Here is a 46,262-nt window from a genome sequence, read left to right as displayed (position 1 = left end):
GTCGGGTTCCTGACGTTGGCCGCCGGTGGCACGCTGGCGATTCAGGGCTACAGCTCGCTGGGCAACATCGGCATCGAGGCGCTGACGGGCTTTTTGGCGGCGTTCATCAACGTGCGGATCGCCGCACCGGTGGTCGCCGGGATCGGCCTGGCCGCCACGTTCGGCGCCGGTGTCACCGCGCAGCTGGGGGCCATGCGGATCAACGAGGAGATCGACGCACTCGAATCCATGGGCATCCGTCCGGTGGAGTATCTGGTCTCCACCCGCATCGTGGCAGGCATGGTCGCGATCACCCCGCTGTACTCGATCGCGGTGATCCTGTCGTTCCTGGCGTCGCAATTCACCACCGTGGTGTTGTTCGGGCAGTCCGGCGGACTCTACGACCACTACTTCGACACCTTCTTGAACCCGATCGACCTGCTGTGGTCGTTCCTGCAGGCCGTCTTGATGGCGATCGCGATCCTGTTGGTACACACCTATTTCGGCTACTTCGCCTCGGGTGGCCCCTCGGGTGTCGGCGCCGCGGTGGGCAACGCCGTGCGCACGTCCCTTGTCGTGGTGGTGTCGGTGACGCTGTTGGTGTCACTGTCGATCTACGGTTCCAACGGCAACTTCAACCTGTCGGGCTAGGGGAGCGAGTTGAGCAAAAACCTGGGACCCGGACCTATGCACCGGTCCGAGACCTCCAGCGGCGCGGCGCCCCTGGCGGCATCGTCGGGGCGTCACTTCGGCGTCTCGAACCTCGCCCGGCCGCTGGCCGGGCTCGGACTCGTCGTCGTGCTGGTGCTGATCCTCGCGGTGTCGATCGGCCTGTTCGCCGGCAAATTCACCGAAACCGTTCCCGTCACCGTGATCTCCGACCGCGCCGGGCTCGTGATGAACCCCGACGCGAAGGTCAAACTGCGTGGCGTGCAGGTCGGTACCGTCAAGTCGATCGCCTATCTGCCCGACGGCAAGGCCCAGCTGCAACTGGACATGGACCCGTCGCAGCTGCACCTCATTCCCGGAAATGTCGGCGTCGACATCGCGTCGTCAACCGTGTTCGGCGCCAAGTTCGTTCAGCTTCAAGCACCCGACAATCCGAGCGGTGAGTTGAAGAGCGGCCAGGTGCTCGAAGGTGACCACGTCACCGTCGAGATCAACACCGTGTTCCAGAGCCTGGTGCAGGTGCTCGACGCCGTGGAACCCACCAAGCTCAACGAGACCCTGGGCGCGATCTCGCAGGCCTTCAGTGGACGCGGCGAGAAGTTCGGTCAAACCCTGTCGGACTTCAACGCGCTGCTGGCCAAGCTTGAACCGAGCCTGCCGAACCTGTCCCACGACATCGAGGCGTCGGTCCCCATGCTGCAGGCCTACGCCGATGCTTCACCCGATCTCGTGGGTACGGTCGAGAACACCACCACGCTGAGCAACTCCATCGTCGACGAGCAGGACAACCTCGACCAGTTCCTCATCAGCTCAATCGGTCTGGCCGACCTCGGCAACGAAGTCGTCGGCGGAAACCGGGTGGCGCTGACCGATGTGCTGCACAAGCTCGAACCCACCACCGGCCTGCTGAACCTGTACAAGAAGTCGCTGTGGTGCGGCATCGGCGGTCTGGTTCCGTTCGCCAAGTCACCGCCGCAGTTCTCCGGCATCTTCGTGTCCGCCGGTCTGACACTGGGCGTCGAACGCTACCGCTACCCGCGTGACCTCCCCAAGGTGGCCGCCAAGAGCGGTGGGCGCGACTACTGCACCGAGCTCGGCCTGCCCGAGATGCCAGCCGAATTCATCCCGCCATTCATTGCCGCAGACGTCGGATCCAACCCCGCGCAATACGGCAACCAAGGCATCCTGCTCAACTCGGAAGGCCTCAAGAACTGGCTGTTCGGACCGCTTGACGGGCCGCCTCGCAACACCGCACAGATCGGAATGCCCGGATGACGCGCTCCGTCGGCACCCTCATCAAGTTCGCGATCTTCGGCCTGATCATGATCGTCCTGACCGCGTTCCTGTTCCTGGTGTTCAGCGACACCAGAACCGGTGCGGCCAACGAATACACGGCCGTATTCAAGGACGCGTCCCGGTTGAAAGCGGGAGATACCGTGCGCATAGCGGGAATTCGCGTGGGCTCGGTCAAAGACATTGAGCTGCAGGACGACAGAAACGTCCTTGTCACCTTCGATGCCGACAAGAACACGGTCCTGACCACCGGCACGAACGCGGCGATCCGCTATCTGAACCTCGTCGGCGACCGCTACCTCGAACTCGTCGACACCCCTGATTCCAACCAGATCGTGCCCGCGGGCGGACAGATCCCGGTGGACCGGACCGCGCCGGCACTCGATCTCGACGTGCTGCTCGGTGGGCTCAAGCCCGTCATCCAGGGCCTCAATCCCGAGGATGTCAACGGGCTCACGTCCTCACTGATCCAGATCCTGCAGGGGCAGGGTGGCACCCTCGACTCGTTGTTCTCGAAGACCTCGTCGTTCAGCAACTCGTTGGCCGACAACAACCAGGTCATCGAGGAGTTGATCACCGATCTCCGTACCGTGCTGGACACCCTGGCCAAGGACGGCGACGAATTCTCCGGAGCCATCGACAAACTCGAGCAACTGGTCAGCGGGTTGTCGGCCGACCGCGATCCCATCGGCAACGCCATCACCGCGCTGGACAACGGCACCGCGTCGATAGCGGATCTGCTCGGTCGGGGCCGGGCACCGCTGGCCAACACCGTCGACGAGATGAACCGGCTTGCGCCGCTGGTGGACAACGACCTCGACCGGCTCGATGCCACGCTTCAGCGTCTTCCCGAGATCTACCGCAAGCTTGCCCGTGTCGGATCTTACGGCGCGTGGTTCCCGTACTACATCTGCGGTATCTCCTTCCGCGCCAGTGATCTGGAGGGACGCACGGTGGTGTTCCCCTGGATCAAGCAAGAAGAGGGAAGGTGCGTGGACGAATAATGCTGAAATACCGCGGATCTCAACTCGCCAGGGCCGGCTTCATCGGCGTCGTCCTGATCATCTTGGTCATCGCCGTCGGCCTGCAGCCCGAACGTCTGCTGTCCTGGGCCACCGCCATCCGGTACCAGGCGCTGTTCACCGAAGCCGGTGGCCTCAACGTCGGCAACGACGTCACCGTGTCCGGTATCAAGGTCGGCTCCGTGTCGTCGATCCAACTCGACAACGGCGACGCGCTCGTCGGATTCACCATCGACGGCGCGTACGCGCTCGGTTCGGACACCACCGCGCACATCCGCACGGGAACACTGCTCGGTGAGCGCGTCCTGGCACTCGACTCCGAGGGCAGCGGAACGCTCGATCCGCAGCAGGTGATCCCGGCCAGCCGGACGTCATCGCCGTACTCGCTGACCGACGCCGTGAGCGAACTGACCGACAACACCGCCAACACCGACACCGCCGCACTGAATCAGTCACTGGACACCCTGTCGCAGACGCTGGATCAGATTGCGCCGCAACTGGGTCCGACCTTCGATGGGCTGTCCCGGCTGTCCCAGTCGCTGAACAGCCGCAACGAGAGCCTTGCCGAGCTGCTCCGCACCGCCGGAGATGTCACCGGGATCTTCTCCGAGCGCAGCCGCCAGGTGAACGCTCTGATCCTGAACTCCAACGACCTCCTCGCGGTGCTCAACGAGCGGCGCTACGCCATCACGAGCCTGCTTGCCAACGTCTCGGCAGTATCGCAACAACTCTCGGGCGTGGTCGCCGACAACGAGGCCGAACTGGCCCCCGCGCTGGAGCGGCTGAACAACGTCACCCGGATGCTGGAGCGCAACCGCGACAACCTCGCGAAGATGCTTCCCGGCGCGGCCAAGTACTACCTGACCCAGGGCGAAATCGTCTCCAACGGTGCGTATTACAACGCCCTGATCCCGAACATCCAGCCCGCACAGCTGTTGCAGCCGTTCCTCGACTACGCCTTCGGATTCCGAAACGGCGTCGACATCGGCCAGCCGCCGGACAACGCCGGACCGCGTGCGCAACTGCCGTTCCCCGTCAACAGCCTTCCGCAGCCTGGAGATCTCCCCAATGATGGCAACCCGTAAGCGCGTGGTGGCCGGCACGGCGATCCTGCTGGCCATCCTCCTCGTCGCCGGCGCGGCATTCCTCGTCCGGCAGGTCTTCTTCGGTCCCAAGACCATCACGGCGTACTTCCCGACCGCGACGGCGATCTACCCGGGCGACGAGGTCCGGGTGTCGGGGGTCAAGGTCGGCACGATCGACAAGATCGAGCCCGAGGGCACGCTGACGAAGATGACGCTCAACGTCGACAGGGGAGTTCCCGTGCCTGCCGATGCGAAGGCGGTCATCGTCGCGCAGAACCTTGTCGCCGCGCGCTACGTACAGCTCACGCCCGCCTACCGCGATGGTGGCGGACCGACCTTGGACGACGGTGCTGTCATCTCGGAGGACAGGACTGCGGTTCCCGTCGAGTGGGACGAGGTCAAGACCCAATTGATGCGTCTCTCTGAGGAATTGGGCCCGCAGACCGGGGTCGATGGCACATCGATCTCCCGCTTCGTCGACAGCGCCGCCAACGCGATGGAAGGCAACGGCGAGAAGCTGCGTGAGACATTGCGTCAGCTCTCCGGGGTCGCCCGCATCTTCGCCGAGGGCAGCGGCAACATCGTCGACATCATCAAGAACCTCCAGGTGTTCGTGTCGGCGCTGCGCGACAGCAAGGAACAGATCGTGATGTTCCAGAACCGGCTCGCCACCTTGACCAGCGTGGTCAACGACAACAGGTCCGACCTGGACGCCGCGCTGACCGACCTGTCGTTCGCCATCGGCGAGGTTCAGCGATTCGTGGTCGGCAGTAGGGACCAAACCTCGGAGCAGATCCGCAGCCTCGGCCAGGTCATGCAGACGCTGGCCGACAACAAGACTGCGTTGGAGAACGTTCTGCACATCACGCCCAACGCGATCGCCAACTTCGAGAACATCTACTACCCGAACGGTGGCTCGGTCACCGGTGCCTTCTCGGTGTCGAACTTCTCGAACCCGGTGTGGTTCGTCTGCGGGCTCATCGGTGGCGTCGCGAATACGACGGCCCCGGAGACCGCCAAACTGTGCGCCCAATACCTCGGTCCGGCACTGCGTTCGATCCCGATCCACAACCTGCCGTTCCCGATCAACCCGTACCTGCGCCCCGCGATCAACCCGAGTAGGACGATCTACACCGATCCCAAGCTCGCACCCGGTGGTACAGGTCCGGGTGATGCGCCCGAGATCCCGCCGACGGTATCGGCGTACACCGGGTCCGGGGACATCCCGCCGCCGCCGGGCTGGCACGCTCCCCCCGGGCCTCGCGGGATCTACCAGCCGGATCCGGATGCGCCTGCGACGCCGTCACCGGCTCTGTTCCCGGGTGCGCCGCTGCCCGCGCCGCCCAACATCTTGTCGAACATCCCGGCGCAACCGCAGCCGCCGGCAACAGTCGACGGGCTGCTGCTGCCCCCGACGCCGGCCCCGGCGCCAGCCGGGCCGCTGCTGCCTGCAGAAGGGATGCCGCCATCATGATCCGCGGTGTGAAGCAGTTGACGGTCATCGGTTGTGCTGTCGCGCTGTCACTTTCAGGTTGTGCGTTCCAGGGCGTGAACTCGCTGCCCCTGCCGGGAGCGGTAGGGCGGGGTGGCGACGCGATCACCTACCACGTCCAGGTGCCCAACGTCGCGACGCTGGAGCCGAATTCGCCGGTCATGATCGACGATGTGGTCGTCGGCAGCGTCGGCAAGATGACCGTGCAGAACTGGCACGCCGACGTCGAGATCACCGTGAAGCCCGACGTGGTCGTCCCGGCGAATGCGGTGGCGACGGTCGGGCAGACCAGCTTGCTGGGATCGATGCACCTGGCGTTGAACCCACCGCTGGGGGACGCGCCGCAAGGACGGCTCCAAGCGGGCTCCACGCTCCCGCTGAACGCATCGTCCACCTACCCGACGACCGAGCAGACGCTCTCGTCGCTGTCCACCGTCGCCAACGGCGGAGGTCTGGGGCAGATCGGCGACATCATCCACAACATGAACACCGCGCTGTCCGGGCGTGAGCCCGAGGCACGCGAATTGCTCACCAGGCTGGACAATTTCGTGGGCGTCCTCGCCGATCAGCGCGAGAACATCATCGCGTCGATTCAACAACTCCGCCGGGTCGCCGGGACTTTCGCCAACCAGCGCGAGGTGATCGACCGGGCCCTCAAGGAGATTCCGCCCGCCATCGATGTACTCGTCCGCGAACGGCCCAACTTCACGACCGCGCTGGACCGGCTCGGCACGTTCAGCGACACCGCCACCCAGTTGGTCAACGACGCCGGTGACGACTTGGTCAAGAACCTGGAGAACCTGGGTCCGGTCCTCGGCGCTCTCGCCGACATCGGCCCGGATCTCAACGAGGCGGTGCTGTGGGCCAGCGCGTTCCCGTACGGCCCGACCTTCGCCGACCGCATCACCAAGGGCGATTACATCAACCTGTACGCGATCTTCGACATCACCTACCCACGGTTGAAGAAGACGCTGCTGGCCGGTACCCGATGGGGTGACGAGAACGCGAAACTGATTCCTGCACCTGGGGATCCGTACTATCTGAACTACACGTACAACCCGCTGTCGATGGGTGTCACGCCGCCTCCGCCGCCAGCAGAGCCGCCACCGGGGGAGGAGGGTGCTGCTCCGGTTGCTGCGGCGCCGCTGCCTCCTGTCGAGCCGCAGCCGCTGCTGCCGGTGGTGCCGCCGCCTCCGGCCGCGCCGTGGTTACCCCAGTCCCAGCCGATCACCGGTGACCAGATCTTCGCCGGTCCCTACGCGGCACAGACCGCGCCGCCGGCACCCGCCGCGCCGACACCTGGAGGAGGTGGCTGATGCTCACCCGCTTCGTCCGAAATCAGTTGATCATCTTCAGCATTGCGTCGATCGTCGGCGTCGCGGTGATGCTGTTCGCCTACATGCAGGTGCCCACTCTGCTGGGTGTCGGCCGGAACACGGTCACGCTGGAACTGCCCGAATCGGGTGGCCTCTACCGTTTCAGCAACGTCACGTACCGCGGCGTCCAGGTCGGCAAGGTGACCGACGTCAAGTTGACCGAGCAGGGCGCGGAAGCCACGCTGTCCCTTGATACTTCGCCGAAGATTCCGTCGAACCTGCGGGCCGAGGTCAAGAGTGTGTCCGCGGTCGGCGAGCAGTACGTCGACCTTCTGCCGGAGACAGACGACGGGCCTTTCCTCGAGAACGGTGCACGGATCCCGTTCACCGCGACGGCGGTTCCCCAGCAGGTCGGCCCGATGCTTGATCAGCTGAGCGCGATGGTCGACAGCCTCCCGAAGGACCGAATCCCCGATCTGCTCGACGAGACCTTCAAGGCCTTCGACGGCGCAGGTCCCGAATTCGGATCGCTGCTCGATTCGGCCGCCCAGGTGACCGGGGACGTCAACGGTGTATCCGATCAGATGCGCTCGTTGATCGACGACAGCAGACCACTGATCGATTCGCAGGCCGAGACGACCGACGCGATCCGGACGTGGGCAGCCAGCCTGAACGGCGTCTCTGCCCAAGTGGTGCAGAACGACCCGCAGATCCGTGCCCTGCTGCAGAATGGCCCCGGTTTCGCCAACGAGGTCAGCACCCTGCTCAATCAGGTGAAGCCGACCCTGCCGATCCTGCTGGCCAACCTCAGCACGGTGGGGCAGACGTTGCTGACCTACAACCCAGCAATCGAACAGCTGCTCGTGTTGTTCCCCGGCATCATCGCCGCCCAGCAGTCGTTCGGTCTGCCGCAGAACAGCCCCACCGGTCTGCCGATGGGTGACTTCGCGCTGACCATCAGCGATCCGAACCCGTGCACCGTCGGGTTCCTGCCGTCGACGCAGTGGCGTTCGCCCGAGGACGAGACCACGATCGACACCCCGGATGGCCTGTATTGCAAACTGCCGCAGGACTCTCCGATGAATGTCCGTGGCGCGCGCAACTATCCGTGCATCGAGCACCCGGGCAAGCGGGCTCCGACCGTTGAACTCTGCAACGATCCCCGAGGATTCATTCCGACCGCGATCCGCAACCACATCACCGGGCCGTACCCGTTCGACCCGAACCTGGTGTCCCAGGGCGTGCCCATCGACTCATTCGTCGAAGGTCCTGACCGCATCTACACGCCGGTTGAGGGGACCCCGCTGCCGCCAGGCGCCGTGCGGGCAGGCACGCCGCCGGTGTCGGAACCCGGCACGCCGCCGTTCCCGGTCGGTGCCCCGGCGCCGATGGTTCCCGGAGCGCCGCCCCCGGCGCAGCCGCCGATCCTTCCGCCCGCACCTCTGCCGCCCAGCCAGGGCCCGTTGCTGCCGGGGCAGGCAGTGCCGATTGCACCGGCTCCCGCGCCGGGTGCGACACCTGTGGCGCCAAGTGCCTTCGGCGGCAATGATTCCGGTGTGCCCACCGTGGGCACCGCCCAGTACAACCCGCAGACGGGGGAGTACCTGGCGCCGGACGGATCGATGCATCAGGTAGCCAATGTGGCGACCGGGAGCGCGCCGAAGTCGTGGCAGGATCTCCTGCCGATGTGAGCTACGAGCGAGAGCCGTTGCGGATCAGGAGATTGGATCCATCCGCACGGGCAGCTCGATCACCTTCGACAGGTTGACCCCGCAGGCGCCGCTGTCGCTCTTGGTGATGTTGCGGCCCACGATCATGTCCATGTTCCGCTTAGTGCGTCGCTTCATGGCGTCGTCGAAGCCCCACAGCATGAACTTCTGATGGCCGGTCGCGAAAGTGCCGTTGGGGCAAGGCATCCAGTTCGGTACGTCGTGCTCGACGTAATAGAAGTCGTCGAGCCTGACCGAGCCCGTCCACCCCAGCGAGCTCTTCACCTCGCCGGTGCACTCGATCGGGCTGAGGCAGGTCATGTTGACCGTCCACGTTTCCAGCACGGACTGCTGCTTGATCTTCACCTCGTTGGTGCGGGCCCACTCGCCATCGGAGTAGACGCGCCACGTCCCGCTGATGTTGACGCCCCAATCCTGCTCGTCCGCCTGTGCGATCGGTGTGAAACTCACGCTTCCCAGCACGGCCATCGCCGTCGCTGCCAACCCACTGACCAGACGTGTTACGCGCATGGGCTCCAGCCTAACGGTGCTCAGAGTAGAGCTCTTCAAAAGCGAGAATTTCGTTCCGCCGCATGGGAAAATGTCCAGATGCGATCTCTCGTCGCAGCGCTCGCTGCCGTGGCAGCCCCCGCAGTGCTGATGACCGCTCCGTCCGTCGCGGCGCAGCCGCCGCCGCCCCCGCCCGGTGGTGAATGCAATTACCCCAATTGCACTCCCGGGATTCTGCCCAACGTGGTGCTGGGCTCCTACTGCGCCAACACGACGTATTACGTTTTCGGCGTGACGGATTGGGGCCGTCTGGTGTTCTGCGGCTCGCCGCGGCGCTACGAGCCGCGGTGGTTCCGTTCACCGGAGATGCACGGGGTCAAGAACGAGGGCGACCTGTGTCCGGCGCTTGACGGTCAGGTCGCGCAGGCGCCTGACGGTCTGTTCCTGACGTGTATCGCGAAGGACAACCGGTCGTACTGGGCGCGCGGCGACGCCTCGGTCGGTGGCGGTAATCCGCCACCCCCGTAGACGGGCCTGACGTCAGTGTGTTACCAGGGGCGCTGTGAGCAGAGCGCGCCCTTGGTGCCCGAATCCGTCGCGACGACAACACCGTCCACCTGCAGTTCGCATACGAATCCGGGATCGGCCAACGCAGGCGTCATCGACGAGGGCAGACCGACGACGACCATCGACCACTCGTTCGGATCCGCGAGCCACGTCTCGAACACCCACGGCTGGTTCGGTCCGAGGTTCGCTTCGACGTTCGGGGTGTACAGATACGGATTGTGGCTGTACTCGCCCCAGTTCGGCGGATCGTTCTGCCGGTAGTAGATTTCGGCGTTGGCGATGTCCTGGCTGGCGCCCACGGTGTATTTCACGTGATGCATGGGCGGTTGAGCCGCCGCGGTACCCGCCGTGACGACGGCGCCCACTGTGCAGGCTCCCGCGATGGAGGCAGCGAGCAGCGGAACCGTCTTGTAGAACACCATTTCCGGATTTTAGAACGACGCTATTGCTGCCGTGTGGGATTCGCTCGAGTCACCGCACCGGGTTGAATTTGATATTGATGTCCGTGAGCCCGCGAAGGATGAACGTCGGCTCGTAGTTGTAGCGGCGATCCCCGGGCGGGCCGTGCAGTTCCTCATCAATCGTGATGTCGCCCATGCGATCCAGAATCCGCTCGATCGACACCCGACCCTCTACGCGCGCCAGTGGGCCGCCGGGGCACGAGTGCACGCCACGGCCGAACGCGATGTGCTCGCGGACGTTCTTGCGATCCAGATCGAACTCGTGCGGATGCTCGAACTTGTTGGGGTCGCGGTTGACCGCGCCCGGGCACACCATCATCGTCGTGCCCGCGGGCACATCGAGGTCGCCGACCTTGGCGGGCTTCTTCGCCAGCCGGAACTGGCTCTTCACCGGCGCGTCCATCCGGAGCGCCTCCTCGACGAAGATCGGAATCTTGGTGCGGTCGCGGCGCAGCCGCTCCTGAACCTCCGGGTGGTCGCCCAGCACCCGCATCGAGGCCGACAGCAGCTTGGTGGTCGTCTCCTGCCCGGCGGCGAACAGGAACGTCGCGGAGCGCACGACCTCGATCACCGGGGGTGTGGAGCCGTCGGGGTACTTCGCGGTCGCCAGCGCCGTCAGGACGTCGTCACGGGGGTCCTTGCGGCGATCTTCGAGATACCCGATGAACTTCTCGTCGAGCCACTCCAGCGGGTTGGCGCCGACCAGGTCGCTGTGGTCGAGCGAACCGACGTTGGCGCCGGGCCTCGGCGCACCGAGGACGGCCCGGAACTCGTCGTGATCGGATTCGGGTACACCGAGCATGTCGGCGATCACCAACAGCGAGAAGGGTTTTGCGTAGGAGGTCAGGAACTCGCACTTGCCGTTGTCGATGAAGTCGTCGAGGACCTCGTCGGCCAGGCGCCACATGAAGTCCTCGTTCTCCTTGAGCCGGCTCGGCGTCAGGAGGCGATTCAGCAGCGATCGGGCGTTGGTGTGGTCGGGCGGATCCATCGTGACCATGTGCTCGAACATCGGCATCTGGGGCCGGTGCGCGGTGATCTGGTCGGTGATGTCGTCGCCCTCCGGCGTGAACGGCAGCGGCGGGAACGGGCCCGCGACGGCGATGCACGACGAGAACGTGTCGTTGTCCTTGAGGACCGTGGCCGCCTCTTCGTATCCGGTGACCGCCAGCACGCCGTAATGCGGTTCCTTGACGACCGGACACTTACTGCGCAGGTGATCGAAGTACGGGTGAGGGTCGGGCACGAGAGACGGATCGGTGAAGTAGTCGATCGTGTCGAAGTCGCTCATGTCCATGGCCTCCCGGGGCTGACGGGTTGTGCAGGTCGAGTGGGTCCTCGACTGTTCAAAATGCTGAGCACCTGCTTAGCATGGTGGAAGAGTTAGGGTCAAGGATCTCGGGCGACACCGCGGGTCGCGATTCGCGTGTCGACACGATCGTCGGTGTCGACCTGGGGTACAACACCAGCAAAGGAGTGGAGTCAGCATGTCATCGCCGCGACGGATCGGGGCACCAGATGCGAAAAATCGCGTCGTGCTGCTCGACGCCGCGGAGAAGCTGCTCATCGAGGAGGGCTACGCCGCCGTCACATCGCGCCGCGTCGCCGATCAGGCAGGGCTGAAGCCTCAGCTGGTGCATTACTACTTCCGGACCATGGAGGACCTGTTTCTCGCGGTGTTCAACCGCAGGGCCGAAGAAGGCTTCGCGGTGCTGACCACGGCGCTGCAGTCGCCGCAGCCGCTGTGGGCGTTGTGGCGGTTCAGCACGGCCCCTGAGGCCACGCGGCTCACGATGGAGTTCATGGGGCTGGCTAACCACCGCAAGGCCTTGCGTGCCGAGATCGTCTTCTACGCCGAGCGGTTCCGTCAGGCGCAGAACCGCGCGATCGAGGAGGCTCTCAGTCGGTATGGCATGGTCTCCGACGACGTGCCGCCCGTGGTGTGGACGGTGTTCGCGACAAGCGTGTCCCAGGCGCTCGTCATGGAGCGGGCCTTGGGAATCGACACCGGCCACGCCGAGACCTTCGCATTCTGCGAGCGCTGGATCAGGCGCCTTGAGGGAGATCCGCTCCCCGCGTTGGCCGAGGACCACGACGCGTCTCAGGTGAGGGCCTGACGAACCGTCCGCAGAGCGGGCGGGCATTCGGCGAAATCCGTTACAGCGAAAGGATTGTCGCCGACGCGGTGCCCGGGGCCCCGTAAACCTGCGCCAGTCCGACACGGGGCTGTCCCGGCACCTGACGATCGCCGGCCTCGCCCCGCAACTGGCGGACCAGCTCATGCATCTGACGCAGACCTGATGCGCCGATAGGCTCGCCGTTGGCGATCAACCCGCCGTCGGTGTTGACCGGGATCGAGCCGTGAATCTCGGTGGCCCCGTCAGCAAGCAGCTTCTCCTGCTCGCCGTCGGCACACAGGCCCGTCTCGGCCATGTGGATGACCTCGGCGCCCGCATCGGTGTCCTGCAGCTGGGCAACGTCGACGTCCTCAGGGCCGATTCCCGCAGCCTCATATGCGGCCTTGGCGGCGTACACCGTCGGCGAGGGATCCTCGTCGAGGGGGGCCGACGTCGCGTGTACCTCATACGCGCCGAAGGTTCGCGTGCGAATCTCACTGGCGCGCACATACACCGGCTTGTCGGTGAACTTGTGGGCGATGTCGGCGCGGCACATGATCACCGCGGCCGCGCCTTCGTCTGGTGCGCAGAACATGTACTGCGTCAGCGGATAGTTCAGCGCGGGGGAGTTGAGAATCTCCTCGACCGAGATCTCCTTGCGGCGGAACGCATTCGGATTCTTGGCTCCGTTGCGGAAGTTCTTGTTGGCCACCCGCGCCAGCGTCTCCTGGGAGATGTTGTGCTTGTGGATGTAGTGGTTGGCTTTCATGCCGAAGAACTTGGTGGTCACGAACTGGCCGTTCTCCGCATACCACTGCGGCAGTGCGAGTTTGGCCGGGTCGTCGGTGAACGCTCCACGCGGGTGCTTGTCGAGACCCACGGCGACGCCGATGTCGTACTTGCCCAACCGGATCGTGTCGGCCGTCTGCTGGATGGCGCTGGCCGACGTGGCGCAGGCGTTGAACACGTTCGTGAACGTGATGCCCGTCAGGCCGACCAGGCGTGTCACCGAGTCGGGATTGGACACCTCATAGCTTCCGCCGAAGCCGAACTGGATGTCCTTCCATTCGACGCCGGCGTCGGCGAGTGCCAGCCGGATCGCTTCGGCGCCCATCTGTACCGCGGGCTTCTCGAATCGGCCGAACGGGTGCAGTCCCACGCCGATGATGGCGACGTCGTTGCTCATGTCTTACGAGTCCTTCGATCTAGACCGGCTGGAACGCGAACGTGACGACCTCGTTGCCGTCGGCGTCCGTGGTGAACGGGATCATGGTGAGCTCGACCTCTTGGCCGAATGTCAGCTTGGCCGGGTCGTTCTCGGTCAGGCGGCCCTCGACGCGGATGACGGCCTCATCGCCCAAACCCAACTGCACGAGACCGACTCCGAACGGCACGAACTCCTTACCGGTCGGACCGGCGTATGGGGCGCCGGGCGGGAAACCCTGCGTCGTCCATGCGATGACGGTCCCGCGCCGCGGGAGGAGGACCTCTGACATCTCGGCGCTGCTGCACTTCGGGCAGTGGTCCTGAACTGGGAAGACGGTCGCGCCGCAGGTGGCGCAGCCACTACCGATCAGCTGAGGATTCTCGGCGGGCCAGGTGGAGATTTCGGGCGCCAGCGCGCGCTGTGGTGTCGACACGTCGTTGAACATAATCGGAAATGACGTTCTCGTCTAGAGAGAACATGTTCGGACTATGCGAGTATGCGTGTGCGGCTACCTGTTAGCGTCGCCGTCGTAATCCTTCCCGGACGAATTCGCCAGATCGGCTATGTGGTGACCGATTTGGACGCTGCGTTTGCCAGCTGGGTCGCACTCGGTGTCGGCCCGTGGACCGTCATCCGGGGCGTCCCGCAGCGCGTGACGTACCGCGGCCGACCCTGCGAGATCACGCTGTCGCTGGCGTTGGCCAACAGTGGCGACCTACAGGTCGAGCTGATCCACCAGCACGACGACACCGCGAGCGTTTTCACCGAGTTTCTTGCCGCCCGGGGACCGGGGTTCCACCAGTTGGCTTACTGGACCGAGGATTTCGAGGAGACGATGCGCAAGATCGCCGACGTCGGTTGGCCGGTGGTGTGGTCAGGCGGTGAGGACCTGGGCACGCGTTTCGCCTACGTGGAGCAGCCAGACGGGCCCGCAGCGGTCATTGAGATCATGGAGCTGACTGAAACGACCAAAGGGATGGACACGTTTCTGCGCGACGCCGCCGCAGGCTGGGACGGCAGCGATCCCATTCGGGAACTCAGTCTCTGAAGACCGTCACTTGCCCTTGTTCATCACCTTGTCGGCGGCCGTCCAGTGCTCGTCGGACACCCAGAGCCGGGCGAACGCCGCGACGGCTTCGGTCGTTGGCACACCGCGCATGACACGCTTGACCTCGTTTGCCGGGGTGCTGGCCAGCAACCGCGCGGTCAGGCGCCACTGTTCGTCGAACGAGGCCCGCGGGATCACCTGATCGATCAGCCCGAACCGTTCGGCCTCGGTGGCAGCAAGGATCCGCCCGGTACCCGCCAACAGCAGAGCCCGGCTGTAGCCGACCAGCTGAACCAGCCGTTCGGCGCCGCCCCAGGCCGGCATGATCGCGAGCGCGACCTGGTTGAAGCCGATCTTGATGTCGTCGGCAGCCAGCCGGATGTCGGCCGCCACGGCGAACTCCGCGCCGCCACCGAGTGCGTGGCCGTTGAGCGCGGCCACCACGGGCCCGGGGAAGGCGGCGATGCGATCGCAAATCGATCGCATCCGGAACGCCATCGCCCCGGCCTGCTCCTCGGTGCGCAGCGCGCTGAGTTCCTTGAGGTCGCCGCCGGAGACGAACGCCTTGTCCCCGGCGCCGGTCAGCGCGAGAGCGGTGGCTCCCTGCGCACCGTCGAGCGCCTTGTCGAGCTGGTCCATCGTCTCCAGGGAGATCGCGTTGCGCGCATGCGGGCGATCGATGGTGATGATCGCCAGACCATCCTCGATCTCGAGGTCCACCATCGGGCATTCTCCATCTGCGGTATTGGCATTCTCGCAGGCGGAGAATAGCATCGCCTACGACTACTCCAGTATCGCCGACGCCTCTCGAACCACCGCCTGAAGGCACCTCCTCGCGCACGGGAAAGGACGACTCGCTGCCATGCGAACGATTCCTGCAGAGCTGGTCAGCCATTACGAGCAGGAGGGCTACTGGACCCGGGAGACGCTGGGTGACCTGCTCGCCCGCGGGCTCGCGAGCAGCCCTGATGCCGGCTTCTGTGTGCACTCGGCGGTGCGTCCCTACACGGGCACGTTCGGCGAGGTCGAACGGGACGCCCGGCGGTTCGCGGCGGGGCTGCAGGCGCGCGGCGTCGGACCGGGCGACGTCGTGGCCTTCCAACTGCCGAACTGGCGGGAAGCTGCCGTCACGTTCTGGGCGTCGTCGTTCCTCGGAGCCGTCATCGTGCCGATCGTCCACTTCTATGGCCGCAAAGAACTCGGGCACATCCTCGCGACGGCCAAGCCGAAGGTCTTCGTCACCACCGAGGAGTTCGGGCGGCTGCGGCATCAGCCCGACCTCTGCACGGACGTGCCGATCGTCGCGCTCGTGGGTGACACCTTCGACGAAATCCTTGCCGATGAGCCGCTGGTCGGCACGCTGCCGGCCGACCCGGCGGCGCCTGCCTTGATCGCCTTCACCTCGGGGACCACCCGGGATCCGAAGGGCGTGATCCACAGCCACCAGACGCTGAGCTTCGAGACGCGTCAGCTCCTGGAGAACTACCCGCCCGACCGGGGCAGACAGCTGACCGCGACGCCCGTCGGGCACTTCATCGGCATGGTCGGGGCGTTCCTGATCCCGGTGCTCGAAGGGGCTCCGATCGACCTGTGCGACGTGTGGGATCCGGGCCGGGTGCTGGCGTTGATCGAGAGCGACGGACTGTCGATCGGCGGTGGTCCGCCGTACTTCGTCACCAGCCTGCTCGACCACCCCGATTGCAGGCCCGAGCATCTGAGCCGGTTCAAGACCGTCGGGCTCGGCGGCTCGACGGTCCCTGCGGCGGTCACGCAGCGATTGACCGATCTGGGCATGTTCGTGTTCCGCTCGTACGGCAGCACCGAGCACCCGTCGATCACCGGATCGCGCCCCAGCGCGCCGGAGGCGAAGCGGCTGTTCACCGACGGCGACCCACGTCCGGGAGTGGAGATCCGGCTCGGTGAGGACGGTGAGATCTACAGTCGCGGGCCCGATCTGTGCCTCGGCTATACCGACGACGCCCTGACGGCGTCGGCGTTCGACGAGGACGGCTGGTATCGCACCGGTGACGTCGGCGTTCTCGACGACGACGGCTATCTGACGATCACCGACCGCAAGGCCGACGTGATCATCCGCGGTGGCGAGAACATCTCCGCGCTCGAAGTCGAAGAGGTGCTCTTGGCGATGCCGGAGGTGGCCGAGGCCGTCGTCGTCGCCGCCCCGGATGACCGGCTGGGCGAGCGCGCGGCCGCGGTGTTGCGCCTTCGCGACGGCCGGCAGATGCCGAGCCTCGACGACGTGCGTGCGCACTTCAAGGACGTGGGCATCGCCAGACAGAAGTGGCCAGAGGAGTTGCACCGTGTCCCCGAGGGGCAGGACTTCCCGCGGACGGCCAGCGGCAAGGTTCAGAAGTACGTGATCAGACTGCAGGTCGCAGCCGGCGAGTACGCGGTCGTTGCGGCTCACTGAAAATGAGAATACGATTCTCTCGATAGGAAAAGGAGTCTTTCATGGGACAACTGTCGCACCGGGTGGATATCCCGTTCCCGCTGTTCGATGCGGACAACCACCTCTATGAGCCGCCGGAGGCGATGACCAAGTACCTCCCCAAGGAGTACAAGGACGTCGTCCAGTACGTCGAGATCAACGGACGCACGAAGATCGCGCTTAAGGGCCAGATCAGCAACTACATCCCCAACCCGACCTTCTCGGTCGTCGCGAAGCCGGGTGCGTGGGAGGAGTACTTCAAATACGGCAACCCCGACGGCAAGAGCAAGCGCGAGCTGTTCGGCGAGCCGATGAAGGCCATCCCGGCGTTCTTCGAGCCCGAGCCGCGCATCAAGGTCATGGACGAGCTGGGCGTCGACCGCAGCCTGATGTTCCCGACGCTGGCCAGCCTCATCGAGGAGCGTCTGTCCGATGATCCGGTCGCGATCCACGTCATCATCCACGCGCTCAACGAGTGGTTGCACGAGGTCTGGGGCTTCAACTACCAGGGCCGCATCTTCACCACGCCGGTGATCACGCTCCCCATCGTCGAGAAGGCGATCGAAGAGCTGGAGTGGGCCGTCAAGCGTGGCGCCCGCGCCATCCTGATCCGCCCGGCGCCGGTGCCCGGCTTCCGCGGCCCGCGGTCGTTCGCGCTGCCGGAGTTCGACCCGTTCTGGGAGCGGTGCGTCGAGCACGACATCTTCGTCGGTATGCACTCCTCCGACAGCGGTTACTCGCGCTACACGTCGGAGTGGGACGGCGCGGCACAGGAGATGTTGCCGTTCCAGACCAACGCGATGTCGATCCTCAACGAATGGCGTCCGATCCAGGATGCGGTGGCCTCGTGGGTGATTCACGGTGCACTGTTCCGCTTCCCCAAGCTCAAGGTCGGCATCGTCGAGGCCGGCTCGAAGTGGATGTTCCCGCTGCTGGATTCGATGTCCGAGGTGTACAAGAAGGCACCCGAAGCGTTCCTCGGAAACCCGATGGAAGAGATCAAGAACCGCATCTACGTCAGCCCGTTCTACGAAGAGGGCATCGACGACCTGATCAACCTCATCGGCGTGGACCAGGTGCTCTACGGATCCGACTGGCCGCATCCCGAGGGTCTGGCCGAGCCGACGCACTACGTCACCGCGCTTGAGCACCTTGCGGTCGAGGATCAGGCCAAGATCATGGGTGGAAACCTGGGTCGTCTCGTCACGACGTGACGTATCACGCCCGATGGCAGACCATCCCGGAGTTGGTTGCAAGCGCGGCGGACCGGTTCGGCGACGCGGAAGCGGTCGTCGACGGTTCGCTGCGCTTGACCTTCACTGAGCTGGTCGAGCGGATTTCCTGCGCCGCAGGCGCATTCGCCGATCTCGGGATCGAGAAGGGTGACCGGGCGGCCGTCTGGGCCCCCAACAGCGTCGAGTGGATCATCGCCGCGTTCGGTCTGCTGACGGCCGGTGGTGTGCTGGTTCCGGTCAACACCCGATTCAAGACCGACGAAGCGGCCGACATCATCAGCCGCAGCGGCGCCAAGGCGGTGCTCGTCCAGCAGGGCTTCCTCGGAGTCGACTACAGCGCTCCCGGGGATATCCCTGTCATCGATCTAAAGTCCGACTTCCTCGCCAGCGGAAAGCCTTTCAGTCGACCTCTGGAATCGACAGACATCTCGGACATCATCTTCACGTCGGGCACGACGGGTCGCCCCAAGGGTGTGATGATGAATCACGCGCAGAACATGCGCCTGTACGAAGAGTGGTGCGACCTCGCCGATCTGCGCGAGGGTGACCGCTACCTGATGATCAACCCGTACTTCCACACGTTCGGCTACAAGGCCGGCCTGATCGCGTCGTTCATCCGCGGTGCCACGATGCTGCCGGTGCAGGTGTTCGACGTGGACCGAGTGGTGGAACTCATTGCCGCAGAGCGCATCACGATGCTGCCCGGTCCGCCGACGCTGTACCACTCCCTGCTGTCACTGCCGGACAAGTCGCGGCTGGCCACGCTTCGTGCGGGTGTGACCGGCGCAGCCGACATCCCCGTCGAGCTGATCCGGCGGGTGCACGAAGAGCTGCCCTTCCAGACCCTTGCGACGGGCTACGGCCTCACCGAGGCGGGGACGGTGACGTTGTCGCGGCCGGGAGATTCGTTCACCGACATCGCGACGACAGCCGGCAAGGCCTGCGACGGCGTCGAGATGCGCATCGCCGACGACGGCGAGGTGCTGGTGCGTGGCTACACGGTGATGCAGGGCTATCTCGACGACCCGATCGCCACTGCCGAGACGATCGACCCGGACGGCTGGCTGCACACCGGCGATCTCGGCACGGTGGACGCCGAGGGCCGGCTGCGGATCGTGGGCCGGAAGAAGGACATGTTCATCGTGGGCGGTTTCAATGCCTATCCCGCGGAAATCGAGGGTTTCCTGCTGGAGCACCCCGACATCGCCCAGGCCGCGGTCATCGGCGTGCCGGACGAACGCTTGGGGCAGGTCGGCAAGGCGTTCATCGTGGCCAGGCCGTCCGCCGCCGGCGTGTTGACTGACGACGAGCTGATCGCGTGGTGTCGCGACCGAATGGCCGGTTTCAAGGTCCCTCGCTCTGTAGAGTTCCTCGACGAGTTGCCGTTGAATGCCACCGGCAAGGTGATGAAAGACCGGTTACAGAACCTTCAGCGCTGAGCAGGTGCACAGCCTGGAAACAGCGTTTTCGCAGACAGCGCTTTTGTCCGGACCTGCAAATCGAGGGTATCGTGAGTGGGATACTCAAAAAAGAAGAACGACATTCTCATAGTGTTGGCCATGCAATGACGCAGCAGACAAGGAGGTCGGTGTGCCGTCTTTCAGGCGCCGCGACTCGGTGATCGACGCCGATCGCGTCGAGGAATCGACCGTGGAACCTGACCGATCGACCGATGCCGAGCAGGCACGAGCGCTCGCCGACGAAGCCGAAGCTGAGGCCGCAGAGGCCGACGCGATGGCCGCTGCGGCCCGGGCGCGTGCCCGCGCGGCGCGTCTGCGGCGCGAGGCGTTGACAGCCAAGACCGCACCGGCGACCCAAACCGCAGCAGGAACCCAAACCGCCGACACGGAGGCCGAGCCCGCCGACACGGAGGCAGAGCCCGCCGACACGGAGGCAGAGCCCGCCGAGAGCGATGTCATCGAAGGCACGGACGAATCGACGGCTGTCGAACTCGGGGTCGACGAATCGCCGGATGCCGCCACGCCCCGCAAGCGCCGGGTCCCGCGCCCGAGAGTGACAGGGCGCGGCATCGCCGTGGCGCTGACGATCCTGGCGGTGCTGGGTTCGGTCGCGCTGCTCGCCCTGAGCGGCTTCTTCATCGTCGAACATCGCAACGCGGACAAGGTGCGTCAGCAGAACGCCGAATATTCGGCGGCCGCCAGGCAGAGCGTCGTGACGTTGATGTCGCTGGACTTCAACAACGCCGAGGCGGATGTCCAGCGCATCATCGACAACTCGACCGGCCAGTTCAAAGACGACTTCCAGTCGCAGGCCGCCGATTTCGTCAAGGTGGCCCAGGATTCAAAGGTCATCACCGAGGTGACGGTCAACTCCACCGCCGTCGAATCGATGTCCGACGACAAAGCCGAGGTGCTCGTCGCCGCCTCGTCGCGGGTCACCAATTCCGCTGGCGCGAACCAGGAACCGCGCACGTGGCGACTCAGCGTGAGCCTCGAGCGCGAGAACGATCAGATCAAGATGGCGAAAGTCGAGTTCGTGCCGTGAGCGACGAAGACCGCACCCCCGACACCGACGTGGAAGATTCGGTGACCGACGACGACGCGACGCCCGAAGTTGCCACCGTCGAATCGGACGACGAACCAGAAGACGACGCCGCTGAGGCTCCGACGAAGTCCGGGCGCCGGTCTGCGCGCGCACTGATCGTCGCCGCGGTGCTGGCCTTTGTCCTGTTGGCCAGCTCCGCCGGGCTGGCCAGCTGGTTGTACTTCAACGACTACCGCCCCGACCAGCAGACCGATCCGGCGGCGGCGACGGTCGCCCTCGATGCCGCCAAGACGGGCACCGTGGCGTTGCTGTCCTACTCGCCGGAATCGCTCGACCAGGACTTCGCCAACGCCAAATCCAAGCTGACCGGCGACTTCCTCTCGTACTACACGCAATTCACCGAACAGATCGTCACCCCGGCGGCGCGAGAGAAAGCCGTCAAGACGGCCGCCTCGGTCGTCCGTGCCGCGGTGTCGGAGATCCAGCCGGAATCCGCCGAGGTGCTCGTGTTCATCAACCAGACAACCACGAGCAAGGAGAACCCCGACGGTTCGTTCGCTGCGAGCAGCGTGAAGGTGGGCCTGAAGAAAATCGACGGCAACTGGCTGATCGAGTCGTTCGAACCGGTGTAGGCCGTATAGCCTCGAGCGCCGTGACTGTGACGGCGATCCTGCCTATCCCCGTGGGTCTTGCGCAGCGGCGCGAGGCGGTGTTCGCGCCGGTGGCCGGACAGTCCCCGCTGGTGTCGATCGTGCGGACCTTGATGTCCGTCGGTGACGTGGTGGTCGCGCCGGCCGCGCCTTTTGCCGACGAGGTTCGGGAATCACTGACACGACAAGGTCTTTCACCCGTGCAGGTTCGGGTCGCCGAAGAGCCGGGAGAACGTGCGCACTGCGTCGCGGCGGGCCTGCGTGCCCTTGGTGAGGTGCCTACCGGGCCGGTGCTGCTGCACGACATCGCATGGCCGCTCATCGCGCCTGCGACTCTGGACCGCGTGGCGGCGGCACTGCGCGGCGGCGCGCGTGCCGTGTTGCCGATCTGCCCGGTCACCGACAGCATCAAGGCCGTCGACCCCGAAGGCGCCGTCACCGCCACCGTCGACCGGGCACCGCTGCGCACCGTTCAGTACCCGCGCGGCTTCGATGGCGAGGTTCTGTCGATGCTCGTCGCGCGGAGCGCGGTTGACGAGTTCGATGACCTCGACGCGGCGCTCGCCGCAAAGGTGTCGGTGACCCTGGTCGACGGCGAGACCGACACCGTCAGGATCCAATTGCCCGGCGACGCCGACTATCTCGCCGCGGTCATCACGAGCCGGCGTGCCGGGTCCGGTCGCTGAGCAGGTGTTGCGCGACAGCGATGTCGCGCGCATAGGTGACCTTGAAATTGTCGATTCGGCCCGCGAAGGTCCGCACCTCGACATCGGTGTAGCGCTCGATGCACGACGAGGTGTCGGTGCCCTCGAAGCCGTCGCGTTCGGCGCTGCGATAGGCGTGCAGTAGATCGACGGCGCGGAACGCCTGCGGTGTCTGAACCCTGACCAGGGTGGCCCGCTGATCAACTGGAGCCAGGCCGTGTCCGTCGTGGGTCGCGAGATTCTCGACGGGAAGAGCTGGCAGCGCACCACCGAACGCGCGGGCCACCGCGATCGCCTCGCGAAACATGCCTGGCCCGGCCAGCGGCCGCGCAGCGTCGTGAATGGCCACCACGTCGACGGCGCCGGACTCGATGTCATCGGCCAGGTAGCGCACGACGTTCGTCTCCGAGCCGTGTCGCGTCTCGCCGCCTTCGACCAATTCGACTGTGGCGTGTGGAAGTTCACGGTCGACGGTGTCGCGGGCCAGCTGGAGCTCGCCCTGGCGGAACACGAGGATGGTCCTGGCCACATCCGGCAGTCGGGTGAGGGTGTCCAACGACCACACGAGCATGCTGCGCCCCGCCAGCGGCAGGTAGGCCTTGTTCCCGTCGGCTCCGACCCGGGTGCCCAGGCCCGCGGCCAACACCACACCGACGGCATCCATGACGCGACCCTATCGCGGCTCCCGGTTCGGCGGCCGCGTCGAACGCGCCGCGCGAAGCTACGCTCTGCCCGGCGGATGAAAGGGGATGAGCTGTGACAGAACAACCGCGGCCACCGGCAGGACAGTTGCACCGAATCAAGAAGATGGCCGGGCGTGACCCCCATGAAGTCGGCCGGGTCGCCACACCACTGGAACTGCTGTTCGACCTGACGTTCGTCATCGCCTTCGGCATCGCGGCCTCGCAGTTCTCGCATCTGCTCGCCGTCGGTCACGTGGCCGCGGGGCTCGCGGGGTTTTTCTTCGCGATGTTCTCGGTGTGCTGGGCGTGGATCAACTTCAGCTGGTTCGCCTCGGCCTACGACACCGACGATTGGGTCTACCGGCTGACGACGATGCTGCAGATGGTCGGCGTGGTCATCCTGGCGCTGGGACTGCCCCAGATGTATGCGTCGATCGAACACGGAGGACACGTCGAGAACGAGATCGTCGTGGCCGGCTACGTGGTCATGCGCGTCGCGATGGTCGCTCAATGGTTACGCGCCGCCAGCCAGGACCCCGAACGCCGCAAAGCCTGCCTGACATACGCTTTGTGGATCACGATCGCCCAGATCGGCTGGATCGCAGCGATATTCGTGCACACGTCGGTACCTGCCACCACTGCGATCGTGCTGACTCTGGTGCTCGTGGAGGTGATGGGCCCCGTCATCGCCGAGCTCAAACAGGGCGGTACCCCGTGGCATGCGCACCACATCGTCGAGAGGTACGGACTGTTCACCATCATCGCTCTGGGTGAGGGTGTGGTCGGCACTGTCGCGTCGCTCAGCGCTGTCGTGGAGGCGCAGGGCTGGTCAGTCGAAGCGGTGTTCATCGCGGTCGCCGGCATCGGCCTGACCTTCGGCATGTGGTGGACCTATTTCGTGTTGCCGCAGGCCGACATCCTGCACGTCCGCCGCGAACGGTCCTTCTGGTTCGGATACCTGCACATCGTGGTGTTCGCCTCGATCGTCGCGACCGGCGCCGGGTTGCATGCGGCCGCGTATTACATCGAGCACCATTCCGAGCTGTCCTCGGTCGCCACGGTGCTCTCGGTCGTCATTCCCGTCGGCTTGTACATCCTGACGATCTACGTGCTCTACGCGCTGTTGGCGCACAAGGTCGAGCCGTTCCACGTGCTGCTGGTGACGCTCACCGCGGCGGTTCTGGGTGTGGCGGTACTGCTTGCCTCCAACGGGATTTCGATGGCCAATTGCCTGCTGGTCGTCACGCTGGCCCCGGTGGTGTCCGTCGTGGGCTACGAACTCGTGGGCCACCGGCACACGGCAGCCGCAGTGGCGAGAAGCCGACGGTGACGCTAGGACGGGACCGAATTCGCCAGACCCCTGCCGTCGGCGGCGAGTTGTCTGCGGGTCTTGTGGCGGGTGATGAGAATGCCCACGACCGCCAGCGCCCACACGATGTACTGCAACGTCCACGCGACCCGGAATGATTCGAACGAGATGCCGCCCCCTGCCTCCATGGCCAAGCCCATTGCCAGCATCAGCAACAGGGAGGCGAGGAATCCGCCCATGTTGACCATGCCCTGGGCAGTGCCGAGGGTCGCTCTGGTGTTGAACGTTCTCGCGAAATCGAAACCCACCATCGAGCCCGGGCCGCCGGCCGAGATCACCACGATCAACAGCACGAGCAGCCACAGTGGCGCCGGTCCGGGTAGGGCCAGTACGACGGTCCACATCAGCGCATTGCTGACGATGATGGCGAGCACCATGCGGGAGCGACGGTGCGGGTAGCGGCCGGTGAGGATCCCGATCAGCACGCCACTGCCGATGGCGCTGGCAACCGAAAGGCTCAGTAGCGCACCGGCGACGCCGTGGGAAAGACCTTGTGCCTCGGTGAGATACGGCACGCCCCACATCAGGGCGAACACGGTGACAGAGAACTGGGTGCCCATGTGAGTGAAGAAGCCGAGGCGGGTGCCGGGGCGTAGCCACACCGTCTTGACACTGCGAAGCGTGTCTCGGACCCAAATCGCCTCCGACGTCGTCACGACTCCGGCGGGGGCGTTCTTGACGACGAGCAGGGTCAGCACGATCGACATCACGCCGAACGCCGCGGCGGAGATGTAAGCAACCGACCATCCGGCAGCGGTCAGCACCGCGACGAACGGCACTGCCGACAGCACCTGGCCGAGTTGCCCGACGATCCCCGTCAACTGGGTGACGACCGGGATCTGCCGTGGCGCGAACCAGTGCGGGACCAGGCGCAGCACGGAGATGAACGTGAACGCATCACCGAGGCCGACGACGGCGCGGGCGGCGATGGCCGTCGGCAGGGATTCGGTGAATGCGAGCACCAACTGACCCGAAGACATCAGTGCGGCACCCGACACGATGAGCGCGCGAGATCCATAACGGTCGAGGAGCAGCCCAGCGGGAACCTGGGCGCCGGCGTACACGACGACCTGGAGGACGACGAACGTCGAGAGCAGGCTCGGGCCCGCGGAAAATCGGTCGGCCGCGGCCAGTCCGGACACCCCGAGTGTGGTCCGGTCCAGGACGGCGACGATGTACGCGAGCAAACCCGTCGCCCAGATGATCCAGGGACGCACTCGCAGGCACCTCACAATTAGCTGACTTTGTCTTAATGTCCTGCCCGAGTCGGCAGGAAGTTCCATCGTCGCGCACCGGGGGCCTCGTGCGCCAATCGGAATGCCCGCACGCAGTCGCCGGAATCCGATCGAAGAGGTCGCCAAGTTGGCTAAAACTGCACCATGACGTCGACAAATTAACTAGATGTTCAGAATTTGCCCTGATAGCCGCTCATATTCGCCTGAAGGACCTACGCCAGGCGATGGCGGGGATACTTCGCTCATTCTGCACGCGGTGCGGTTAGAGTGTTTACATGCACCACCCTGGCCACCGCCCGGCCTACCGTCCCTCACGTGTGGAGTGTCCGCTGCATGGCTGAGTATCGGCTGGAAGACCTCGCTCGAGCGTCGGGAGTCAGCGCCCGAAACATCCGGGCCTACCGCGAGCGCGGGCTGCTCGATCCACCCCGCAGGGTCGGCCGGTCTGCCCTGTACGACGACTACCACCTGTCGCAGCTCAACACCATCAGTCAGTTGCTGCGCAAGGGCTACAACTCTGCGCACATCGCGGAGTTCTTCGCGAGCATGCGTCAGGGCACCGACCTGGCGGACATCCTCGGTCTGCAGCGGGCGGTGCTCGGCGCCTCCGACGAACCGCACAACCACAGCAGGGTCGTGTCCATCGATCCACGCAGTGACGAGGGCCGCCGCCTCGTCGAGTACGGCATGGCCGAGGTCGTGGGCGGCAGGGTCATGCTGATCGACGGCGAGGCGGCGGAGATCCTGGAGCGCGCGCCCGACCAACTGCTGTATGTGCGGGCGCTGCTGCGCTTCGTCGAGGCCGCCGAGGATTCTGTGGACGACGTGGCAGAGGCATTCGTCACCAGTCTGGTCGAGCTGTATCAAGCCCGGGTCGGCACCGACTACCTTCCGCGCCCGCACGAGATGGATGAGATCCGGCGAGTCGTCCAGGACTTCCGTGCCCTGGGCGAGAAAGTGATGGCGTCCAAGTTCGACCAGGCGACGCGCCGCCATATGGTCACGTCCGCGTCCGGCTACACCGCGGGCATCCTGCTGGGCGGCGAATGGGAGCCCAGGCGCGGCGCCTGAGCCCAGGTACGCCGCCGCGGCAACTCCGGCCGCCTTGGGGCTTGGCGCCCTGACGGCGGGCCTCGGCCCGGCCGCCATCACTCCGCTGGCTTCAGCCGAGCCGCTGGGTATTCTGCTCGACTACGCCGCCGGCGTGCTCAGTGCCGCAGACTTAGGTGAATCCGGCGCACTCGGCGCGATCAGATACGTGTCCGACCGCCGACTGGTTACCGGGGGAGTCCGCCGGTGTTCAGCACGCGACCCGGGGCTGGCAATTGCACGTGGCCGGAGGGGGTCCCGTCGGTGCGCCGATCTATGCGTCCATCGATGACGACCCCACCCACGAGCAGTACAAGCGGCAGGTGGCGCCGTATCTGAGAGGCTGGGGAGCGAGTGCTCGGACACCAGCGCACCGGCGTCTGCGCCCACTCGAAGATGATCGAGTGGCTCTTCAGGACGGTCTCGGCGCCTAGTGCTGGCAGCACAATTGGGCCTCGCCGGGGCGCGTCGCGCAGCCTGCCGCCCACCTGCACCAGGTCGAGATCGATGCGCGCACAGTGGCGGGGATCGGCGTCGACATCACCCACGTTCTCAAGCCCACTTTCGGCCAGCGGGCCTTAGTCGGACCCGAAAACACCCCGCCGAAGCGACCGGTCTTACTCGCTAGTAGGTTTTTGCAGCAAACTTGTGTCCGTTCAACGAAGCGTCGACAAGACACTTTTTCCGATCGTGTCGCCTCAGATGGCGTCCGCCGAACACGACATGAGAACCGAATTTCTCAGATAACGATTCAGTAACAATACTGCTTTGAACTGCAGTTCTTTCTTACTGGACCGTAACCACCTGCATGCAGGACGTTTGTCCCGGATAGCCGCGGGGCGCCGCAAACGGCGCGTTATGCAACTCGTGGTTACCGATGCGTAGAACTCGCCAGTAACCATTTGTGGCGCCAAACTGGTGCAGTCTCTTATGACACTCTTAGTACGGCTGAAGTGCCCGCCCGCGGTTCCGACGACGTGGACCCCCTGAGCGCTGCGGATCGCTCCAGCCGGATTCGACGCCGAATCGCAAGGCCGACGCAGGGTGCACAGGCAAGCACCGCGGCGAGCGCCACAGCAGGCCCGAAGAAGGGCCCACCACAAGCCTCAGACCTAGTGATGTAGCGCGAAAACAGCACCGAGGAGAACACAAGACGTGACGATCAACGACCAGCACCGTGCATCCACCGGCTCCAGCGGCCACGAAGACCAGGCCTTCGAACCTCTGACGGGAACGCACGCACTCGTCGATCGACTGCACTCCGGAGAGCCGTACGCGGTGGCGTTCGGCGGCCAGGGCGGCCCCTGGCTGGAGAACCTCGAAGAGCTCGTCAACTCCGCCGGCATCGAGTCCGAGATCAGCCAGCTCGTCGCCGAGGCCGAACTGCTGCTCGAGCCGCTCGCCCGCGAGCTCGTCGTCGTCCGGCCCATCGGCTTCGAGCCGATGAAATGGATCCGCGCCCTGGCCGCCGACGAGCCGCTGCCGTCCGCCAAGGACCTCACCACCGCGGCCATCTCCGGGCCCGGCATCTTGCTCACCCAGATGGCCGCTCAGCGCGCCCTCAAGCGCCAGGGCCTCGACCTGGACGGTCATCCCCCAGTGGCCATCGCGGGCCACTCTCAGGGCGTCACAGCGGTCGAGTCGCTCAAGGCCCGCGGAACCCGCGACGTCGAACTGCTCGCCATCGGTCAGCTCATCGGTGCCGCCGGATCGCTGGTGTCGCGCCGCTGCGGCATGGTCGGCCGTGGTGACAAAGCGCCGATGGTGTCCGTCCTCAACGTCGACCCCGCCCGGATGGCCGAGCTCCTCGACGAGTTCTCCCAGGACGTGCGCACCGTGCTCCCGCCGGCCCTGTCCATCCGCAACGGCCGTCGCTCCGTCGTGATCACCGGCACCCCCGAGCAGCTCGCCCGGTTCGAGCTGTACTGCGAGAAGATCACCGAGAAGGAAGAGGCCGAGCGCAAGAACAAGACGCGCGGCGGCGCGATCTTCCGTCCGATCTTCAACCAGCTCAACGTCGAGGTCGGCTTCCACACCCCGCGCCTCGCCGGCGGGGTCGAACTCGTCAACGAATGGGCAGCGCGCACGGGCCTGGACCGCGAGCTCACCCGTCGACTGACCGAAACCATCTTCGTCAAGCCCGTCGACTGGGTCGCCGAGGTCGAAGAGCTCGCCGCCACCGGCGCAAAGTGGATCGTCGACCTGGGCCCCAGCGACACCGTCACGCGGCTGACCGCTCCGGTGATCCGCGGCCTCGGCATCGGCATCGTGCCCGCGGCCACCCGCGCCGGCCAGCGCAGCCTCTTCACCGTCGGCGCCGCACCCGCCGTCGCACCCGCCTGGTCCACCTATGCCCCGCAGGCCATCGCCCTGCCGGACGGTTCCGTGAAGGCGTCGACGAAGTTCACCCGCCTCACCGGCCGGTCCCCGATCCTGCTCGCGGGCATGACCCCGACGACGGTGGACGCCAAGATCGTCGCCGCGGCCGCCAACGCCGGCCACTGGGCCGAGCTCGCCGGTGGCGGACAGGTCACCGAGGAGATCTTCGACGCCCGCGTCGCCGAGCTGACGCAGCTGCTCGAACCCGGCCGCGCGATCCAGTTCAACTCGCTGTTCCTCGACCCCTACCTTTGGAAGCTGCAGGTCGGTGGCAAGCGTCTGGTGCAGAAGGCCCGCCAGTCCGGCGCGCCCATCGACGGCGTGGTCGTCACCGCCGGTATCCCGGACCTCGAAGAGGCCGTCGACCTGATCGAGGAACTGCACACCGTCGGCATCAGCAACGTCGTCTTCAAGCCGGGCACCGTCGACCAGATCAAGTCCGTCATCAAGATCGCGGTCGAGGTGCCCGAGCGCGACGTCATCGTGCACATCGAAGGCGGCCGCGCCGGCGGACACCACTCGTGGGAGGACCTCGACGACCTGCTGCTGGCCACCTACGGCGAGCTGCGCAAGTACTCCAACGTCACCATCTGCGTCGGCGGCGGCATCGGCACCCCGGAGCGGGCTGCCGAGTACCTGTCGGGTGAGTGGTCCAAGGCGTACGGCTTCCCGGAGATGCCCGTCGACGGCATCCTGGTCGGCACCGCCGCGATGGCGACTCTCGAGGCCACCACGTCGCCGGCCGTCAAGCAGATGCTCGTCGACACGACGGGCACCGACATCTGGGTCGGCGCAGGCAAGGCCATCAACGGCATGGCCAGCGGTCGCAGCCAGCTCGGCGCCGACATCCACGAGATCGACAACACCGCATCGCGATGCGGCCGCCTGCTCGACGAGGTCGCCGGCGACGCCGACGCCGTGGCCGAGCGCCGCGACGAGATCATCGCCGCGATGGCCAACACCGCCAAGCCGTACTTCGGCGACATCGGCGACATGACCTACCTGCAGTGGCTGAAGCGCTACGTCGAGCTCGCCATCGGCGACGGCGACAGCACCGCCGACACGGCCGGTCCCGGCAGCCCGTGGCTGGCCGACACCTGGCGTGAGCGCTTCGAGGAGATGCTCAAGCGCGCCGAGGCCCGCCTCAACGAGAAGGACTCGGGACCGATCGAGTCGCTGTTCGTGGCCGGCGACGACGACTCCGAAGATCAAGCGCTGCTGGACAATCCGGATGCAGCGATCGCCGCGCTGGTCGCGCGCTACCCCGACGCCGAGACCGTCAAGCTGCACCCGGCCGACGTGCCGTTCTTCGTGACGTTGTGCAAGAAGCCCGGCAAGCCGGTCAACTTCGTGCCCGTCGTCGACAAGGACGTGCGCCGTTGGTGGCGCAGCGACTCGCTGTGGCAGGCGCACGACGCCCGCTACACCGCCGACCAGGTCTGCATCATCCCGGGAACCCAGGCCGTCGTCGGCATCACCCGCGTCGACGAGCCGGTCGGTGAACTGCTCGACCGGTTCGAGCAAGAGATCGTCGACCGCGTGCTCGCCGCAGGCGCGCAACCGGTTTCGGTCGTGTCTCGTCGCCAGGCGCGTGCCGACGTCAGCGGTCCGCTGGCCGTCGTGCTCGACTCGCCCGACGTGCTGTGGGCAGGCCGCACCGCGATCAACCCGGTGCACCGCATCGGCGCGCCCGGTGAGTGGCAGGTCAACGACGTGCCGGGCAAGCCCAGCGCCACGCACCCGAACACCGGTGCGCGCCTCGAACAGAGCAGCGACGGCGCCGGAAACGTCTCGGTCACGCTCAGCGTCCCGTTGTCCGACATCTGGATCGAGATCCGCTTCACGCTGCCGACGGCAACGGTGGACGGCGGAGCGCCGATCGTCACCGTCGAGGACGCCTCGAAGGCGATGCGCTCGGTGCTGGCGATCGCCGCGGGAGTCGACGGACCGGAAACCCTTCCGCCCGTGGAGAACAACACGGCGCAGGTCACCGTCGAATGGGATCCGGAGAAGGTCGCCGACCACACCGGCGTCACCGCGACGTTCGGCGCTCCGCTGGCGCCCGGCCTGACCCTGGTGCCCGATGCGCTGGTCGGACTGTGCTGGCCTGCCGTGTTCTCCGCGATCGGCTCCGCCCTGACCGACGACGGCTTCCCGGTTGTCGAAGGTCTGCTGAGCCTGGTGCACCTCGACCACGCCGCGCACCTGCTGGAGTCGATGCCTGCGACCAAGTCCGAATTGTCGGTCAAGGCAACAGCTTTGGCGGCCACCGATACCGAGGTCGGGCGTGTTGTCCCGGTCGAGGTGACGATCGCCGACGCCGAGGGCGTCGTCCTGGCGACGTTGGAGGAGCGCTTCGCGATCCGCGGTCGCACCGGTGCCGTCGAGCTCGCCGATCCGGTGCGTGCCGGCGGCGCCATCACCGACAACGCCACGGACACCCCGCGTCGCCGCCGGCGTGACGTCACCGTCACCGCTCCCGTCGACATGAGTGCCTTCGCCGTTGTCTCCGGAGACCACAACCCGATCCACACCGACCGCGCCGCCGCGCTGCTCGCCGGGCTGAAAAGGCCCATCGTGCACGGCATGTGGCTCTCGGCGGCGGCTCAGCACGCCGTCACCGCGACCGACGGCCGCGCCACCCCGCCCGCCCGTCTGGTCGGCTGGACGTCGCGCTTCCTCGGGATGGTGCTGCCCGGCGACGAGATCGAATTCCGCATCGACCGCGTCGGCATCGACCGCGGCGCCGAGATCGTCGAGGTTGCCGCGAAGGTCGACGGCGAGCTCGTCATGGCGGCGACCGCGCAGTTGGCTGCTCCGAAGACCGTCTACGCGTTCCCCGGTCAGGGCATCCAGTCCAAGGGGATGGGCATGGACGTGCGGGCCCGCTCCAAGGCCGCCCGCAAGGTCTGGGACACCGCCGACAAGTTCACCCGTGAGACTCTTGGCTTCTCGGTGCTGCACGTCGTGCGCGACAACCCGACCAGCCTGATCGCCTCCGGTGTGCACTACCACCACCCCGAGGGCGTGCTCTACCTGACGCAGTTCACCCAGGTCGCCATGGCGACGGTGGCTGCGGCCCAGGTCGCCGAGATGCGTGAGCAGGGTGCGTTCGTCGAGGGCGCCATCGCGTGCGGTCACTCCGTCGGCGAATACACCGCTCTGGCATGCGTTTCCGGCGTGTACGAGCTGGAGGCGCTGCTGGAGGTCGTGTTCCACCGCGGCAGCAAGATGCACGACATCGTGCCTCGCGACGCGCAGGGCCGGTCGAACTACCGACTGGCCGCCATCCGCCCGTCGCAGATCGACCTCGACGACGCCGACGTGAAGAGCTTCATCGCCGAAATCTCCGAGCGCACAGGCGAATTCCTGGAGATCGTGAACTTCAACCTGCGTGGTTCGCAGTACGCGATCGCCGGCACGGTCGCCGGCCTCGAGGCTCTGGAGGAAGAGGTCGAGCGTCGCCGCGAGATCTCAGGCGGCAAGCGGTCATTCATCCTGGTGCCCGGTATCGACGTGCCGTTCCACTCAAGCGTGCTGCGCGTCGGCGTCGCCGACTTCCGCCGCGCCCTCGAGCGGGTCATGCCCACCGATGCCGATCCCGAGTTGCTGATCGGGCGCTACATCCCGAACCTGGTGCCGCGGCCGTTCACGCTGGACCGCGACTTCATCCAGGAGATCCGCGATCTGGTGCCCGCCGAACCGCTCGACGAGATCCTCGCCGACTACGACACGTGGCGTAACGAGCGTCCGTCGGAGCTCATGCGCAAGGTCGTCATCGAGTTGCTCGCGTGGCAGTTCGCCAGCCCGGTGCGCTGGATCGAGACGCAGGACCTGCTCTTCATCGAGGAGGCCGCGGGCGGTATGGGCATCGAGCGGTTCGTCGAGATCGGTGTGAAGAACGCGCCGACCGTCGCCGGCCTGGCCACCAACACGCTCAAGCTCCCCGAGTACTCGCACAACACCACCGAGGTGCTCAACGCCGAGCGTGACGCCGCCGTGCTGTTCGCGACGGACACCGATCCCGAGCCCGACGTCGAGGAGTCGGCGGGAGATGAAGCACCGGTTGCCGAGGCAGCGCCTGCTGCAGCTGCTCCGGCGGAGGCGGCCCCCGCCGCTCCGGCACCCGCGGCGGCCCCGAGCGGCGGACCTCGTCCTGACGACATCGTCTTCGACGCGGCCGATGCCACGACCGCGCTCATCGCGCTGTCGGCCAAGATCCGCATCGATCAGATCGAGGCGCTCGACTCCATCGAGTCGATCACCGACGGCGCGTCCTCGCGGCGCAACCAGATGCTGGTCGACCTCGGTTCCGAGCTGAACCTCGGCGCCATCGACGGTGCCGCCGAAGCCGATCTGGCCGGGCTCAAGGGGCAGGTCACCAAGCTGGCCCGCACCTACAAGCCGTTCGGCCCGGTGCTGTCGGACGCGATCAACGATCAGCTGCGCACGGTCCTCGGGCCGTCGGGCAAGCGTCCGGCCTACATCGTCGAGCGGGTCAAGAAGACCTGGGAACTCGGTGACGGCTGGGGCAAGCACGTCACGGCCGAAGTGGCGCTGGGAACCCGCGAGGGATCCAGCGTTCGCGGCGGAGCATTGGGCGGCCTGCACGACGGTGCCCTGGCCGACGCCGCCGCCGTCGACAAGGCGATCGACGCGGCCGTGACGGCCGTCGGTGCGCGGCGCGGCATTCCGGTGTCGCTGCCGTCCGCCGCGGGCGGTGGCGGCGGGGTCGTGGACTCCGCGGCGCTCGGTGAGTTCGCCGAGCAGGTCACCGGACCCAACGGTGTGCTCGCCAACGCGGCCCGCGCGATCCTGGACCAGCTCGGCCACAGCGCCGCGATCTCCACCCCGGAGCCGTCGGCCGATGCGGAGCTCATCGACCTGGTCACGGCCGAACTCGGTGCGGATTGGCCGCGTCTGGTGGCGCCGTCGTTCGACGGTCGCAAGGCGGTGCTCTTCGACGACCGGTGGGCAAGTGCGCGTGAGGATCTCGCCAAGATCTGGCTGACCGAGGAGGACGACCTCGAGGCCGACTGGGTCCGGCTGTCGGAGCGGTTCGAGGGCACCGGCCACGTCGTCGGGACCCAGGCCACCTACTGGCAGGGCAAGGCGCTCGCCGCCGGGCTGAACATCCACGCTTCGCTGTACGCCCGCGTTGCCGCGGGTGCGGAGAACCCGGGCAAGGGTCGCTACAACGACGAGGTAGCTGTCGTGACAGGCGCTTCGAAGGGCTCGATCGCGGCGTCGGTGGTGGCGCAGCTGCTCGACGGCGGTGCCACCGTGATCGCGACGACCTCGAAGCTCGACGACAGCAGGCTGGAGTTCTACCGCGGCCTCTATCGCGACAACGCCCGGTTCGGCGCCAAGCTGTGGGTGCTTCCCGCGAACATGGCTTCCTACAACGACATTGACGCGTTGGTGGAGTGGGTCGGTACCGAGCAGAGTGAGAGCCTCGGGCCGAAGTCGATCCACCTCAAGGATGCGCTGACCCCGACGCTGCTGTTCCCGTTCGCGGCGCCTCGCGTCGGTGGGGACCTGTCCGAGGCCGGTTCGCGCTCCGAGATGGAGATGAAGGTTCTGCTGTGGGCCGTGCAGCGGCTCATTGCCGGCCTGTCCCACATCGGTGCCGATCGCGACATCGCGGCACGCCTGCACGTGGTGCTTCCCGGATCGCCGAACCGCGGCATGTTCGGCGGCGACGGCGCCTACGGCGAGTCGAAGTCGGCACTGGACGCCGTCGTGTCCCGCTGGAAGGCGGAGACGTCGTGGGCGCAGCGAGTCAGCCTGGCGCACGCGCTGATCGGCTGGACCCGCGGCACCGGCCTGATGGGCCACAACGACGTCATCGTCGACGGAGTCGAAGCAGCCGGCGTGACCACCTACTCCACCGAGCAGATGGCGAGCATGCTGCTGGCCCTGTGTGACGTGGAGACGAAGGTCGCGGCGGCGCGCGAGCCCGTCCAGGCCGACCTCACCGGCGGACTGGCCGAGGTCGATCTGGATCTGTCGGACCTGGCAGCCAAGGCCCGCGAGCGTGCGGCCGAGGCACCGGCGGACGACGACGAGGACGTGCAGTCGGACGGTCACACGATCGCCGCACTGCCGTCGCCGCCGCGTCCCGCCGCCCCGGCCCCTGCGCCGGAGTGGGCTCCGCTGGACGTCGATCCGGCCGATCTGGTGGTCATCGTCGGCGGCGCCGAACTCGGCCCGTACGGCTCGTCGCGCACCCGGTTCGAGATGGAGATCGACAACGAACTCTCGGCGGCGGGCGTCCTCGAACTGGCCTGGACCACAGGCCTGATCAAGTGGGAAGACGATCCCCAACCAGGTTGGTACGACACCGAATCCGGCGATCTCGTCGACGAGGCGGATCTGGTCGAGCGCTACCACGATGTGGTCGTCGAGCGGGTGGGCATCCGCGAGTTCGTCGGAGATGCCGCGATCGACCCGGATCACTCGGCGCCGCTGCTGGTGTCGGTGTTCCTGGACAAGGACTTCTCCTTCGTGGTGTCGTCCGAGGCCGACGCGCGGGCGTTCGTCCAGTTCGATCCGGAGCACACGGTCATCAGCCCGGTGCCCGACAGTGCCGACTGGAACGTCACCCGCAAGGCGGGCACCGAGATTCGCGTGCCGCGTAAGTCGAAGCTGTCCCGCACCGTCGGCGCCCAGATCCCGACCGGGTTCGACCCGCAGGTCTGGGGTGTCACGCCGGACATGGCGAATTCGATTGACCGCGTTGCGTTGTGGAATCTCGTGGCCACGGTGGACGCGTTTCTGTCCGCCGGGTTCTCCCCGACGGAACTGATGCGGTGGGTGCACCCGAGCCTGGTCGCCAGCACGCAGGGCACCGGCATGGGCGGCCTCACCTCGATGCAGACCATGTTCCACGGCAACCTGCTCGACAAGAACAAGCCGAACGACATCCTGCAGGAGACCCTGCCGAACGTCGTTGCCGCACACGTGATTCAGAGCTACGTAGGCAGCTACGGCTCGATGATCCACCCGGTCGGCGCCTGCGCCACCGCGGCGGTCTCGCTGGAAGAGGGCGTCGACAAGATCCGTCTCGGCAAGGCCGAGGTCGTCGTCACCGGTGGTTATGACGATCTGACGCTGGAAGCCGTCATCGGCTTCGGTGACATGGCGGCCACCGCCGATACCGAGGTGATGCGGGCCAAGGGGATCAGCGATTCGCGGTTCTCCCGCGCCAACGACCGGCGCAGGCTCGGCTTCGTCGAGGCGCAGGGCGGTGGCACGATTCTGCTGGCCCGAGGTGATCTCGCGCTGCGGATGGGTCTGCCGGTGCTGGCGGTCGTCGCCTACGCGCAGTCCTACGCCGACGGCGTGCACACCTCGATCCCCGCACCGGGGCTCGGCGCGCTGGGCGCCGGTCGCGGCGGCAGGGAGTCGGTGCTCGCCAAGGCGCTGAACAAGCTGGGCGTCGGTGCCGATGATGTCGCCGTCATCTCCAAGCACGACACGTCGACGCTGGCGAACGATCCGAACGAGCAGGAGTTGCACGAGCGGCTCGCCGACTCGATGGGTCGCTCCGAAGGTGCCCCGCTGTTCATCGTCAGCCAGAAGAGCCTCACCGGGCATGCCAAGGGCGGCGCGGCGGTGTTCCAGACGATGGGCCTGTGCCAGATCCTGCGCGACGGTGTCATCCCGCCGAACCGCAGCCTGGACTGCGTGGACGAAGACCTCGCGACCTCCGCGCACTTCGTGTGGCCGCGCGAGACCCTGCGGATGGGCGACAAGTACCCGCTGAAGGCGGGCCTTGTCACCAGCCTCGGGTTCGGTCACGTGTCGGGTCTGATCGCGCTGGTGCACCCGGAGGCGTTCCTGGCCACCCTGACTCCCGAGCAGCGAACGGAATACACCGCCGCGGCGCAGGAGCGGACCCTGGCCGGTCAGCGCAGGCTGGTGTCGGCGATCGCGGGCGGCCGGCCGATGTACGAGCGGCCCGACGGTCGCCGCTTCGACCACGACCACCCGGAGAAGTCGCAGGAAGCCGCGATGCTGCTCGACATGGCGTCGCGACTCGGTGACGACGACGTGTATCGCCGGTGACCCGTGAGATAGCGTGCTGCCCGTGGGCATCGTCGGGATAGGCATCGATCTCGTCTCCATTCCGGAGTTCGCGGAGCAGGTGGACCGGCCCGGCACGGTGTTCGCCGAGACGTTCACGCCGGGCGAGCGACGCGACGCCGCCGACAAGAGTTCGTCGGCGGCGCGCCACCTCGCAGCGCGGTGGGCGGCCAAGGAGGCGGTGATCAAGGCCTGGTCGGGGTCACGCTTCTCGAAGCGGCCGGTGCTGCCGGAGGCGATTCACCGTGACATCGAGGTCGTCACCGACATGTGGGGTCGGCCTCGGGTGCGGCTGACGGGTGCGGTGGCCGAACACCTCAAAGAGGTGACGATCCACCTGTCGCTGACCCACGAGGCCGACGTCGCCGCGGCGGTCGCCGTCCTCGAAGAGCGCTAGCTGCTTCGGCGCCGGTTCTCCGGGTATCCGTGCGGGTCACCACCGCACCGAGAGGTCCCACCATGCCGGAGACAAGCCAGCGCGAACTCGGAGAATCCGACAGCCCCATCGAGGACGCGCTGGAGTATGCGTTCAGGCGGATGGTCGACGAGGGCACCCAACGTCTGCATCGCAGTTGGCGAGAAGTGCTCGCGACCGGGTTCTTCGGAGGCACCGACATCGCCGTCGGCGTGCTGGCCTACCTGGCGGTGCTGAACGCAACCCATCAGCCACTGCTGGCCGGGCTGGCCTTCTCCGTCGGCTTTCTGGCGCTGCTTCTCGGACGCAGCGAACTGTTCACCGAAGGATTCCTGATCCCGGTCACCACGGTGGCCGCCAAGCGGGCCAGTTTCGGTCAGTTGATCAAATTGTGGAGTGGCACGCTGGTCGCGAACTTGGCCGGCGGTTGGCTGCTGATGCTCCTGATGATGACGGCGCTCCCGCAACTGCACGGGCAGACGATCGAATCTGCGGCTCACTATGCGACTGCGCCGTTGTCGATGGAGACGGCAGCGTTGTCCCTGCTCGGCGGCATGGTGATCACGCTGATGACGCGGATGCAGCACGGCACCGAATCGATGCCGGCCAAGATCGCCGCCGCCATTGCCGGCGCGTTCCTGCTGGCGGGCCTGCAGCTGTTCCATTCCGTGCTCGACTCGCTGCTGATATTCGGCGCGCTGATCACCGGCAAGGCGCCGTTCGGATATCTCGACTGGCTGGGCTGGTTCGCCTACACCGCCGTCGGCAACGTTGTCGGGGGACTCATGCTGGTGACGTTGTTGCGGTTGGTGCGCAGCAAGGACCGATTGCAGGAAGAACGCCGGCAAGCCGAGTCAGACGACGGCGGGGAGCCGCCATTAACCTCGTCTTCATGAACGATCTCATCCAACGCGTCCGCGACGTTCTGCCGTCGGTCCGCGCCGACCTCGAAGACCTCGTGCGCATCGAATCCGTCTGGGCCGACCCGGACCGACGCCCCGAGGTGCAACGGTGTGCCGAGGCGGTGTCGAAGTTGTTGTCGGAGGCAGGATTCGGCGATGTGACGATCGTCGCCGAGGGCGGTGCTCCCGCCGTCATCGCCCGTCACCCCGCGCCGCACGGTGCGCCGACGGTGCTGCTGTACGCGCACCACGACGTGCAGCCTGAGGGTGACCCGGCGCAGTGGGCGACGGCTCCGTTCGAACCGACGGAGCGCGACGGACGCCTCTACGGCCGCGGCACCGCCGACGACAAAGCCGGTATCGCAACCCATTTGGCGGCGTTCCGCGCACACGGCGGCACACCGCCGGTCGGCGTGACGGTCTTCGTGGAAGGGGAGGAGGAGTCGGGGTCGCCGTCGTTGTCGAAGCTGCTGGCCGCCCACCGCGACGTGCTGGCGGCCGACGTCATCGTCATCGCCGACTCCGACAACTGGAGCACCGAGATTCCGTCGCTGACCGTCTCGCTGCGGGGTCTGGCCGACTGCGTGGTCGAGGTCGCCACGTTGGATCACGGCCTGCATTCGGGAATGTGGGGCGGCGTGGTGCCGGACGCCTTGGCCGTCCTCGTCCGCCTGCTGGCAAGCCTGCACGACGACGACGGCAATGTCGCCGTCGAGGGACTGCATGAGGCGGTAGCCGCCGATGTCGACTACACCCCGGAACGTGTCCGAGCCGACACCGGTGTGCTCGACGGAGTCGGTGAGATTGGCTCGGGCTCAGTGGCGCAACGACTTTGGGCCAAGCCGGCGATCACGGTCATCGGTATCGACACGACACCGATCGCGAAGGCGTCGAACACGCTGATCCCGCGGGCACGCGCCAAGGTCAGCATGCGGGTGGCGCCCGGTGGCGACGCGGCCGAGCACCTCGCCGCACTGACCCGTCATCTGGAGAGTCACGCGCCGTGGGGAGCGCAGGTCACCGTCACTCCCGGCGACGTCGGTCAGCCCTATGCGATCGACGCGACGGGTCCTGTCTACGACGCGGCGCGCGGCGCGTTCCGGCAGGCGTGGGGGCACGACGCCATCGACGCCGGCGTGGGCGGATCGATCCCGTTCATCGCCGAATTCGCGGCCGCGTACCCAAACGCGAAAATTCTGGTGACCGGCGTCGAGGACCCGGACACCCAAGCGCACAGCATCGACGAGAGCCTGGACCTGGGAGTGCTGGAGCGGGCCGCGACAGCCGAGGCGCTGCTGCTGGCCCGGCTCGGCGAACTACACGGAGATGTCGCGCCGTAGCTTGCCGACGTGCCCGGTGGCGCGGATGTTGTATTGCGCCACTTCGATTTTGCCCTTCTCGTCGACGACGAACGTCGAGCGGATGACGCCCTGCACAGTCTTGCCGTACATCGTCTTCTCGCCGTAGGCCCCCCAGGCCTCGAGCACCGCGCGATCGGGGTCGGACAACAGCGGGAACGTCAGGTTCTCGGCGTCGCGGAACTTCGCGAGCTTCTCGGGCTTATCGGGGGAGATGCCGACGACGTCGAGTCCCGCGTCGTTGAGTTCGGCCAGGTTGTCGCGGAAGTCGCATGCTTGCTTCGTGCAGCCGGGAGTCGAGGCGGCCGGATAGAAGTACACGATCACCTTGCGGCCCTTGTAGTCGGAGAGCTTGACCGTGTTGCCGTCGGCGTCGGGGAGGCTGAACGCGGGTGCTGTGTCTCCGGCCTCGAGACGGGGGGTTTGCGGCATGGGTGATGTTCCTCCAGGCGATGCGTGTCGGCCGGGCGCTGCGGTGCGCCCGGGCTCAACTAGGGTAGTGCGACAAGAACTGCTGGTTTGGGGCGCGGTCGGCACGCAAGGCGCCGGAGGCATTGGAGGTAGACGTGGCGGACCGGGATCCCGACACCATCAAGGCTGAGATCGACGTGGCTCGCGAGCAACTTGCGGTGACTGTCGACTCACTGGCCGAGCGGGCGAATCCTCGCCGGGTTGCCGACGACCTTCAAGCTGCGGTGCTCCGGTTCGTCAAGAAACCCCCGGTGGCGATCTCGCTGGCCGGTATCAGCGCCGTGGTGATCGTGGTGGTCATTCGCCGCGCACGGCGGCCCTGACCCCCGTCAGCGACGGCGGCTGGACCGGAACCAGCCCGAAAACGAGAATCCGGGCGGATTGGCGACCCGGCCGATGCGGCTGCAGTTGTGCAGCGCCACCGGTTGTTGTGCGCCCATGCCACGAGCTGAGTCCTCACCGTTGGCTCCGGTGCGAACCGGATCGGCCGGGCTTGACATCAGCAAATTCCTCGATTCTTGTCCTCGACCTTCGTGCGATGTCCGTCCGAAGGCCTTCAGCTAACTGCACCATAACACTGCGGTGCGCCTTTGCCCAGCGCAATGCCCATGAATATGTTGCTTGGGGTCATAACCGTTACTGCATGGCCAGGCCGGATGGTGTAGACCATGGTCCCGCCGTGTGACATCTAGCACATGAAGCAGTCTTTACCGCGCAAAAGGCGACAAATTTTTCGTGATCGTAAATCTGCGCGGCGGGGACTTCATACCGATGCCCGGGCGCAGGCGCGGCGCGGGTCGCCCCCGATAGCGCTGCGCGGAGTCCTCTACGCTGTCGCCTGACCCACTACGAGCGACAGCGAAGGAGGCGCGGGATGGCGTGGTTTCTCGCCCTGCAGGGCCCGGCTCAGCCGAGTCACCAGGCTTCGGTCTACGAACTTCAGGACTCGGCCGACGTGGACAAGCTGGCTCAGGAGCTCGCCAGCGCTGTGACGCTGGACCGGGTGGTGGCTATCGCGGCGATGCTCCCGCAGAACACCAAGAAGCGTCAAAAGGTCACGCTGTATGTGCGGCCCGCGGCGTGGGGAATGTGGACGTTCTACGAGTTGTCCGAAGAGGACAAGCGTCAGCTGATGAGGGAAAACCCGCTGGTTCAGGCGATGCAGCAGCACCAGCGTGAGCACGCCAACGCCGGCGCGCAGGCGAATCCGCTCTTGGGCCAGCCGGGCGGCCCGCGCCGCTGACCGAGGCCGCGAACACACACGGGCGGTGCAGTTTCGCGCGTCATGGCCGAAAGAGGCGCACTGCCCGCCTGGTGTCAGCTGGTTCGGTTACTGAGTGTCGCTGTTGAACAGGTACCAGAGGCCGTCATCGCCCTGACGGCAGATGAAGTACGGGTACTTCGCATCCTCTTCCGGGTTCGACAGCGCGACATTCGGTCCGTCGGTCTGGCAGGCCTCCTGGGAATCCCAGGTCAGGGGCACGCCGTCGGGTCCGACGAGGCGGACTTCCTCCGCGTTCGCGACTGCGCTGCCTGAGAACGCCGCGATGACAAATGCTCCGGTAATGAGCAGCTTCTTCATGGTGTATCCCTCGGTTCCTTGGTCGGGTCAGCGCCGATGGGTTTCGTTGCCTGGTGACGCTGGGCAGACTCTAGGCCGCCGGGTGCGACGAGTAATGGCTTTCAAGCAAATATTGACGACGATTCTCTAAAAATAGGGATAAGCCCGCGTCGTTCGAGCTACAGGGCACTTCCCGCGTTGTCGCAGGCTGGATGCGCGCGGTGTGGCAAACGCGGGCCTTTCGCCGTCCGCCTCTGCGGAATCCGTTTTGCCGGATGTTCGGGCGCTGACTTTTCGACGTTGCGGGCTCTCGATCTTCGGTGATCGCCGCTGAGGTCGGCATCAGCCCCGAGCGTGGGGACGTGCTGGAAAGGGCGCGCGAAAGTTACTGATCATGGCCAGCTTTGGGCCCGCGGACGACTTCGATTGCACGTCGACTATGTCGGTTACGTCAATTGCCAACCGAGGGCGGGCGGGCGTGCATATAGTTTGCTGCACTGCTCGCCGATCCAACGGGGGAATTATGAGCGCTGCACGCTATATCGGCCGTATCGGAGGACTCGCAGTCGCGCTGGGCGTCAGCACCGCTGTCGTCACCGGCTACGGCGTCGCTTCGGCGGACCCCGCAGGTGGGTCTGATCCAGGGGCATCGTCGGCGGGGGCGACGGAGTCGAACGAGTCCTCCGGCCAGCAGCGCACGTCGACGACCAAGCGGGATTCGGCCCGTCCGGGTGCGTCGGCGCAGGAAGGCTCCGATGACAGCGGCGGCGACACCGGCGACGACGGATCATCTGACGACGACTCGGTCGACACCGAGTCGCCCGACGACGCAGACGAAGCGGCCGACAGCGGGGACGGCGGTGCCGCGTCTGATGAGTCCGAACCTGCCGACGCCGACGACACCGATGACGCGGACGTGCCGGCTGCCGTCGAAGAACCGGCGACGGACCCCGACGCGGCGGCGCCGGACGCGGTGCCCTCTGATGTCGATGACCTGGACGGCGAAGAGATCAGCGCGGCGGAGGAGCCTGCGAACGGGCAGACACCAGCGCTGAAGTGGTTGTCGAGCCCGGCTGCGACCGCGGGCCGCGCGGCGACGCCGACCGCGTCGACAACCGTTGCCACCGCCTCGGTGTCGAATCCCTTCGTCGAGCTCATCCACAGTCTGTTCAACCCGTTCGCGGGAGACGGCCCCGCGGGGACGCCGAATTCTCCGCTGTCGTGGGCGATGGCGGCCGCGGCCCGCCGCGAGGCGCTCGTCACCAGCGGACCGATCTCGGTCGATCCGACGCTGGACTTCGACAACGGCGTCATCTACGGCTCGGTCGGCGCCACGGACACCAATGGCAGGCCGCTGATCTACACGCTGCTCGACGGGCCCGATCAGGGCGGGAAGATGACGCTCAACGCCGACGGCACGTTCTCGTTCCTGCCGGACCTCTCCGTCGTCGAATCACGCGGCATCGAGACCTTCACCGTCATGGTCAGCCAGAAGAGCGTGCTGGTGAGCATCCTTGAGGCGATCCCGATCGTCGGCGATTTCGTGCAGCCGATCGTGCTCGGGCTCCAGCGGGTGCCGATCCTGGGCGAGCTGCTGCAGCCGATCATCGGCTATCGAGTCATCACGCCCATCGATGTCGACATCGACGAGCTTGTCCCCGTCGGCGCCCCGGTGGCGTTCACGACGATGGTGACGTCGTTCGACGGGACGCAGATCAGCACCAACTTCTTCCCGGCGACCGGACTTGCGTTCGGCGAGACGGCACCGACCGTGCTCAACGGCCCCGGTCTGGGCAGCGCCGGCACCATCGACCCGACCACGACGATTCAGGTCGCCGATCTCGTCCCCGGTCTGGCGCCACTGCGGGATGCGGGATACAACGTCGTGACGTGGGATCCCCGCGGCGAGTACGCCTCTGGCGGCATCCTGCAGCTTGACAACCCGTTCTTCGAGGGCCGCGACGTCCAGGCGATCATCAGCTGGCTTGCCGAGCGGCCGGAGGCCGAACTCGATGCGCCCGGTGATCCGACGATGGGCATGGTCGGCGGTTCGTACGGCGGCGGCATTCAGCTGGTGGTGGCGGGCATCGATCGCCGGGTCGACGCGATAGTTCCTGTCATTGCCTGGAATTCGCTCAATGAGGCGCTCTACCCGGCCGACGCGTTCAAGTCCGGCTGGTCGACGCTGTTGGCGCTTGATCTGCTGGAGGCGGGCGCGCGGATCAACTCGCAGATCTATCCCGCGATCATCCAGGGCCTACTTTTCGGTTTCCTCACCGAGTCGCAGCAGGCAATCCTGACCAGCAGTGGCCCGACCACACTGGTGAACCAGATCACGGCGCCCACATTGTTGATCCAAGGTACGGCCGACGGGTTGTTCACGCTCGCCCAGGCGGTCACCAACGCGATGATGCTCGACGCGAATGGTGTTCCGGTGGAGATGATTTGGGCATGTGGCGGGCACGGCATATGCCTGGATCCGCTCAATCCGATCCAGCAGCCGCTGCTGGTGAACTCGACGATCGGCTGGCTCGATCGGTACGTGCGCGGCAATGAACTGATCCCGACGGGACCGCGGTTCGAGTGGTTCGACCAGTTCGGCGATTATCACTTCTCGGACCTGCTGCCGACCGAGTCCGGGTTCTACGGCGACCCGCTGGTCACCGAGGGCGACGGAGGCTTCCTGCCGATCATCCCGCTGCTCGGCGGTTCGGGGCCGCAGACCAAGCCGCCGACACCGCTGCTCTTGTCGGTGGCGACGGCGTCGGACGCATGGCTGGCGCTGAATCTGGACATCCCGGCACCCGACGAAGAGACGCAGATCGTCGGCGCCCCGGAGATCACGCTCACCTATTCGGGGCTCGGCACGGCGAGCCACATCTACGGGCAGCTCGTTGACGAGACGACAGGTCTGGTGCTGGGCAACCTCGTGACGGCGATCCCGGTGACGTTGAACGGCCGCAGCCAGACGGTCACGTTCGATCTGGAGCAGATCGCCTACACGATGGTGCCGGGGGCGACGCTGAAGCTGCAGCTGGCCGGTTTCGCCACTCCGTACCTCGACCTGATCCAGGTCGGTTACATCAACGTCGAAAGTGTGACCATCTCGCTACCGACCGTTGCGCCGGGCGTCAGCGACGATGCGGCGATGGCCGGTCTCGCCGTCGGGGTGAGCGCGGCGTAGGCCAGCAAACTTCCCGAAACGACAAAATCCCCGCCTGAGCAGGGATTTCGTGTGGTGCGCCGTCAGGGTTTCGAACCCCGGACCCGCTGATTAAGAGTCAGCTGCTCTACCAACTGAGCTAACGGCGCGCGTGTGAGACAATAACAGGCCCGCGGCGCAGGATGAAATCGCGATTACCGCGGCGAGAGGCGACGTCGCAGTCACGCCCTCTTGTCACAACTGACCGTAGAATTGGCGTCGACGATCGGTGGGCGCACAGCCCTGTATGCGAGGTGGGGAGTATGAGGCACGTCAACACGGTGACCCGTGCGCGCAGGAAGCGGTCCTGGTTGGTGGCCGCCGCGCTCGTTCCCGCGATTGTGCTCGGCCTGACCGCCTGCGGCGGGGAGGTCGAACAGGCGAAGCCGCAGGTGATCACCGACAAGGGCACCCCGTTCGGTGACCTCCTCGTCCCGAAGCTGACCTCCTCCGTCAAAGACGGAGCCGTGGGTGTCAGCGCCGGTGAGCCCGTCACCGTCGCCGCCGAGGACGGCGTCCTCGGCGCGGTGACGATGGTCAATGAGGACGGCGAAACGGTCTCGGGCAAGCTGTCCAAGGACGGGCTGACCTGGGAGACCACCGAGCCGCTCGGCTACAACAAGCGCTACACCTTGACGGCGCAGTCGCTGGGGCTGGGCGGTGTGACGAGTCGTCAGATGACGTTCGAGACGCACTCGCCCGAAAACCTCACGATGCCTTACGTTTTGCCCAACGACGGCGAGGTCGTCGGTGTCGGTCAGCCGGTGGCGGTCCAGTTCGACGAAAACATCCCGAACCGCCTTGCGGCACAGCGCGCCATTACGGTCAAGACCAACCCGCCCGTGGAGGGCGCGTTCTACTGGCTCAACAACCGCGAAGTGCGTTGGCGCCCAGCGCAGTACTGGAAGCCGGGCACCACGGTCGAGGTTCAGGTCAACACCTACGGCGTCGACCTGGGCGACGGCCTGTTCGGTCAGGAGAACGTCTCCACGAACTTCACCATCGGCGATCAGATGATCACGACGGTCGACGACAACACCAAGACGCTCACCGTGCGCCGCAACGGTGAAGTGATCAAGACCATGCCGGTGTCGATGGGCAAGAACAGCACGCCGACCAACAACGGTGTGTACATCGTGGGGGACCGGCGCTCGCACATGGTGATGGATTCGTCGACCTACGGCGTTCCGGCCAACTCGCCCAACGGATATCGCACCGAGGTGGACTGGGCCACCCAGATCTCCTACAGCGGCATCTACGTGCACGCCGCGCCGTGGTCGGTCGGTAGCCAGGGGGAGAGCAACGTCAGCCACGGCTGCATCAACGTGTCGACGAGTAACGGGCAATGGTTCTACGACAACTCCAAGCGCGGCGACATCGTCGAAATCTCGAATACGGTCGGCTCACCCCTGTCGGGCACCGACGGCCTCGGTGACTGGAACGTCCCGTGGGAGCAGTGGAAAGCCGGCAACGCCAACGTCTGACGGGCGGTGCG

At 66.2% G+C, this 46,262-nt stretch carries 37 protein-coding genes, 1 tRNA gene and 1 pseudogene; 27 read left to right on the top strand and 12 right to left on the bottom strand.

The window, feature by feature from the left end:
• From P9A17_RS25050 to P9A17_RS25020, 7 genes are all read left to right on the top strand, one after another.
• The coding region (locus tag P9A17_RS25050; RefSeq protein WP_278041441.1) for an ABC transporter permease at nt 1-630 on the top strand (630 nt) is incomplete at its 5' end.
• Between the two features lie 9 nt (nt 631-639).
• Complete coding sequence (locus tag P9A17_RS25045) at nt 640-1,923, top strand: MCE family protein (protein WP_278041440.1); 1,284 nt, start codon at nt 640-642, stop codon at nt 1,921-1,923.
• On the top strand, nt 1,920-2,945 hold the full coding sequence (locus tag P9A17_RS25040) for an MCE family protein (RefSeq protein ID WP_278041439.1): 1,026 nt from the start codon (nt 1,920-1,922) through the stop codon (nt 2,943-2,945). The genes P9A17_RS25045 and P9A17_RS25040 overlap by 4 nt, the downstream gene beginning before the upstream one ends.
• Entirely contained in the window at nt 2,945-4,048 is a 1,104-nt protein-coding gene (locus P9A17_RS25035) for an MCE family protein (protein ID WP_278041459.1), read from the top strand. Before P9A17_RS25040 ends, P9A17_RS25035 begins: the two co-directional genes overlap by 1 nt.
• The gene (locus P9A17_RS25030; protein WP_278041438.1) at nt 4,032-5,522 is read left to right on the top strand and encodes an MCE family protein; all 1,491 of its coding nucleotides are present in this window, start codon (nt 4,032-4,034) and stop codon (nt 5,520-5,522) included. Before P9A17_RS25035 ends, P9A17_RS25030 begins: the two co-directional genes overlap by 17 nt.
• Nucleotides 5,519-6,856: an MCE family protein gene (locus P9A17_RS25025; RefSeq protein WP_278041437.1), complete on the top strand. Its 1,338-nt coding sequence runs from the start codon at nt 5,519-5,521 to the stop codon at nt 6,854-6,856. Before P9A17_RS25030 ends, P9A17_RS25025 begins: the two co-directional genes overlap by 4 nt.
• Entirely contained in the window at nt 6,856-8,547 is a 1,692-nt protein-coding gene (locus P9A17_RS25020; RefSeq protein WP_278041436.1) for an MlaD family protein, read from the top strand. The genes P9A17_RS25025 and P9A17_RS25020 overlap by 1 nt, the downstream gene beginning before the upstream one ends.
• Nucleotides 8,548-8,571: 24 nt before the next feature.
• On the opposite strand, the gene P9A17_RS25015 is transcribed toward P9A17_RS25020, so the two are convergent.
• Nucleotides 8,572-9,096: a hypothetical protein gene (locus P9A17_RS25015; protein ID WP_278041435.1), complete on the bottom strand. Its 525-nt coding sequence runs from the start codon at nt 9,094-9,096 to the stop codon at nt 8,572-8,574.
• A 78-nt stretch (nt 9,097-9,174) separates the two neighbouring features.
• On the opposite strand from P9A17_RS25015, the gene P9A17_RS25010 reads away from it, so the two are divergent.
• Nucleotides 9,175-9,603 (top strand): hypothetical protein, encoded by a 429-nt coding sequence (locus tag P9A17_RS25010; RefSeq protein WP_278041434.1) that lies wholly within the window; start codon nt 9,175-9,177, stop codon nt 9,601-9,603.
• Nucleotides 9,604-9,623: 20 nt separating this feature from the next.
• On the opposite strand, the gene P9A17_RS25005 is transcribed toward P9A17_RS25010, so the two are convergent.
• Together P9A17_RS25005 and P9A17_RS25000 are read right to left on the bottom strand one after the other, a co-directional pair.
• A complete protein-coding gene (locus P9A17_RS25005; protein ID WP_278041433.1) occupies nt 9,624-10,064 on the bottom strand; it encodes a hypothetical protein in 441 nt (146 codons plus the stop codon).
• Nucleotides 10,065-10,113: 49 nt separating this feature from the next.
• Complete coding sequence (locus tag P9A17_RS25000) at nt 10,114-11,394, bottom strand: cytochrome P450 (protein ID WP_278041432.1); 1,281 nt, start codon at nt 11,392-11,394, stop codon at nt 10,114-10,116.
• A gap of 196 nt (nt 11,395-11,590) precedes the next feature.
• Here P9A17_RS25000 and P9A17_RS24995 point away from each other — a divergent pair, with 196 nt between their 5' ends.
• A complete protein-coding gene (locus P9A17_RS24995; RefSeq protein ID WP_278041431.1) occupies nt 11,591-12,220 on the top strand; it encodes a TetR/AcrR family transcriptional regulator in 630 nt (209 codons plus the stop codon).
• 40 nt (nt 12,221-12,260) lie between these two features.
• On the opposite strand, the gene P9A17_RS24990 is transcribed toward P9A17_RS24995, so the two are convergent.
• The gene (locus tag P9A17_RS24990; RefSeq protein WP_278041430.1) at nt 12,261-13,406 is read right to left on the bottom strand and encodes a thiolase family protein; all 1,146 of its coding nucleotides are present in this window, start codon (nt 13,404-13,406) and stop codon (nt 12,261-12,263) included.
• A gap of 19 nt (nt 13,407-13,425) precedes the next feature.
• Entirely contained in the window at nt 13,426-13,872 is a 447-nt protein-coding gene (locus tag P9A17_RS24985) for an OB-fold domain-containing protein (RefSeq protein WP_278041429.1), read from the bottom strand.
• Nucleotides 13,873-13,923: 51 nt separating this feature from the next.
• Between P9A17_RS24985 and P9A17_RS24980 the strand changes: the two genes are divergently transcribed.
• Nucleotides 13,924-14,475, top strand: coding sequence for a VOC family protein (locus P9A17_RS24980; RefSeq protein ID WP_278041428.1), 552 nt, complete (start codon nt 13,924-13,926; stop codon nt 14,473-14,475).
• A 6-nt stretch (nt 14,476-14,481) separates the two neighbouring features.
• Here P9A17_RS24980 and P9A17_RS24975 read toward each other — a convergent pair whose 3' ends face one another.
• Nucleotides 14,482-15,198 (bottom strand): enoyl-CoA hydratase/isomerase family protein, encoded by a 717-nt coding sequence (locus P9A17_RS24975; RefSeq protein WP_278041427.1) that lies wholly within the window; start codon nt 15,196-15,198, stop codon nt 14,482-14,484.
• A gap of 139 nt (nt 15,199-15,337) precedes the next feature.
• Here P9A17_RS24975 and P9A17_RS24970 point away from each other — a divergent pair, with 139 nt between their 5' ends.
• The 6 genes from P9A17_RS24970 to P9A17_RS24945 all read left to right on the top strand — a co-directional run bounded on the left by P9A17_RS24970 (nt 15,338) and on the right by P9A17_RS24945 (nt 21,997).
• Nucleotides 15,338-16,903 (top strand): AMP-binding protein, encoded by a 1,566-nt coding sequence (locus tag P9A17_RS24970; RefSeq protein ID WP_278041426.1) that lies wholly within the window; start codon nt 15,338-15,340, stop codon nt 16,901-16,903.
• 41 nt (nt 16,904-16,944) lie between these two features.
• Nucleotides 16,945-18,135, top strand: coding sequence for an amidohydrolase family protein (locus tag P9A17_RS24965; RefSeq protein ID WP_278041425.1), 1,191 nt, complete (start codon nt 16,945-16,947; stop codon nt 18,133-18,135).
• Complete coding sequence (locus tag P9A17_RS24960; protein ID WP_278041424.1) at nt 18,132-19,595, top strand: FadD3 family acyl-CoA ligase; 1,464 nt, start codon at nt 18,132-18,134, stop codon at nt 19,593-19,595. Before P9A17_RS24965 ends, P9A17_RS24960 begins: the two co-directional genes overlap by 4 nt.
• A 151-nt stretch (nt 19,596-19,746) precedes the next feature.
• Nucleotides 19,747-20,661 (top strand): hypothetical protein, encoded by a 915-nt coding sequence (locus P9A17_RS24955; RefSeq protein WP_278041423.1) that lies wholly within the window; start codon nt 19,747-19,749, stop codon nt 20,659-20,661.
• Nucleotides 20,658-21,293, top strand: a complete 636-nt coding sequence (locus tag P9A17_RS24950; protein ID WP_278041422.1) for a hypothetical protein — start codon at nt 20,658-20,660, stop codon at nt 21,291-21,293. Before P9A17_RS24955 ends, P9A17_RS24950 begins: the two co-directional genes overlap by 4 nt.
• Nucleotides 21,294-21,313: 20 nt before the next feature.
• Nucleotides 21,314-21,997, top strand: a complete 684-nt coding sequence (locus P9A17_RS24945) for a 2-C-methyl-D-erythritol 4-phosphate cytidylyltransferase (protein ID WP_278041421.1) — start codon at nt 21,314-21,316, stop codon at nt 21,995-21,997.
• Here the strand turns inward: P9A17_RS24945 and P9A17_RS24940 are convergent.
• On the bottom strand, nt 21,966-22,679 hold the full coding sequence (locus P9A17_RS24940; protein WP_278041420.1) for an IspD/TarI family cytidylyltransferase: 714 nt from the start codon (nt 22,677-22,679) through the stop codon (nt 21,966-21,968). The two genes, P9A17_RS24945 and P9A17_RS24940, sit on opposite strands and share 32 nt — an antisense overlap.
• 143 nt (nt 22,680-22,822) lie before the next feature.
• Here P9A17_RS24940 and P9A17_RS24935 point away from each other — a divergent pair, with 143 nt between their 5' ends.
• Nucleotides 22,823-24,028 carry a low temperature requirement protein A gene (locus tag P9A17_RS24935; protein ID WP_278041458.1) on the top strand — a complete coding sequence of 402 codons (1,206 nt, stop codon included), beginning with the start codon at nt 22,823-22,825 and terminating at the stop codon, nt 24,026-24,028.
• 2 nt (nt 24,029-24,030) lie between these two features.
• Here P9A17_RS24935 and P9A17_RS24930 read toward each other — a convergent pair whose 3' ends face one another.
• The gene (locus P9A17_RS24930; RefSeq protein WP_278041419.1) at nt 24,031-25,284 is read right to left on the bottom strand and encodes an MFS transporter; all 1,254 of its coding nucleotides are present in this window, start codon (nt 25,282-25,284) and stop codon (nt 24,031-24,033) included.
• 351 nt (nt 25,285-25,635) lie between these two features.
• On the opposite strand from P9A17_RS24930, the gene P9A17_RS24925 reads away from it, so the two are divergent.
• The 6 genes and pseudogenes from P9A17_RS24925 (at nt 25,636) to P9A17_RS24900 (ending at nt 39,515) form a co-directional block, all read left to right on the top strand.
• Nucleotides 25,636-26,373 (top strand): MerR family transcriptional regulator, encoded by a 738-nt coding sequence (locus tag P9A17_RS24925; protein ID WP_278041418.1) that lies wholly within the window; start codon nt 25,636-25,638, stop codon nt 26,371-26,373.
• Between the two features lie 34 nt (nt 26,374-26,407).
• Nucleotides 26,408-26,963: pseudogene (locus tag P9A17_RS24920) on the top strand (DUF1906 domain-containing protein); the annotation flags it as partial.
• Between the two features lie 589 nt (nt 26,964-27,552).
• The gene (locus tag P9A17_RS24915; protein WP_278041457.1) at nt 27,553-36,840 is read left to right on the top strand and encodes a type I polyketide synthase; all 9,288 of its coding nucleotides are present in this window, start codon (nt 27,553-27,555) and stop codon (nt 36,838-36,840) included.
• 22 nt (nt 36,841-36,862) lie between these two features.
• The gene (locus tag P9A17_RS24910; RefSeq protein ID WP_278041417.1) at nt 36,863-37,255 is read left to right on the top strand and encodes a holo-ACP synthase; all 393 of its coding nucleotides are present in this window, start codon (nt 36,863-36,865) and stop codon (nt 37,253-37,255) included.
• Nucleotides 37,256-37,317: 62 nt separating this feature from the next.
• Entirely contained in the window at nt 37,318-38,169 is an 852-nt protein-coding gene (locus P9A17_RS24905; protein WP_278041416.1) for a formate/nitrite transporter family protein, read from the top strand.
• Nucleotides 38,166-39,515, top strand: coding sequence for a dipeptidase (locus P9A17_RS24900; RefSeq protein ID WP_278041415.1), 1,350 nt, complete (start codon nt 38,166-38,168; stop codon nt 39,513-39,515). The genes P9A17_RS24905 and P9A17_RS24900 overlap by 4 nt, the downstream gene beginning before the upstream one ends.
• Here P9A17_RS24900 and bcp read toward each other — a convergent pair.
• On the bottom strand, nt 39,492-39,965 hold the full coding sequence (gene bcp / locus P9A17_RS24895) for a thioredoxin-dependent thiol peroxidase (protein WP_278041414.1): 474 nt from the start codon (nt 39,963-39,965) through the stop codon (nt 39,492-39,494). The genes P9A17_RS24900 and bcp overlap by 24 nt on opposite strands.
• A gap of 134 nt (nt 39,966-40,099) precedes the next feature.
• Between bcp and P9A17_RS24890 the strand changes: the two genes are divergently transcribed.
• Nucleotides 40,100-40,327, top strand: coding sequence for a DUF3618 domain-containing protein (locus P9A17_RS24890; RefSeq protein ID WP_278041413.1), 228 nt, complete (start codon nt 40,100-40,102; stop codon nt 40,325-40,327).
• A gap of 6 nt (nt 40,328-40,333) precedes the next feature.
• On the opposite strand, the gene P9A17_RS24885 is transcribed toward P9A17_RS24890, so the two are convergent.
• Nucleotides 40,334-40,504, bottom strand: coding sequence for a hypothetical protein (locus P9A17_RS24885; RefSeq protein ID WP_278041412.1), 171 nt, complete (start codon nt 40,502-40,504; stop codon nt 40,334-40,336).
• A gap of 374 nt (nt 40,505-40,878) precedes the next feature.
• Between P9A17_RS24885 and P9A17_RS24880 the strand changes: the two genes are divergently transcribed.
• Entirely contained in the window at nt 40,879-41,247 is a 369-nt protein-coding gene (locus P9A17_RS24880; protein WP_278041411.1) for a hypothetical protein, read from the top strand.
• A gap of 87 nt (nt 41,248-41,334) precedes the next feature.
• On the opposite strand, the gene P9A17_RS24875 is transcribed toward P9A17_RS24880, so the two are convergent.
• The gene (locus P9A17_RS24875) at nt 41,335-41,586 is read right to left on the bottom strand and encodes a hypothetical protein (protein ID WP_278041410.1); all 252 of its coding nucleotides are present in this window, start codon (nt 41,584-41,586) and stop codon (nt 41,335-41,337) included.
• A 502-nt stretch (nt 41,587-42,088) separates the two neighbouring features.
• Here P9A17_RS24875 and P9A17_RS24870 point away from each other — a divergent pair.
• The gene (locus tag P9A17_RS24870) at nt 42,089-44,749 is read left to right on the top strand and encodes a CocE/NonD family hydrolase (RefSeq protein WP_278041409.1); all 2,661 of its coding nucleotides are present in this window, start codon (nt 42,089-42,091) and stop codon (nt 44,747-44,749) included.
• A 52-nt stretch (nt 44,750-44,801) separates the two neighbouring features.
• Here the strand turns inward: P9A17_RS24870 and P9A17_RS24865 are convergent.
• Nucleotides 44,802-44,877: transfer RNA gene (locus P9A17_RS24865), tRNA-Lys, on the bottom strand.
• Between the two features lie 153 nt (nt 44,878-45,030).
• On the opposite strand from P9A17_RS24865, the gene P9A17_RS24860 reads away from it, so the two are divergent.
• Nucleotides 45,031-46,251 carry an Ig-like domain-containing protein gene (locus P9A17_RS24860; protein WP_278041408.1) on the top strand — a complete coding sequence of 407 codons (1,221 nt, stop codon included), beginning with the start codon at nt 45,031-45,033 and terminating at the stop codon, nt 46,249-46,251.
• Nucleotides 46,252-46,262: the final 11 nt, after the last annotated feature.

Origin of the sequence: Mycobacterium sp. 236(2023) (assembly GCF_029623955.1) — a bacterium.
Lineage (GTDB): Bacteria > Actinomycetota > Actinomycetes > Mycobacteriales > Mycobacteriaceae > Mycobacterium.
This window is presented reverse-complemented; position numbering and strand designations above follow the sequence as displayed.

What these genes read in the sequence shown, in the direction of transcription:
- P9A17_RS25005 (WP_278041433.1), bottom strand. Translation starts at nt 10,064, where the DNA reads ATGGTGTTCTACAAGACGGTTCCGCTGCTCGCTGCCTCCATCGCGGGA.
- P9A17_RS24965 (WP_278041425.1), top strand. Translation starts at nt 16,945, where the DNA reads ATGGGACAACTGTCGCACCGGGTGGATATCCCGTTCCCGCTGTTCGAT.
- P9A17_RS25035 (WP_278041459.1), top strand. Translation starts at nt 2,945, where the DNA reads ATGCTGAAATACCGCGGATCTCAACTCGCCAGGGCCGGCTTCATCGGC.
- bcp (WP_278041414.1), bottom strand. Translation starts at nt 39,965, where the DNA reads ATGCCGCAAACCCCCCGTCTCGAGGCCGGAGACACAGCACCCGCGTTC.
- P9A17_RS24885 (WP_278041412.1), bottom strand. Translation starts at nt 40,504, where the DNA reads ATGTCAAGCCCGGCCGATCCGGTTCGCACCGGAGCCAACGGTGAGGAC.
- P9A17_RS25025 (WP_278041437.1), top strand. Translation starts at nt 5,519, where the DNA reads ATGATCCGCGGTGTGAAGCAGTTGACGGTCATCGGTTGTGCTGTCGCG.
- P9A17_RS24985 (WP_278041429.1), bottom strand. Translation starts at nt 13,872, where the DNA reads ATGTTCAACGACGTGTCGACACCACAGCGCGCGCTGGCGCCCGAAATC.
- P9A17_RS24905 (WP_278041416.1), top strand. Translation starts at nt 37,318, where the DNA reads ATGCCGGAGACAAGCCAGCGCGAACTCGGAGAATCCGACAGCCCCATC.
- P9A17_RS25015 (WP_278041435.1), bottom strand. Translation starts at nt 9,096, where the DNA reads ATGCGCGTAACACGTCTGGTCAGTGGGTTGGCAGCGACGGCGATGGCC.
- P9A17_RS24975 (WP_278041427.1), bottom strand. Translation starts at nt 15,198, where the DNA reads ATGGTGGACCTCGAGATCGAGGATGGTCTGGCGATCATCACCATCGAT.
- P9A17_RS25010 (WP_278041434.1), top strand. Translation starts at nt 9,175, where the DNA reads ATGCGATCTCTCGTCGCAGCGCTCGCTGCCGTGGCAGCCCCCGCAGTG.
- P9A17_RS24875 (WP_278041410.1), bottom strand. Translation starts at nt 41,586, where the DNA reads ATGAAGAAGCTGCTCATTACCGGAGCATTTGTCATCGCGGCGTTCTCA.
- P9A17_RS24925 (WP_278041418.1), top strand. Translation starts at nt 25,636, where the DNA reads ATGGCTGAGTATCGGCTGGAAGACCTCGCTCGAGCGTCGGGAGTCAGC.
- P9A17_RS25030 (WP_278041438.1), top strand. Translation starts at nt 4,032, where the DNA reads ATGATGGCAACCCGTAAGCGCGTGGTGGCCGGCACGGCGATCCTGCTG.
- P9A17_RS24880 (WP_278041411.1), top strand. Translation starts at nt 40,879, where the DNA reads ATGGCGTGGTTTCTCGCCCTGCAGGGCCCGGCTCAGCCGAGTCACCAG.
- P9A17_RS24990 (WP_278041430.1), bottom strand. Translation starts at nt 13,406, where the DNA reads ATGAGCAACGACGTCGCCATCATCGGCGTGGGACTGCACCCGTTCGGC.
- P9A17_RS24860 (WP_278041408.1), top strand. Translation starts at nt 45,031, where the DNA reads ATGAGGCACGTCAACACGGTGACCCGTGCGCGCAGGAAGCGGTCCTGG.
- P9A17_RS25020 (WP_278041436.1), top strand. Translation starts at nt 6,856, where the DNA reads ATGCTCACCCGCTTCGTCCGAAATCAGTTGATCATCTTCAGCATTGCG.
- P9A17_RS24940 (WP_278041420.1), bottom strand. Translation starts at nt 22,679, where the DNA reads ATGGATGCCGTCGGTGTGGTGTTGGCCGCGGGCCTGGGCACCCGGGTC.
- P9A17_RS24980 (WP_278041428.1), top strand. Translation starts at nt 13,924, where the DNA reads ATGCGTGTGCGGCTACCTGTTAGCGTCGCCGTCGTAATCCTTCCCGGA.
- P9A17_RS24995 (WP_278041431.1), top strand. Translation starts at nt 11,591, where the DNA reads ATGTCATCGCCGCGACGGATCGGGGCACCAGATGCGAAAAATCGCGTC.
- P9A17_RS25000 (WP_278041432.1), bottom strand. Translation starts at nt 11,394, where the DNA reads ATGAGCGACTTCGACACGATCGACTACTTCACCGATCCGTCTCTCGTG.
- P9A17_RS24900 (WP_278041415.1), top strand. Translation starts at nt 38,166, where the DNA reads ATGAACGATCTCATCCAACGCGTCCGCGACGTTCTGCCGTCGGTCCGC.
- P9A17_RS24970 (WP_278041426.1), top strand. Translation starts at nt 15,338, where the DNA reads ATGCGAACGATTCCTGCAGAGCTGGTCAGCCATTACGAGCAGGAGGGC.
- P9A17_RS24870 (WP_278041409.1), top strand. Translation starts at nt 42,089, where the DNA reads ATGAGCGCTGCACGCTATATCGGCCGTATCGGAGGACTCGCAGTCGCG.
- P9A17_RS25040 (WP_278041439.1), top strand. Translation starts at nt 1,920, where the DNA reads ATGACGCGCTCCGTCGGCACCCTCATCAAGTTCGCGATCTTCGGCCTG.
- P9A17_RS24935 (WP_278041458.1), top strand. Translation starts at nt 22,823, where the DNA reads ATGGCCGGGCGTGACCCCCATGAAGTCGGCCGGGTCGCCACACCACTG.